Annotated in this window: 45 protein-coding genes and 1 pseudogene; 25 read left to right on the top strand and 21 right to left on the bottom strand. The window is 41.3% G+C overall.

The genetic code is table 11. The features are described 5' to 3' along the window. From HWQ38_RS30975 to HWQ38_RS30965, 3 genes and pseudogenes are all read right to left on the bottom strand, one after another. Nucleotides 1–310 (bottom strand): annotated as a pseudogene (locus HWQ38_RS30975) (transposase); the annotation flags it as partial. A gap of 298 nt (nucleotides 311–608) precedes the next feature. Then, a complete protein-coding gene (locus HWQ38_RS30970) occupies nucleotides 609–2000 on the bottom strand; it encodes a DUF2330 domain-containing protein (protein WP_292801504.1) in 1392 nt (463 codons plus the stop codon). 44 nt (nucleotides 2001–2044) lie between these two features. Further along, nucleotides 2045–2863 (bottom strand): RnfABCDGE type electron transport complex subunit D, encoded by an 819-nt coding sequence (locus tag HWQ38_RS30965; RefSeq protein WP_292801502.1) that lies wholly within the window; start codon nucleotides 2861–2863, stop codon nucleotides 2045–2047. 310 nt (nucleotides 2864–3173) lie between these two features. Here HWQ38_RS30965 and HWQ38_RS30960 point away from each other — a divergent pair, with 310 nt between their 5' ends. Continuing rightward, complete coding sequence (locus tag HWQ38_RS30960) at nucleotides 3174–3497, top strand: hypothetical protein (protein ID WP_292801500.1); 324 nt, start codon at nucleotides 3174–3176, stop codon at nucleotides 3495–3497. A gap of 139 nt (nucleotides 3498–3636) precedes the next feature. Beyond that, nucleotides 3637–4335, top strand: a complete 699-nt coding sequence (locus HWQ38_RS30955) for a polysaccharide deacetylase family protein (protein WP_292801498.1) — start codon at nucleotides 3637–3639, stop codon at nucleotides 4333–4335. Between the two features lie 98 nt (nucleotides 4336–4433). Here the strand turns inward: HWQ38_RS30955 and HWQ38_RS30950 are convergent, their stop codons facing one another. Both HWQ38_RS30950 and HWQ38_RS30945 read right to left on the bottom strand, forming a co-directional pair. Continuing rightward, nucleotides 4434–4652 (bottom strand): hypothetical protein, encoded by a 219-nt coding sequence (locus HWQ38_RS30950; protein WP_292801512.1) that lies wholly within the window; start codon nucleotides 4650–4652, stop codon nucleotides 4434–4436. Nucleotides 4653–4670: 18 nt separating this feature from the next. Beyond that, on the bottom strand, nucleotides 4671–4913 hold the full coding sequence (locus tag HWQ38_RS30945) for a hypothetical protein (protein ID WP_292801496.1): 243 nt from the start codon (nucleotides 4911–4913) through the stop codon (nucleotides 4671–4673). A gap of 203 nt (nucleotides 4914–5116) precedes the next feature. On the opposite strand from HWQ38_RS30945, the gene HWQ38_RS30940 reads away from it, so the two are divergent. Both HWQ38_RS30940 and HWQ38_RS30935 read left to right on the top strand, forming a co-directional pair. Then, nucleotides 5117–5314, top strand: coding sequence for a hypothetical protein (locus HWQ38_RS30940; RefSeq protein WP_292801494.1), 198 nt, complete (start codon nucleotides 5117–5119; stop codon nucleotides 5312–5314). Nucleotides 5315–5709: 395 nt separating this feature from the next. Next, nucleotides 5710–6510, top strand: a complete 801-nt coding sequence (locus tag HWQ38_RS30935; RefSeq protein ID WP_334792373.1) for an RMD1 family protein — start codon at nucleotides 5710–5712, stop codon at nucleotides 6508–6510. 150 nt (nucleotides 6511–6660) lie between these two features. On the opposite strand, the gene HWQ38_RS30930 is transcribed toward HWQ38_RS30935, so the two are convergent. Then, on the bottom strand, nucleotides 6661–7638 hold the full coding sequence (locus HWQ38_RS30930) for a carbohydrate kinase (protein ID WP_292801490.1): 978 nt from the start codon (nucleotides 7636–7638) through the stop codon (nucleotides 6661–6663). 286 nt (nucleotides 7639–7924) lie between these two features. Then, on the bottom strand, nucleotides 7925–9253 hold the full coding sequence (locus HWQ38_RS30925; RefSeq protein WP_292801488.1) for a transposase: 1329 nt from the start codon (nucleotides 9251–9253) through the stop codon (nucleotides 7925–7927). Nucleotides 9254–9544: 291 nt separating this feature from the next. Here HWQ38_RS30925 and HWQ38_RS30920 point away from each other — a divergent pair, with 291 nt between their 5' ends. From HWQ38_RS30920 to rfbB, 5 genes are all read left to right on the top strand, one after another. Continuing rightward, nucleotides 9545–9808: a LuxR C-terminal-related transcriptional regulator gene (locus HWQ38_RS30920; protein WP_292801486.1), complete on the top strand. Its 264-nt coding sequence runs from the start codon at nucleotides 9545–9547 to the stop codon at nucleotides 9806–9808. Between the two features lie 281 nt (nucleotides 9809–10089). Continuing rightward, nucleotides 10090–10230, top strand: a complete 141-nt coding sequence (locus HWQ38_RS30915; protein ID WP_292801484.1) for a hypothetical protein — start codon at nucleotides 10090–10092, stop codon at nucleotides 10228–10230. Beyond that, on the top strand, nucleotides 10227–10928 hold the full coding sequence (locus tag HWQ38_RS30910; protein ID WP_292801482.1) for a DUF6391 domain-containing protein: 702 nt from the start codon (nucleotides 10227–10229) through the stop codon (nucleotides 10926–10928). The genes HWQ38_RS30915 and HWQ38_RS30910 overlap by 4 nt, the downstream gene beginning before the upstream one ends. Nucleotides 10929–11076: 148 nt before the next feature. Next, nucleotides 11077–12078: a glycosyltransferase gene (locus HWQ38_RS30905; RefSeq protein ID WP_292801480.1), complete on the top strand. Its 1002-nt coding sequence runs from the start codon at nucleotides 11077–11079 to the stop codon at nucleotides 12076–12078. A gap of 145 nt (nucleotides 12079–12223) precedes the next feature. After that, the gene (gene rfbB, locus HWQ38_RS30900; RefSeq protein ID WP_292801478.1) at nucleotides 12224–13285 is read left to right on the top strand and encodes a dTDP-glucose 4,6-dehydratase; all 1062 of its coding nucleotides are present in this window, start codon (nucleotides 12224–12226) and stop codon (nucleotides 13283–13285) included. 439 nt (nucleotides 13286–13724) lie between these two features. On the opposite strand, the gene HWQ38_RS30895 is transcribed toward rfbB, so the two are convergent. Continuing rightward, on the bottom strand, nucleotides 13725–14384 hold the full coding sequence (locus HWQ38_RS30895) for a hypothetical protein (RefSeq protein WP_292801477.1): 660 nt from the start codon (nucleotides 14382–14384) through the stop codon (nucleotides 13725–13727). A 223-nt stretch (nucleotides 14385–14607) separates the two neighbouring features. After that, a complete protein-coding gene (locus HWQ38_RS30890; RefSeq protein WP_292801475.1) occupies nucleotides 14608–14859 on the bottom strand; it encodes a hypothetical protein in 252 nt (83 codons plus the stop codon). 112 nt (nucleotides 14860–14971) lie between these two features. Here HWQ38_RS30890 and HWQ38_RS30885 point away from each other — a divergent pair, with 112 nt between their 5' ends. Both HWQ38_RS30885 and HWQ38_RS30880 read left to right on the top strand, forming a co-directional pair. Next, nucleotides 14972–16165 carry a serine/threonine-protein kinase gene (locus HWQ38_RS30885; protein ID WP_292801473.1) on the top strand — a complete coding sequence of 398 codons (1194 nt, stop codon included), beginning with the start codon at nucleotides 14972–14974 and terminating at the stop codon, nucleotides 16163–16165. Between the two features lie 364 nt (nucleotides 16166–16529). Continuing rightward, entirely contained in the window at nucleotides 16530–17156 is a 627-nt protein-coding gene (locus HWQ38_RS30880) for a type I restriction endonuclease (protein WP_292801508.1), read from the top strand. A 797-nt stretch (nucleotides 17157–17953) separates the two neighbouring features. On the opposite strand, the gene msrA is transcribed toward HWQ38_RS30880, so the two are convergent. After that, nucleotides 17954–18619: a peptide-methionine (S)-S-oxide reductase MsrA gene (gene msrA / locus HWQ38_RS30875; protein WP_292801471.1), complete on the bottom strand. Its 666-nt coding sequence runs from the start codon at nucleotides 18617–18619 to the stop codon at nucleotides 17954–17956. A 187-nt stretch (nucleotides 18620–18806) separates the two neighbouring features. On the opposite strand from msrA, the gene HWQ38_RS30870 reads away from it, so the two are divergent. Then, a complete protein-coding gene (locus HWQ38_RS30870; protein WP_292801469.1) occupies nucleotides 18807–19277 on the top strand; it encodes a DUF202 domain-containing protein in 471 nt (156 codons plus the stop codon). Between the two features lie 72 nt (nucleotides 19278–19349). On the opposite strand, the gene HWQ38_RS30865 is transcribed toward HWQ38_RS30870, so the two are convergent. From HWQ38_RS30865 to HWQ38_RS30850, 4 genes are all read right to left on the bottom strand, one after another. Next, the gene (locus HWQ38_RS30865) at nucleotides 19350–19739 is read right to left on the bottom strand and encodes a DUF1634 domain-containing protein (protein WP_292801467.1); all 390 of its coding nucleotides are present in this window, start codon (nucleotides 19737–19739) and stop codon (nucleotides 19350–19352) included. Between the two features lies 1 nt (nucleotide 19740). Continuing rightward, nucleotides 19741–20577 (bottom strand): sulfite exporter TauE/SafE family protein, encoded by an 837-nt coding sequence (locus HWQ38_RS30860; RefSeq protein ID WP_292801465.1) that lies wholly within the window; start codon nucleotides 20575–20577, stop codon nucleotides 19741–19743. Nucleotides 20578–20706: 129 nt separating this feature from the next. Then, nucleotides 20707–20967 (bottom strand): hypothetical protein, encoded by a 261-nt coding sequence (locus tag HWQ38_RS30855; protein WP_292801463.1) that lies wholly within the window; start codon nucleotides 20965–20967, stop codon nucleotides 20707–20709. A gap of 192 nt (nucleotides 20968–21159) precedes the next feature. Further along, on the bottom strand, nucleotides 21160–23337 hold the full coding sequence (locus tag HWQ38_RS30850) for a recombinase family protein (protein WP_292801461.1): 2178 nt from the start codon (nucleotides 23335–23337) through the stop codon (nucleotides 21160–21162). Nucleotides 23338–23415: 78 nt separating this feature from the next. Here HWQ38_RS30850 and HWQ38_RS30845 point away from each other — a divergent pair, with 78 nt between their 5' ends. Continuing rightward, nucleotides 23416–24771 (top strand): proton extrusion protein PcxA, encoded by a 1356-nt coding sequence (locus tag HWQ38_RS30845; protein WP_292801459.1) that lies wholly within the window; start codon nucleotides 23416–23418, stop codon nucleotides 24769–24771. Between the two features lie 125 nt (nucleotides 24772–24896). Beyond that, nucleotides 24897–26189, top strand: coding sequence for an MltA domain-containing protein (locus HWQ38_RS30840; protein ID WP_292801457.1), 1293 nt, complete (start codon nucleotides 24897–24899; stop codon nucleotides 26187–26189). Between the two features lie 235 nt (nucleotides 26190–26424). Here the strand turns inward: HWQ38_RS30840 and HWQ38_RS30835 are convergent, their stop codons facing one another. The 3 genes from HWQ38_RS30835 to HWQ38_RS30825 all read right to left on the bottom strand — a co-directional run bounded on the left by HWQ38_RS30835 (nucleotide 26425) and on the right by HWQ38_RS30825 (nucleotide 29344). Further along, nucleotides 26425–26658, bottom strand: a complete 234-nt coding sequence (locus HWQ38_RS30835; RefSeq protein ID WP_196514950.1) for a DUF3134 domain-containing protein — start codon at nucleotides 26656–26658, stop codon at nucleotides 26425–26427. A gap of 201 nt (nucleotides 26659–26859) precedes the next feature. Beyond that, nucleotides 26860–27288: a hypothetical protein gene (locus HWQ38_RS30830; protein WP_292801455.1), complete on the bottom strand. Its 429-nt coding sequence runs from the start codon at nucleotides 27286–27288 to the stop codon at nucleotides 26860–26862. 769 nt (nucleotides 27289–28057) lie between these two features. Beyond that, nucleotides 28058–29344, bottom strand: a complete 1287-nt coding sequence (locus tag HWQ38_RS30825; protein ID WP_292801453.1) for a substrate-binding domain-containing protein — start codon at nucleotides 29342–29344, stop codon at nucleotides 28058–28060. 1876 nt (nucleotides 29345–31220) lie between these two features. Here HWQ38_RS30825 and HWQ38_RS30820 point away from each other — a divergent pair. The 9 genes from HWQ38_RS30820 to HWQ38_RS30780 all read left to right on the top strand — a co-directional run bounded on the left by HWQ38_RS30820 (nucleotide 31221) and on the right by HWQ38_RS30780 (nucleotide 41295). Further along, the gene (locus HWQ38_RS30820; RefSeq protein ID WP_292801451.1) at nucleotides 31221–31841 is read left to right on the top strand and encodes a hypothetical protein; all 621 of its coding nucleotides are present in this window, start codon (nucleotides 31221–31223) and stop codon (nucleotides 31839–31841) included. A 14-nt stretch (nucleotides 31842–31855) separates the two neighbouring features. Then, entirely contained in the window at nucleotides 31856–32227 is a 372-nt protein-coding gene (locus HWQ38_RS30815; protein ID WP_292801449.1) for a hypothetical protein, read from the top strand. Continuing rightward, entirely contained in the window at nucleotides 32181–34928 is a 2748-nt protein-coding gene (locus HWQ38_RS30810) for a hypothetical protein (protein ID WP_292801447.1), read from the top strand. The genes HWQ38_RS30815 and HWQ38_RS30810 overlap by 47 nt, the downstream gene beginning before the upstream one ends. A gap of 91 nt (nucleotides 34929–35019) precedes the next feature. Next, nucleotides 35020–35865: a hypothetical protein gene (locus tag HWQ38_RS30805; RefSeq protein WP_292801445.1), complete on the top strand. Its 846-nt coding sequence runs from the start codon at nucleotides 35020–35022 to the stop codon at nucleotides 35863–35865. A gap of 431 nt (nucleotides 35866–36296) precedes the next feature. Continuing rightward, nucleotides 36297–37346, top strand: coding sequence for a hypothetical protein (locus HWQ38_RS30800; protein WP_292801443.1), 1050 nt, complete (start codon nucleotides 36297–36299; stop codon nucleotides 37344–37346). Between the two features lie 92 nt (nucleotides 37347–37438). After that, the gene (locus tag HWQ38_RS30795; RefSeq protein WP_292801441.1) at nucleotides 37439–38263 is read left to right on the top strand and encodes a hypothetical protein; all 825 of its coding nucleotides are present in this window, start codon (nucleotides 37439–37441) and stop codon (nucleotides 38261–38263) included. Between the two features lie 58 nt (nucleotides 38264–38321). Further along, nucleotides 38322–39026, top strand: a complete 705-nt coding sequence (locus tag HWQ38_RS30790; RefSeq protein WP_292801439.1) for a hypothetical protein — start codon at nucleotides 38322–38324, stop codon at nucleotides 39024–39026. Continuing rightward, a complete protein-coding gene (locus tag HWQ38_RS30785; protein WP_292801437.1) occupies nucleotides 39023–40630 on the top strand; it encodes a TrbI/VirB10 family protein in 1608 nt (535 codons plus the stop codon). The genes HWQ38_RS30790 and HWQ38_RS30785 overlap by 4 nt, the downstream gene beginning before the upstream one ends. 95 nt (nucleotides 40631–40725) lie before the next feature. Next, nucleotides 40726–41295: a hypothetical protein gene (locus tag HWQ38_RS30780; RefSeq protein WP_292801435.1), complete on the top strand. Its 570-nt coding sequence runs from the start codon at nucleotides 40726–40728 to the stop codon at nucleotides 41293–41295. A 157-nt stretch (nucleotides 41296–41452) separates the two neighbouring features. Here the strand turns inward: HWQ38_RS30780 and HWQ38_RS30775 are convergent, their stop codons facing one another. The 3 genes from HWQ38_RS30775 to petN all read right to left on the bottom strand — a co-directional run bounded on the left by HWQ38_RS30775 (nucleotide 41453) and on the right by petN (nucleotide 44625). Beyond that, nucleotides 41453–44212, bottom strand: coding sequence for a GAF domain-containing protein (locus HWQ38_RS30775; protein ID WP_292801433.1), 2760 nt, complete (start codon nucleotides 44210–44212; stop codon nucleotides 41453–41455). A 154-nt stretch (nucleotides 44213–44366) separates the two neighbouring features. Next, complete coding sequence (locus HWQ38_RS30770) at nucleotides 44367–44531, bottom strand: hypothetical protein (protein ID WP_292801510.1); 165 nt, start codon at nucleotides 44529–44531, stop codon at nucleotides 44367–44369. Between the two features lie 4 nt (nucleotides 44532–44535). Beyond that, nucleotides 44536–44625: a cytochrome b6-f complex subunit PetN gene (gene petN, locus HWQ38_RS30765; protein ID WP_012408302.1), complete on the bottom strand. Its 90-nt coding sequence runs from the start codon at nucleotides 44623–44625 to the stop codon at nucleotides 44536–44538. 197 nt (nucleotides 44626–44822) lie between these two features. On the opposite strand from petN, the gene HWQ38_RS30760 reads away from it, so the two are divergent. After that, complete coding sequence (locus tag HWQ38_RS30760; RefSeq protein WP_292801506.1) at nucleotides 44823–45257, top strand: hypothetical protein; 435 nt, start codon at nucleotides 44823–44825, stop codon at nucleotides 45255–45257. Between the two features lie 5 nt (nucleotides 45258–45262). Continuing rightward, entirely contained in the window at nucleotides 45263–45826 is a 564-nt protein-coding gene (locus HWQ38_RS30755; protein ID WP_292801431.1) for a 3'-5' exonuclease, read from the top strand. Between the two features lie 93 nt (nucleotides 45827–45919). Here the strand turns inward: HWQ38_RS30755 and HWQ38_RS30750 are convergent, their stop codons facing one another. Continuing rightward, the gene (locus HWQ38_RS30750; protein ID WP_292801429.1) at nucleotides 45920–46303 is read right to left on the bottom strand and encodes a hypothetical protein; all 384 of its coding nucleotides are present in this window, start codon (nucleotides 46301–46303) and stop codon (nucleotides 45920–45922) included. Nucleotides 46304–46594: the final 291 nt, after the last annotated feature.

The raw sequence follows: 46594 nt of genomic DNA, 5'->3' as shown, positions 1-46594 counted from the left end.
CGTGTTTTTTGGGTCGTCCTTTACCCGAATAAGCTTCAGGTTCACCCCATAAACACAGATTTGAGCGCAACCGAACGAGAATATCTGCGGGAATATTGGCAGTTTTTAAGACAAAAGGCGCGCATCCATATTCACTATCCCAAACTGAAATCGGTCTAGTGGGTAAATATTTACACACCTGTTTTAGTTGCCAAATTGCTTTTGAGATTGGACTTTCCCCACTTGTAATTCTTTCATGCCTTAAGGGTAGCGCCCAACTACCTGAATCCTCTGGTATCCAAGCAATAGTACTATATCCTTGTCCCACAGTTTGGCAGGTGAGTAATGGTAGTTCTTTTCTCACTTTCTGCCAAAAGGGGGACTGTATTCAATCAGACACCCCTTTTTTCTTGCTGATTATCTGATAATGATAATCGAATAAGGGGGGGGTGGGAAAGGAACGAGCGACGCTCGTTCCTTTCCCACCATTTTCATGATTATCATTATTGTATTAGTTTGTCGGCAAGTATACTACACAATAATTGTTCAAGGTCGCGGATGCTTTGAGGTTGACAAGATAATATTTTTAACCTCTAATTCCATTTGGTTTGCGTTCTCTCATATCGCTTTTAGTCTAAACTCCAGCAGTTAAATCCAAACCAGGATAAGAAACTTTCCCACAAGGAATATGTGACATTTCCTACACTCATCTGCATTTTCTGGCGAATATCTTGGATATTCCAGTTGGTTAACTTAGCTAGAGTCTGCGCCTCTTGTTCAAAACGCTTGGGCAAAGACCGCTTATATTCTCTACCCGCCTGACACTTGAGTTCCCCTTGGAATGGATGTTGCAAAACATAACGCCCTTGGAAAGATTCACTGTTGGCAGTTTGTTGGAACATCAGGTCTTCAGGGAATTTGTCGCGGGTGTAGCGGACATGCAATCTGGAGATGAAAACGTTACTACTAGGAGAGGAACGACGAAAGCTAGGGGGTACTGGCATATTACTTGAAGAATTATCATCTAGCCAAAATACGCCTGCTTGCTTGAGTTCTTCTGGAGTCAGGGGATCGGCAGAACAGGGATCGCAACTAGCCATATCCCAAGCGTATTCCAAAAAACCAACTTTCCGATCTTCTTTGGTGTAGGCAGTTTGAAACATGGATTTGTAGAATTCACCAAATTCATCTTTGACAAATAAGGGAATGTTTGCATCGGAGGGTATTTTCACTGTCCGATAGTTAGTGATTTCTGCCTGTCCTTGGGGCGAGAGGATGTAGACAATCAAATCCTGCTCTTTTGTGGCATTGATCATGCCCAAACGAATTGGCAGCATGAATTTAGGTGACTGGTAGGAAATTTGTAGCGGACGCAGGAACTGATAGCCAGATTTCTCAAATTTATCTAAGTTGACTTTGGCAACAAAGAATTTCATTGAGGAGCGAATGTAGGGCTGAAGTAACTGTTTTGCCCCTCTGGGGATTTTGTAGCCATTACGTTTAAGCCAAGTTTCTAGTCCGCCAGATTCTTTAGCGCTGAGGATCAAAATGTCATATTCGCCGACGTTAAAACGTGCTTCGATTGTCACACCTAAACTGCGATCGCTTGTCTTTTTAGCTTCCTCATTGACTGCGCCTGCTCTAGATGCTGGAGCAGGTCGAGCTAGCGAATCACTTACAGCACAAGGATCTGAGTCAAAATATTCTACCAATCGCGGCGCACTAAAAGCATCTAAGGGCTGAATAATTTTCGGTTCAACTACACGAACTTGCTTTTTTTGCAGCACCGTTGGCACAGGTATTACTATTGCAAAATCTTTCACCTCGCCTTGAAAGTCGTTTGCCATTGTCATGACACTGCGATCGCCATCCCGTGCAATCACAACTTGAGAAGCTTTGTTATATAGTTTTGTATCAGCTTTGGCTACATAAAATCCACAAAATGCCCAAGCTGCGGGTGCAAAGCACAAAACAGCTACGATTACCAACAAGAATGGCGTTAAGAGTCGAAAAAATCTCATTTTATACCTCTATCTTTTTTAGTGCTGAGTTGGGAGAGATGCGATTAATCGCGTCTGTACAGGAGTTCTCCCTCATCTGTCTCTTGCCAAGAAAATCGTGGGGCTAACCAGAGAACATCTAGCAAGATGGTCAATGGCGCAAGGGCAAACAGCGCCCAGAAAACTGCTGTGGAAACAAAGAAATAATTTCGCAGGATAAAAGTTAATCCGGCGATGCAGACTGCCCAAACTACACGCCCAATTCGGGAATTGGGGATCGATCGCGGATCTGTAATCATAAATAGAGCGAACAGCAGCAAAGACCCACTCATCAATCGATGCCAGTAAACATCCCAAGTCCAACCCAGCCAGAGATTGCGAATTGCTTCCAGCAAAGAGTAGGCACCCAAAAAAGCTGCTGTGGTGTCCCAGCGACCAACGCGTTGCAAAATCATGCCGCCAGTACCGACAAATAATAGCCCATACCACCACTCTTCACCCCATTGTCCCGGCGAAACCCAAGCATCGGGGGTGAGAATCAAAGCGGAAATGATGCCAAAATTGGCGGGATTGAAGAAATGCTTATCACCAACTTGAAAAATAAATTTGCTGGCGATCGCAATTGCTGCGGCTATTGCCATTGTTGTCCAGTGATCAGCCCGCAATAGTAAACTGAGTCCTAAAGATGTAATTAAAGCACTCCGAAGATTGGGGATTTGTTCTTTGCCTGTTATCCATGACAAAATCCATTGGGTTGTAAGACTTGTGGCGATCGCTACCCCAATTAACTCTGGTCGCAGCGTCCAATCTCGTGTACCGATTCCCAAGATTAGGAACAAGCCCAGAAAAAGAATTTGATAATCTCGTATATCTTTGAGCAACATTACCCTTTCATTCAGGGATTCCCCGTAGATTTCTCATCAATAATCTAGACGAGTGTTAGCTCAAACAGTATTGTTGTTACAGATTTTGTTACAAAATAGAAGTTCCGAGTTTTAAGCACGGAGTTTCATGTTCCGAGGTGGAAGTTCCGAGTTTTAAGCACGGAGTTTTGTGTTCCGAGGTGGAAATTCCGAGTTTTAAGGGACTTCCAAGAAATAAATTATCCAAAGAAATGAACCACAGAAACGCAGAGAACACAGAGAGAAGAGAAATAGAGAGGATTTTTGCGTCAGTTTTGGGATATTTTTTTATTTGGAAGTCCCTAAACACGGAGTTTCATGTTCCGAGGTAGAAGTTCCGAGTTCCAAGCACGGAGTTTCGTGTTCCGAGGTGGAAGTGTCGAGTTCCAAGCACGGAGTTTGGTGTTCTGAGGTGGAAGTGCCGAGTTCCAAGCACGGAGTTTGGTGTTCTGAGGTGGAAGTGCCGAGTTCCAAGCACGGAGTTTGGTGTTCTGAGGTGGAAGTGCCGAGTTCTGAAGTGGAAGCAGGGCTATTTCATTCTCATCTAGCCCGCCTCAGAATGAATTCTGAGTCTAATAGCGAAAGTCGTCTCAAGACGACTGAGAAAAAGTTATAGTCCGTTTTAACGGACTTTAGCTATTAGCCCGGAACTTTAGTTCTGGGCGGTTTATGTCTAGAACGAAATAGGCCGTCGCAGACATCGCAGTTTCGTAAGCAATACCTACAAAAAGTTGTCCGCAGCAGATAAACGCAAAATGCAGCTAGCTCCCCTGTTCCCCATTTTCTACCGCATTCTCCAGCCGAGTTTTTCCAACTGCCTTTGGGCTGGAAATCGCAATTCTAAAGCGATCGCCCTCACATTCGATGATGGTCCCCATCCGCAATACACACCCGAAGTCTTGGCTGTATTAGACCGTTACAATATCACAGCTAGTTTTTTTTGGTTGGGTGTTTGCGTCAACCGTTCACCAAGCATTGCCAAAGCCGTGAGCGATCGCGGCCACTGGATTGGATTGCATGGCTACGATCATCGCTCTTTTCCGATGCTTTCCCCAAATGACCTGAAGGAGAGTTTAGAAAAAACCCAAGCTGCCATCTACAACGCCTGCAACCTGCAACCTGAACAACTGCGAGATGTTCGCCCCCCCAATGGTTTATTTACACCTGCGACTTTAAAATTATTATTTCAGTGGAATTACCGCCCAGTTATGTGGAGTGTTGTACCAGAAGACTGGGTGCGGCCAGGCGTCACCACCGTAGTCAAGCGAATTATGCAGCAAGTCAAAAATGGTTCGCTGATTGTTTTGCATGATGGTGCTTGCGGTGGAGAAGATGTTGCTGCCACAATTCAAATTCTGATTCCGCAACTGCTACAACAAGGCTATGAGTTTGTGACTGTTGATACTCTGTGGCAACGAGCTAAGGCTAACCACACGAAAGTACTACTGTCCTGATTTTTGATTTCTGCTACTCAAATGCTAATAGAAGAAGAATGCAGAATTCAGAATCAATCAGTGGGCATCCGTGAGAGATTAACGTAATTACACTTTTGTCAATAGGGTGCAGGAAAAGGGGATAAATCTAGCTTAGAGACTGGCGATCGCTGGGCTTTGACGACTCCTAAATCTTGATTCTCTTTTCCACCGAAGTACTTAATAGGATCATCAACGTTAAGTAGGTGGGCGGGAAAATTGACAAGTATATAACGAAATTTAAATTGAACACATAGCTGACAAATACCTTTTTTCACCGTTTTTACAAAACTAAACATATATCGGTTTTATCATGCCTATATACTTAATACTGCTGCCACCATTAACGATAATTTCAGAATTCTATCTCGTAATCCTAACTGTTTATAATATTTTCTTGGGCAAAAACTGCTGGGGTTAATAAAGCGTGTCTTATGATTAGCGTAGGCGTAGCCCGCCGTTCGTGGAGCGTCTCGTAGAGAAGGCATCGCTTGATTATCTATAGTAGGAGTCTTAGGTTGTTGTGCGTAGTCATAGTTTTGTTTTTGTCGCTTGGGCATGGTGGTAAACCAAACTTTTCATATCTCGTTTTATCATTTAATTTACCTAAGAATGAAGCCCACTTTTTACAAAGTTATTCTGTCGTTACAATACTTTTATTTCTCATATTTAAGATGTCAAATACTTTGGCAATTATCATTTTTATTGATTTTCGGGATTTTAACTAATTGAGAAAAAGCGCTTTTTCTGGAAATCTTAGAGGATGTTTGTCAAGTCTCAATTCATACTAGCCCTGGCGACTAGAAGTCGCGCGCCAGATGCTTCTCCCAAGGGGAGACGCTGCGCGAACAAGTCGGCAAAGCCGGATGCCAGTCGCCTCAAGTCGGGAAACCCGCCCACAGCGCTGGCTCCCCAACGCACTGGCTTGGCTATACAGGCAAAACCCACCGACCTGGGTTAAAAAACCCTTGATTTTCTCTTAGTCCACGCAGGTGGACTTTGCTTTGTGTAGTAGCGAATTCTATTCGCCTAATAGTTTTCAAATATCCTGTTAAGGATGCTCATAGGGAGTCAGTGTTTCAACCAGCGATCGCATCTGAAATCTTTGCGAATCTTTTAGGGAGGAATCCTTTAGTTTCTATATTTTTAAAATGTCTTTGCTCGCTTTCTATTTGAGCTAAGGGTAAGTAAGTAGTCGCCAGAATCCAAGCCCACCTTTAGCAGTGCTAGATAGGTTTATTGGTAAGCTGAGATTGCAGTGATCTCCAACAACACCGGATCAATTGCGTAGGCGTAGCCCGTCGTAGACATCGCTACCCCCACAGATTAACAGGCAAAATATAGTATAGGGCGACAATGCAAAAACTCCTTTTTAATGACAGAGATAGCTTTAGAGCGCAGGCCCTATTCCTTGGTAAGAAGATTAACCTACAAACATTGGAAAATTACGTTTGCTTGGCGGCTAGGCCAGTAATGGTTACAGGAGGTGAACACAGCTGTGCGGTACTGCTGGGCTATGGTGCAGTTGTCCTGTTTAACTTTGAGCCTGTAGAAAAGGTAGCCTTCTTGACCAAACTATCCTCTCAAGTTAGTGACTCTTTTGCCGACCCGGAAACAGAAGAGGTGGAAGTTCATCTCAACGTTGCAGAGAGTGAGCGAGTCAAGGAAGGAAAAATTTTGCTGCATGAATTTAGTGTAGAACGCTTGCAGATAGTGGCTGATATTCTCGCTAAGAGTGTTGTGCTGTCTCATTATGAAACTAGCTTAGAGACTGTATTTGATCAAATTGAACCGTTTGCAGCTAGTCTCCAGCGAAAAAACAGGAGTAGACGCCAGAGTCGGGAATTACTGCGTCAACTTGGGACTACCCTGTTAGTTCAACATAAGATTGTGGGTCGAGTAGAAATTATCGATAAGCCAGAGTTGCTTTGGGAGTCCCCACAGCTAGAAAACTTATATCTGCGTTTGGAGGATGAATACGAAATCCGTGAGCGTCACAACGCTCTGGAACGCAAACTAGAGCTAATTTCCCGAACCGCACAAACGGTGCTGGAGTTTATGCAGCATAGCAGTAGTGAACGAGTAGAGTGGTATGTGGTGATTCTGATTGTGGTGGAAATTTTGCTGTCACTGTACGACATCATTTTCAAACGCTAACGCTAAACTAAGCTTGGAGATACCTTAAAGCTTTTTGATTTGAAGTTTTCCCCTGTTCAGAACCAGATGAAAATAGTTTATTACCACATCCATTTTCTAGTTGGGATATCAGTTTTTGGTGGCTGATATCCCAGAGGCTTATGCTAGTTCCTAGAGTTGATGTGCAGCTAGAAAAGCTTCGACTTCAGCAGCAGTAGGTTGAGATGCGATCGCACCTGCTTTAATAGTAGTCAGCGCCCCAACAGCACTGGCATAAGTGACAATGCGTTTTGCTGTTTCTGCATCCCGCAAGCTGTGGATGCCATGCTGACTCAGTTGATGGATGAATCCTGCCAAAAAGCTATCCCCTGCACCAGTTGTATCAACTACAGGGATGGAAAATGCAGGTAATTTACCTTCATTCTCACCCAGACAGTAGCTACAACCGTTTTCCCCATCTGTTACTAGCACTCCTTCAATAGAAGCCAGACGGTAAGTGATGGCTCCGGCATCTGCGGTTTCAAATAGCCATTGGGCTTCTTCTTTGGAGAGTTTGAGGAAATCGACTCGCTTAAATAATTCTGGAATTTTTTGATGAGCGATGTTTGGCTCATCCCAAAATACAGGACGCCAGTTGACATCCAGCACAATCTTCAAGTTGTAATGTTCAGCTAACTCTAGAGCGCGGTGAATTGCCTCTTCACTTTCAGGATAGGCTAATTCCAAAGTACCCAAAACCAGAAAATCTGCCTCTTGAAACAGAGAATCTGACAATTGTTTAGCTTGCAGGTGAGTATCGGCAAATTCTGCGGTGTCATACCGACCAAATCCGGCGAAGGTGCGATCGCCAGCCAGATCCCGTGTAACATAAACTTGTCGCGTTGGTGCTGTGGGATGGCGTTGTACCCCCGTCGTCTCTACACCTACATCTTGTAAGAGCTTCACCAGTGCATTCCCTGGTTCATCTTCGCCAACTGCTCCGATAAAGCCGGCTGATGTCCCCAGCTTGACTAAAGCACAGGCTACGTTAGCTGGTGCCCCTCCTGGGTAGGGAGTCCAAGATTTCACTTCTTCCAGCTTTAGCCCCAATTGATCGGCTAAACAATCAAACAAAATTTCACCAAGGCACAAAACACGGGGATTGCTCATCTCATTTTCAATTTTAGATTTCGATTTGGGATTAGGAATTTACAGTATAAAATCTACAATAATTTTTGCTAATCTGTCGCCAGTCCTTCATAGAATTAAATAGCAATTTTAACTACTCCTATAATATGTATATGCTTCTAATACTTTTCAACATCATCTCAGTAAATAAACTCGATTATTCAGAAATAAATGTATTATTTAATGCTGAAAGATTTTAGAGTTTAGATTTATGCAAACTTTAAATCCAAAGAAAATATTCACAATAGTATTACTGTTAACACGTCAACTACCCAACACTCTCGCGGGAGTACCGCAGAGCGTGTGGGCTTGTATCTGAACTCCACCGCAATTCTGAGAACCTTTGCAGGATTTCAGCTTTGGTTTCACCGCTCGACACATTAGGGGATGCTGACAAGATCCCCGTACTAGTCCAGTCTTGCCGAACTAACAGCGTTCTCATTGCAATATTCCGCGCACCAACCAAATCAGCATGAAGCTCATGTTCACAACATTTGCAGCGAAACAATAATCCTTTATTAGGTCTATTCGCGTCTGAAGTATGTCCACACTTGGGACAACTCTTCGATGTGTAATGTGCGGGTATTTTAGTAGCTAGAGAACCATTTAGATTAGCCTTGTAGTCGATATAGCCATGCAATTCGGCAAACGACCATTTAGCCTTGTTCCTATTAGCTCTTCGCTGTTTCTTACTAGCCTTCTTTCCTAATGTAGACTTAGTTCTATCCCGTATTCCGGTTAAGTTTTCTAGCCCAATTAGGCTCTTAGGTTTAGCAATTTCTTTGCTGATTTGGTGGTTTATATCAACGATAAACCGTCTTTCTCTTCCCGATAAAGCGATTAGTCTCCGCTTTGCAGAACGAGTGTCTTTACGCTGAAGAGTCTGTCTAGCTTTGTGATAGCGATTAGCTTTGTGCCTAGCTGACTTGCCCGAATAAAATTTAGACTTGTTCCTCAAGTCTGTTTCCACAGCTAGGTAACGCATACCCACGTCAACACCAGATACTCTAGTTATTTCTAATGGGTCAATTTCAGGCGTTTCTACTTCAACACTTACCATTAGATAGTAGGTCTTAGAAGAACGCTGATAGACAATTTTAGCTGCTCCAATCCTTGCACCATTGGCAATTAAATCTAGATGCTTATTGTATCCATCATAGGTCACTACTATTCGACCTTGAAGCGTGATAATACTCACTTGCCGCTCAGTCTTAAAAGAGTAGTCACGCTGATAGTTTAAGGTGCATGTCCGAGAGATATATTTAGGGGCTTTATCTAACCCTTTGTATCGTCTCTTCGTGTAGCCTTTAGCAATAGCATCAGCAGATTGTTTTACCTTAGTCCAGAGGGTTTTATATGTTCCAGATACTTGTCTAGGTACATTGCAAGCCATCTGTGCCCCAAGGCCAAATCGAACCCGCAATTCGTTATAGACAGCTTTCTGCAACTTAGCACCATTGCTGGTCTTACCCGCATCAAAAGCGACTTGTGAAGCGTAATTCAAAGCGTCACGGTAGGCTAAAGTAGTCTGAGACACCAAGTCTTTTTGCTCGGTGGTCAGGTTTAGTTTCAGCTTGGCAGTGATTATTTGGGACATTATCTTCACCAACTCTGATATTATTGTATCTCGTGAAGATAAACAAAACAAGAGATGGAGTAAGGGATTTGTTCGTTCATCGACCGCCCCCTCACTTTCCTTTCATCTGCGATTGTCGGTTTTGTTCGGGGGCGAATCTCTTCACTGACGCGAATTCCTCCCGCCGCTCACCTGAGTACAGGTAGAGCGGGGGACTCCTTCTGGTCATGTTGAAACCCCTACCAACAAAAGAATCCTCTAGAATTAGAAAGAGCGATTAAGTACATATACCAACAGAGGATAGAAATAGTCATGGCTGGTGGCAAGTCTGAGACCCCCGTTAGTCTATCAGACAGAGAACTGCAAATTATTGACTTAGTGGCCACTGGCTTAACTAACCAAGAGATTGCAGGAAAACTGGAGATTAGCAAGCGTACAGTTGATAACCATATCAGTAATATTCTCACCAAAACCGAGACAGACAATCGAGTCGCTCTTGTCCGGTGGGCTTTACAGTGGGGCAAAGTTTGTTTGAATGATGTCAATTGCTGTCTTCTTCCTAACCAGATCGAATAAACAATTTACTAGTAGCAACGTAATTGCTCTGGTCTGGTATAGTAAAGAGCCAATGAATGAGGTTTACTGATTCTTCCCCTCCTCACGCCTAAGTTTTCAGTGTGAACACTCTACCAAAAGTTCCGAGTCCTTCACTCAGCCGGAGTTTATGTTAGTGGAGCCAGCTGACCCTCGGACTCGGAAACTATAAAGATCAGAATTCCTTTCCAAATTCAGCAGAATAGATGTAGGACTGGGGACTTTTAGAATCAGGAGGGCAGAGGAGCAGAGGAGAATAACCAATGCCCAATGCCCCATGCCCCATGCCCCATGCCCCAACTAAACAATCATCCACAAAAATTAGCAACAATTTAGTGGTGCAAGCGTTACATTTGAAAGAAATATATGTTACTCCATCGGTTTGGAGAGCGGTGTTCCAATGAATACTTCTGCTTCTTTTCAGGGTGGCTCGTCTCCCTTTGAATTTTTTAAGTTTGATCTTACAACACCTGTATCTGAGAAAGTTCCGAGTTTTGAAGACCGATTTTCAGACTTTCCGCAACCTACACAAGATGCCGACTTACTCAGACAGCTATCGTTTATTCCAGGTTTGAAAGAAATTTTGATGCTGCGGCAGGTTCACGCCTTAGAACATGCTACTGTTTGGGTTCTTAGCGAATCAAAAAGTGCCTATGCTGCCACAGGAAAACCCACTAAGGTTCAATTAGATAATGAACTATTAGGCGGTTTATCTACTGAGCAGGGATTCTACCTCTATGGTGAGGTGAATATTAGTAATTTGCGGCGTGCGATTGCACTTGCTCGACATCGCCTCACCAGTGGAGAATGGGATTTGGCTGTACATCCGCGTTGCGGCACAAATTTATCAGTAGCAATGCTCTTAACAGCTGGATTAGCTGTGGGTGTACATCTGTTGCTACCATTTCGACCAATCGAGCAACTTATAGGTTTGGGGTTAGCAGCAACGACAGCCGCTCAACTCGCACCTGATTTAGGTTATATGGCACAGCGTTACTTAACAACTGCCATTCCTTTTAACCTAGCAATTAAAAATATTACCCGTACACGCGACCCTTGGGGGCGTGAGGCACATTTTGTTAAAGTAGACTGGCAAGAGTAGGGATGAGGGGGATGAGGGGGATGAGGGGGATGAGGGGGACAAGGGGGACAAGGAGGACAAGGAGGACAAGGAGGACAACGAGACATTTACTTCTCCCTCTTCCTTGTCTCCCTTGTCTTCCCCCACTCCCCACTCCCCTAAAAAAATTATGAGAAAACTTTACTTCTTACTCCCCGGTACAGATGGCAATTTTGCCTGTGGTGGACTTTGGGCAGAGTTAAAAGCGCTTAATCTGGTTCAGCAGTTCTGTAGTGCTGATGTTGTAACTTACCGTCAACGAGAAAAAGGTAAGCTTTTTATTGATGATTTGCTAAAAGAGAAAAATTTAAGTGATGTAATTTTTGTGATCAGTTGGGGATTTGATATAGCTCAACTCGTGGCTAAACTTAAGCAATACAATGTCGTTTACCATGCACATAGTGCAGGCTATCCATTTCGGCTAACTGCGAGTATTCCAATCATCACTGTTAGCCGCTATACAATGGGATATTGGGGAGAAAAATCACCCAATTCTCTGATTTATTATTTGCCAAATCAAATTTCTGATCAGTTTCAAAATTTAGGTCTGGAACGGGATATTGATGTTTTAGTTCAGGCTCGAAAATCTTCTGAGTATTTAATCAAAGAATTGATTCCCGCGTTGCAAAAACGTTGTAAAGTATTGGTTGTTGACTCATACATAGAGGATTTACCTGGACTATTCAACCGAGCTAAAGTTTATCTCTATGATTCGGCTGAGTATTGGGCACAACAGGGTGTTAGTGAAGGATTTGGTCTGCAACCAATGGAAGCTCTTGCCTGTGGCTGTCAAGTATTTTCTAGTGTCAACGGGGGACTGGCTGATTACTTAGATCCGGGATTTAATTGCTATAAAATTGCTGGCTATTCACAAGAATATGATGTCCAACGTGTTATGAAGGTACTTGATTCTTCAGTAGCGTTTAGTTTGTCCGAAGAGTTTTTGGCTGAGTATCGAACTGAAAATATTATTAAGCGTTTCCAAGTTATTCTGGATGAGTTAAATCAGTTTTTTGACCACAAGATACAGCAACCTTCTAATATTAAGAGTTTGACGAAAATACATATGGCTAAATTACTCGCACAGAGGATATACGGTAAGGTGAGGAAGAAATACTTTCACTTGAAATAGAGACTTCCAAATAAAAAAATATTCAATTATTTATTGTAGGGTGGGCATCTTGCCCGCCCCACAAGATTGAATAATTTATTTCTGGAAAATTTGATAAACGAACCGCTCCAGGCGCTGATAACACAGAGAAAAGAGAGGAAATTGAATGAGTCGGCGGTTATTAGTTACCGGGGGTGCGGGGTTTATTGGGGCGAATTTTGTCCATCATTGGTGTCAGGTTTATCCCGATGATCGGGTGGTGGTGTTGGATGCTCTGACTTACGCGGGGAATCGTCTGAATTTGGCGCCCTTTGAGGGAAGAGAAAATTTTCGGTTTGTGCAGGGGGATATTTGCGATCGCACCATTATAGATCAGCTACTAGCAACTGAAAATATTGATGCGATCGCTCATTTTGCTGCCGAATCTCATGTTGATCGTTCGATTCTATGCCCGGCTGCTTTTGTGCAAACTAATGTGGTAGGAACTTTCACCCTACTAGAAGCTTTTCGGCAACATTGGGAAGCAAAAGCACAGCCATTTAACTATCGTTTCCTACACGTTTCTACTGATGAAGTCTACGGTAGTCTTGACGCAGATGATCCAACTTTTTCTGAAACTACACCCTATGCTCCCAATAGTCCCTATTCAGCCTCAAAAGCTGGTAGTGACCATTTAGTGCGTGCTTATTATCATACTTATAAACTTCCAACCATTATCACAAATTGCTCTAATAATTATGGTTCTTATCAGTTTCCTGAAAAGCTAATTCCCCTGATGTGTATAAACACTTTGATAGGCAAACCATTACCTGTTTATGGCGATGGTAAAAATGTGCGCGATTGGCTTTATGTGGGCGATCATTGTCGTGCTTTAGATGTGGTAATCAATCATGGTCAACCAGGGGAAACATACAATATTGGTGGTAACAATGAGGTGGAAAATATTAACCTCGTGCAACTTTTGTGTCAAATGATGGATGAATTAGCACCTGATTTACCAATACGTCCGGCAAAGCAATTGATTACTTTTGTCAAGGATAGACAGGGACATGATCGGAGATATGCAATTAATGCGAACAAGATTAAAACTCAGCTTGGTTGGACACCTTCAGTAACGATTGCTGAGGGTTTACATTTAACTGTTGAATGGTATCTCAATCATCGTGATTGGTGGGAACCTCTGCTGTCTGCGGAATATCAAGTCTACTATCGCAAAAATTATCTGTAGAATAATTTAAATAGGACTTACGCAAACAATAGCCGAAACCCTTATTTTCACGTAGGGGCAATTCATGAATTGCCCCGGAGGGCGTGTATTTTTGCGTAAGTCCTACTAAAATTGGGCTAACTCTAACCAGTAACGGCCTCAAATTTTTATGGGGAACTAATTCATCATAATGTAAGCGACCAAGAATTATGTCTGGATGTCTATTTTAATTTTGAGCAAATTCTTCAATCGCTTTCCGAGAAAAGGCTTTTTTACTACTGATTGATTAATAGGCATTATGGATGGAGTTTGTGCGATCGCAGAACTTTTTGGTCTACTAAAAATGTTGAATTAAAATTTTTATGGCAAAATTTTAATTCAACATTTGAGACAGTGCTGCTTGCTTTTTTCAAAGCCAGTGCCTTACACAGTCGTATTCAATATTGGGCATGATGACCTCTTAGCTACTGGGGATAACGTAACCTGCAATACCTTCAAACACATACCCATTCTTACCACCACCCAGCTCACTAAAATTAGTAGTGTAGAAGTGGTCTGTAGCTCCGGAGCTGTAATATCGATATACAGGAAGAGTATTTGTAATAGGTCTAGGATAAACGTAACCTGCAATACCTTCAAACACATACCCACTCTTACCACCACCCAGCTCACTAAAATTAGTAGTGTAGAAGTGGTCTGTAGCTGCGGAGCTGTAATATCGATATAGAGGAACAGTTCCAGCGTATTGTATTTTAGAAATATAGGCGGCAATTCCTTCTGAGATATATCCGCTATTACCATTTCCTAGTTCAGCAAAATTAACCGTATAAAAATGGTCAACAGTTGATGGATTATAGTAACGGTAAAGTGGGTATGCCGTAACTACTGTACCATTGATTATTCGAGTAATAAAAGGAACCTGAGCAAGTAGTAGATTTTCTGAGCTAATTTTGCCTTTGCTAATAGTTAACTGATTGCTGTTCTGGAGTTGAGAAGAATTTGATGTCGCTAAAGCTAGATGGTTACTGGTTAAGTAGTTAACTGTACTAATACTTGCAAAGCCAACAGCTAAACCACCAAAAGTTTTTAAGACTTTACCCCAAGACCAATTACTAAACATGAAGTTTCTCCTTAGCTTGATATTAAACGGATGTATTTTATCATGCTAATTTTAGTAAAACAAGAGAGCAAGAGCAAAAGACTGTAATGCTTATCAAATCAAGTTTTTTGGGAAGCCACTAGATGAACTTGATACTTTGCTTCCAGATTTGTCCAGAACTCTGCGGCTGGAGGCATGATTTTTTGTGGCGTGAGGCAATATCCCAGTGCCTTCATGATGGAATTTACGTTTTCAAGGCGCGGGTTGCCATTGCTGGATAAGGCTTTTGCAATCCCCGGCGTGTCATGCCTGTTTGCTCGGCTATCTCACTAATTCCTCGTACACGCGCAACGACGCACAAGGATGCCAACAACGCGCCGGAATCGTTGTCTTCTGCATATTCCTGAAATATCTCGGTCAAATAATCGTCGATTTCTTCCGAGTGCTTACGGAAGTACTCTTCTTCAAATTCATCAAGTGTTCTAAATTTTCTCATGGCTTAGGTACTCCTTTTTCAAAAAATTATCAAGCTCCACAGTTTTTCTAGATAATGACTATCCTTAAATAATAAGGAAATAGATTCAGCGTAAATTGCCAGCAGGTGTAAGATGCTGCAACCAGAACAGATATTACAAGACCGTTATCAAATTCAAGGCCAACTTGGTAACAATGGAATTCGTCAAACTTGGCTAGCAAAGGATTTACAAGCCTCTGATGGCGAAAATTCGACTGTTGTAGTCAAACTTTTGGCCTTTGGCGGTACTGTACAGTGGGATGACCTGAAACTTTTTGAGAGGGAAGCACAAGTTCTTAAACAGCTAAATCATCCCCGAATTCCCCAGTATATAGATTATTTTTGTATCGACGATCGCACACTCTGGTTTGCCTTAATACAAGAATATATCCCTGGTGAGTCGCTCAAGGAAAAACTTGCTGTTGGCAAAAGATTTACTGAAAAGCGAGCGAGAAAAATTGCTGTTGAGGTTTTAAATATTCTCACGTATCTACATGAGTTGAATCCAGGGGTGTTACATAGAGATATAAAACCGAGTAATTTAATCTGGGGCGAAGATAATCGGATTTATTTAGTTGATTTTGGCGCAGTTCAGGATAAAGCGGCACGAGAGGGCGTTACTTTTACTGTTGTCGGTACTTATGGTTATGCCCCAATGGAACAATTTGGTGGTCGCGCGGTTGCGGCTTCAGACCTCTATGCACTGGGAGCGACTTTGATTCATTTGTTAACTGGGACTTCCCCAGCTGATTTACCCCAGCAGGATTTACGCCTGCAATTTACAGACCGAGTTAACCTGAGTCCTAGTTTTGTCAGTTGGCTGCAAAAGTTAATAGAACCTGCTCCAGAACAACGATTTACTAGTGCTAGCCAAGCGCTAAATGCTCTCAAATCTGGTCTGACGATCAAATCTGTAAACAAGAATCAGCTTTTGCCGCTAAAAGAAATAATCAACAATTCTGGATGCGGGATAAAGAATCAGAATGAAACAGTCCCAGAGGAAATTCTCGGTTGGAATTGGGGCGCATTTCTGATGCCTTGGTTGTGGATGTGGCCAAATCAAGTGTGGTATGGGCTATTCACTTTTATGCCCAACGTTTGGTGGTTAATGGCGATCGCACTGGGTGCAAAAGGCAATGAATGGGCTTGGAAAAGTAGACGGTGGCGCAGTATTGAGCAATTCAAAGCACATCAAAGAGGCTGGGCGATCGCAGGTCTTCTAATTGGAGCGCCTATTAGTATTATGTTGTGGGTGCGAGCGATCGCTTTACTCAAATCTGCACTGTAAGACAGTCTTTTGGGTAAATATCAAGCAAGGGTTTTTTAGGCAGATTAAGTATAAGAGGATGTTTGAAAAGATTGGGCGAATAGAATTCGCTACTACACAAAGCTTAGTCCGCACTTCGACCCTTCGACCCTTCGGCGCAGGCTCAGGGCAAGCAAGCTTAGTGACCACCTCCGTGGACTAGGAAAAAATCAAGAGTTTTTAACCTGCGGAGGCAGGTTTTGTCTGTCTAGCCGCGACTTCTAGTCGCCAGGGCTAGTAATAAATTAGACTTTTGAAACAAGCTCTAAAGGTTCAACAAATGGTTCAACTTCTTCAAGGAAAAGATATCACCTTAGCCCAACTTATTGATGAATTTCGTCTACAAATGGTTCAACTTCTTCAAGGAAAAGATATCACCTTAGCCCAACTTATTGATGAATTTCGTCTACAACTTGCAGACGACGAACATTTTTTTTCAGAGTGGCAGGATGATTTACCTGAGTTGAGTGACTTAGAAAAGCAATCTCTCAAGGAAGTCAAGGCAGAATATTTGCATCTCTCGAAATATCCTATTTTGGAACCTGTAGTTAAAATGGTGGTGCTATCTCCACTATTGCGTCTAGCAGGTTTTTACCAACCGCCTTTTTACATCGCCTCAGAACAAGAGGTAAAAATATCTTCTGAAGACGAAGGCACGATTATCAGAGGACGTATTGACATCTTGGCGTTCCATCCTCCATTTTGGGTTCTGGTTATTGAGGCAAAACGAGCAGAATATTCTTTGGAGGTAGCAATTCCTCAAGCATTAGCTTATATGTTGGCTAATGCTAGTAATGATAAACCTACCTATGGTTTTGTAATCAATGGTCGGGAATTTCAATTTATTAAGTTGACGAAACAGGGTACACCGAGATATGCATTATCTTACACACTGTCACTGAATCGTGAGGATGACCTACATACTGTTGTCAAAGTGTTAAAACGCATAGCTCATTTAATTCGTAATTCATAATTTTGTAGGATGCGTTATGTCCTTGGCTAACGCACCATCCCAATACTTTCGGTATTCTATGCGTAGGCGTAGCCCGTACTTCTCTACGAGACCCTTCTCTACGAGACGCTACGTGAACGCCAAGCTCAGGGCATCGCGCTGCGCGTAGCTTGCTTCCCGAAGGGTACGGCAAGCTCAGTAACTATCGTAGACATCGCTATTTTAATGCAACTGCTGCAATCCAAAAATATAAGCAATTTTACAAATACTTGAGCATTTACAACAATTGCTTAAGTCAAAGCTATAAATGCTTTAATGTTATTAACTTTTACTTGAGCATTTACAACAATTGCTTAAGCAAAAGCTGTAAATGCTTTAACGTTATTAACTTTTACTTGAGCGTTTACAACAATTGCTTAAGCAAAAGCTGTAAATGCTTTAACATGACTAACTTTTGCTTGAGCATTTGCTGTAAATGCTTATATATTAGAGCAAATACTTAAACAAAACTTATCAATAATGTCGGAAAGGCTATGTTATTTTACTAAATTCCAGTTGCACAAGCTGTCATCGCTGCTAAAACTATCGTCGATGCACTGATTTGTCTTGCAGATCGCATTTATATGAGGTAATGTATCTAGACAATTTTGCCGGGTTTGTTGGGTTTCACCTTATTCAACCCAACCTACAAATATTCTTAACTACACAAAACCTGTCCCTCTCCGAGTCGGAGAGGGACAGACTTGAACTAAAGTTCAAGGCAGGGAGAGGTTTGTCGAATTCACGTTAAGTTGACTACCCTAGCAGCTCCATTTCTATCAACTAACTTGCGATTCAACTACACCCACGGGACAAGATACGTTTGTCCCTCCTAAACCACAATACCCGTTGGGGTTTTTAGCGAGGTATTGCTGATGATAAGCTTCGGCGTAGTAGAATTCAGGTGCATCCAAGATTTCTGTGGTAATCTTGCCATAACCTGCACCGTTGAGAGCTTGCTGATAAGCTTCCCGCGATGCTTCTGCTAGCTGCTTTTGACTTTCAGAATATACATAAATTCCCGAACGGTATTGAGTGCCAGCATCATTGCCTTGGCGCATTCCTTGGGTGGGATTGTGGCTTTCCCAGAAGACTTTGAGTAGTTCGGCATAACTAATTACTTTGGGATCAAACACAACCAATACCACTTCATTGTGTCCGGTTCGTCCACTACATACTTCTTCATAAGTGGGATTGGGTGTGAACCCAGCAGCATAACCGACTGCGGTGGTGTAAACTCCTTTAAGTTGCCAGAATTTGCGTTCTGCACCCCAAAAACAGCCCAAGCCAAAAATTGCCTTCTCTAATCCATCGGGATAAGGAGGTTTTAGGGGATTCTTGTTGACATAATGAGTAGCGGGTACTGACATAGATTGTGCCCTTCCTGACAAAGCTTCGTCAGCAGTGGGTATAACTTCCTTTTTGCCAAATCCGAATAGTGCCATTGATTTTGACTCTGATATACATCTTTACCTTATTTACTATTTTAACGCTGTAAAAATTCTGGCATTGCTTGGGATTTTCTCAAAGTCCTGATTGGACTGTGTTTATACTTACAGATGCGTCTCAGTGTTTGCTGTTTCACTGGTTAATGCTATTGATCAAAGGGGGATTTGGTGTCAGAAGATATTCATGGATAAAATACCGAAAATTGACCGGCAAAGAGAGCATCAAGCGAATGAGCGTACTTTTTTGGCTTGGCTACGCACTTCTATTGCATTGATTGGCTTTGGTTTTGCGATCGCGCGATTTGGTATATTTCTGCGCCAGTTGAATCTTGCTATTACTCAACAAGACCCTCCCGTACATCAATTATCTAACTCGGAAAACTTGGGTGTTGCTTTGGTAATTTTTGGAATTTCGACTATTGCGTTAGCTGCGTGGCGATACAACGAAGTTTTCTGGCAAATTGAACGAGCAGATTATAGACCAAATCGGTTAATGGTTTGGATAATGACCGGAGTAGTAATTATTTTGGGACTTCTCAGTATTCCTTTGCTCTTAAGGCGTGATAAAGTACCTTCTCGTTCTCCTGTTCCAATTCAACCACAGTCACGTCGCTTTGCTCCGAATTCAAAATTCAAAATTAATAATCCCCATTAATAAATTTAGGGGCTTGTATCCTTTTCTTTCTCGGTCACGAAATTTATATTAAAAATCACTACGGCAAAAGGGTCAAAAATATCCTCCAATCAGACTGTATAACAATCCAAATAGTACAATCAGAGTCACAATAATATAGGTAAAATCTCGTTGTTGCACATAAGCTAATAGTGAACAGGCTACTCTCACAACTGGAGTAGCAATCAATACCAACAAACCAAGTTGAATAATGCCACGGTGACGACCAGATTCAACTGATGTCACGACCCCTGATGGACTACGAAACTCTGGTAGTTCTCCCCGAAACAACTGATAATTGGGAGCCTCATTTCCGTGGCGAATTAAATACAAAATTCCCCCCGCCAAAACCAAAGCGGTGGCAAGAATGACCCCAACTCTTAACAGGTTGCCGAGAAATTGCTCAAAGCGCTGCTCAGATTTGTTACGCCTGCTTTTCGCCATTCTAAAGCCTCCCTGTTAGCCCTTTGTACATCATTTCTACCGCTAGTACTAAAATCACAATACTAAAAATATTTCGCAAAATCTTCACGTTGGCTCTGACTAATACCCGCGCTCCTAATAAAGCACCAAACAGTACTCCTAACATTACAGGCATTGCTAATCCGGGGTCAATGTAACCTCGGTTCAGATATATGCCAGCGCTAGCCGCCGCCGTGACTCCAATCATGAAATTGCTGGTGGTGGTTGACACTTTAAAGGGAATATGCATGATTCGATCCATTGCTAGCACCTTGAGCGCTCCCGAACCAATACCAAGCAATCCTGAAAGTATGCCAGCGACAAACATCACTCCAAATCCGAAGGGCACTCCGCGCACGTTATAAGACTGTTCTCCTGTGGGAGTTGGATAAGTACCATTCAGCTTCAGACGGATTGCTAGAGAATTTGGCGGCAAATTGTTCAGGTGTTCGGGTGGACTTTGACGGGATAAGTACGCCGAGTAAAGTAAAACAATTCCAAATACAACAGCAAGTGATCCCGTGGAAATTTTCGCTGCCACAATTGCCCCGATTATTGCACCAAAGGTTGTCGCTATTTCTAGAAACATTCCTAGTCGCACATTTGTATAGCCTTCTTTAACGTAAGCAGATGCGGCTCCACTAGATGTAGCAATTACAGATACTAATGAAGCACCGATCGCATAACGAATATCAATCCCAAACACCAATGTTAAAAAGGGGACAATTACTACTCCACCACCTAAGCCCGTTAGTGCCCCCAAAAATCCGGCCACAAATGAGCCAAACCATACCAATAGAGAAAATTCTAGGATGTTCAAATTGCTTCCCCCGCCACAAACTTTTTTGCTTGAGACTAGAAAGCGAAACTCAACCTGATTGCTAGTTGGTTGATTTCACCCCCAAATATTCTAGGAAGTTTCGTTAATATAAACAAATATTTTTGTTTGTTAAATTGATAGTTTTAAGTGATTAATAAGTAATTGTGGAGGCTGTAACAACAGATTTTGGGGTAGAGAAATCGCTCTTTGCATCTCCACATCTTTGTTAGTTCTGGCTTGGCTCGCAAGTTCTCCTAATAAACTACTATCGGCGAGAGGATTTGCAGCAACTAATCTCCTTAGCTCATCATTAATTGCTGCTAATTCTCGTAATCTTTGTGGTGAAGTGTTATGATTCGTTGCTTCTTGCTTAAGCGAATCGAGTGACATTAACTTAACAACCCTCTTTTACTATTTCAGGAATATCATTTTTAATTTACTCGGATATTTCAGTAAGTGCTATAGCGTTTTTTAATAAGAATGAGGCACAGCTTAACCTCACCCCGATAAAGCTGTGCTTCATCTCCCCTCTCCTTACTAAGGAGAGGGGTTGGGGGTGAGGTGTTTGATATTGCATAAGTTTTATATAACCGAATGCGTCACACAGGCATTTACTAAGGGTAACAGCGGCCCTAATTGCTCTTGTCCATTCACGGCTAAATCGCTGTGACACAAATAAACTCTCTCGGATACACGAGATAGTAAATCTGCCAAAATCCTTCGCAGTCTTTGTTCTTCTGCCAATTTCTCATCTTCTGCTGTCCAAGGTTCGCCTAATCTGTCTCGCAGGAAAAACGGCGCACCAAACAAAGTCGCCGCACCACCTTTCGCCCATAGAGGTGAACCAGCATCCAGCCAAAAATGCCAACGGTGCGATCGCCTACTAGATCGATATTGAAATATGGTTGCTAAGGTGACAGCCTTTCTGACTCCACCAATCGGGCGCACAGGATAAGGATTGGCGGTGATTGTACCACGTCGCAGTAATTGAATGAATTCGATAATAGTTGTGTGAGGCGTTGTCTCAACTGGGGCAATTTGTCGTAATCTGGTGTCAATTTCCCAGTAGTGTTGGGCGGTTTCTAATAATTCCCGCAGTGCTGCTAGTTGTTCGTATGGGAGATTGCTACCATTCCACAAAAAACGCTGAATTGCTCTGTCTAAGAGGGAAATGGGACTGGGAATTAAACGCAGTTCTTGTTGCGATCGCTGCTCTTCTAACCACTGTAATATCTGATTATAGGCTGTGGTCGCTGCATAGCCAATTCTATCCCAGCGCTCAAAGGCTGATATTGGTAGCAAGTTGGGGCGATCGGGATGGGGTAAAAAGCAGTAATCTGCAATCAAACCCGCACGTACCGGATCAATGTCAGTAGAGACGCGATTAATCGCGTCTGTTAAAAGCAAGGAGTTTTCTGGTATTTGTTGTTTCCGACTCAATACAACCAGCATTTCTGCCACGGCATCCCGATCTACAAGGCGTCCCAAGCCGGGATAAACTAGTGCCAGCATGGTGAGCAATGCGCGAATGATCGGTGAACTAACTAAGGGACGTTGGTCATTAAGCGATTGTACCTGGATGTTTTGCTTAACGAGGATTTCTACTAGAGTATAACGAGCGATCGCATCTAAACCTGGTGCAATAATCGCCACTTGTTCTGCTTCCACTTGCTTTGATTGGATAACATCAGCAATTACCTCTGCTGTTTGTCGCAATAATTGGGCGCGGGAGGTAGTTTGAATTGAGTGTACAATCTCTGGTAAACTCAACAGCACCATCGGTTCTGTAACTAATTCCACCATCTGTTTAGTGAGTTGCTCACCAAGGGACTCAGGAGGCGGCCCTGTCAAGATTTCTACCCGACAACGCTCTGCTAACCCTTCTAAATAGTTGGGATCTGCTCCCAATCCCAATCGCACTGCACCATCGGGATTGTAGCTAAATGCCCCGACTGCACCTTGATCTAATAGCAACTCAAACAAAAGACGCGCTACGCTAGGATAATCATCAACATCATCCGCCAAAACCGCCTGATAGCGTTTAGTTAGATGCTGCTGGTAATTGCGATCGCTCAATAAATATTGACTATAAAGTTCAGTAATAATGCCATAAGTTAATAACCCTCTCTCTAAACACCAGTTACGCCAATCTAGGAGCAAAGATGCCAAAAATTCCGGCTCTAAAGTTGTATTATTTTCTTTTAAACCCCTAGCCAAAATCTGGGCAATATCTTCGCAAGGTACACCACTGTAAGCTGCTAATTGCAATAAGTCTAGGATGCGACGCACCAAGCGAGACTCATTCACTCCCGCAAGACGTAAAATTTCTTCGTCTAATTGGGGACGCCAGAGTTTGGTTGCTAATTCTTGCTCCGTTTCTGGGCGCAATCTTACCGGAAACTGTGCCTTCAGGTTCAAGGAGTTAATTAGCAATGGCCAAAATAAAATAACTTCATCCTGAAAAAACCCTAGTGGCGTCTTCGCACGAACCGGATATTTTCCCAAGGTAGATGTAACAATTATATCTCCTAACTCTCGACGATTATCATCATTGGCAGCTAAGACTAAAACTCCCAGCTCTGTTTGTTTAATATCTAAAAATTCTGCTACATAACCACTTTTTTTTCGTCCTGGTTTTTTAGTATAAAATGATTCAGTATATTGCTTTTCAGATTTTACCCAATTACAAAATTGCTCTACCAAGCGAGCCGTCTTACCACTGCGGCTAGTGCCAACAATCCAAACCGAATGAGAAACCACAAACTTTCTCCTTATAGATTTGCTAGTATACCTCGTGCGTTAACTTAAGGTTAATAATCACCAAATAGTGCTGGATGATTGTCTGCAATGAAAAACTCTGTTTTTAGCCAAAAAATCTATTCTTTCTTACTTGCTGCTTATCGATGGTACTTACAGACTCCCGGACGTTCTTTAGATGAGGCTTATAATGCAGCATTAAAGATTCAGGAAATAGAAGGTAAGCATTTTAATGGTAATAAAATAGACATTGACTCAGCCATGTACAGTAACAGCGTCATGGATTATTTTGAGTCAGACCTAAAAAAGCTATTAAAAACTGCGAGGATGCGGCTTACAGAGTTGAAAGCCAGCCGTTGGTTTTTAAATGAAGAAAATCAAAAAGCTGCTCAGAAAGTAGGTATAGAGCATCCCAGTGCTTCTTTGGTTTTGGAAAAGCTTAACTTTATCGATCAAGTTATATCCAAATACACAACAAGTTCTGATCAAATAACTTCTAAAGCTTTAATAGTCAAACCTCCAAATCTACCAGTTAACTCGGTTATATCTGATGACAAGTCGCTGCTCGTCAACACTCCACCGTTACCACCCAAATTATCAACTAAAGACTCAGATAATAAACCAAATCCAAACCGTAAAGTTGATACAACAGGGATTTTACCCCGTTCTATTTTAAGTACTATCACTCGTTTGCAAGTTGAATTAGATCCTAATTCTGAACAAGAGGTAATTCAGAGTTTCCGTCAGACTCAAAGAAGAACAATAATATCTATCAGGTTTATTTTACTATTAATTATCGTACCACTTTTGACCCATCAGATAGCAAAAGCTTTTGTAGTAGGTCCACTTGTTGAGCGGTTTAGAGGTAGTGAGAAAATGCAGATATTTATAAATTCCGAAATGGAAGAGGAAGCCCTTGCAGAATTAGAAAGATTTGAAGAAAAGCTCAAGTTTGAAAATCTCATTACAAAAGCTCCTCCACTATTGCCTGAGCGGATGGAAATTGAAATGAGTAATAAGGCTATTGAGCTTGCTGAAGAATTTCGTCACGAAAGCTCTAATGCTATCAAAAATGTTTTTGCCGATATTTTCTCGGTGGGTGCTTTTATCTCCCTTTTATTAGTCAGCAAATCTTCTATTGCTGTGCTAAAAGATTTCGTTGATAATATTGTCTATGGACTTAGTGATAGTGCTAAGGCATTTATCATCATTTTGTTTACTGATATATTTGTAGGATTCCACTCTCCTCATGGCTGGGAAGTACTACTAGAAGGTGTATCGCGCCATTGGGGATTACCAGCAAATCGAGATTTTATCTTCTTATTTATTGCTACATTTCCGGTGATTTTAGATACGATTTTCAAATACTGGATATTCCGATTTTTGAACCGGATATCGCCTTCAGCAGTTGCCACTTACCGTAATATGAATGAATAGGGCATTGGGCATGGGGCATTGGGCATTGGGCATTGGTGAACAATTTTTGTATTGTCAAACAATTAAATTATTTTTGATTTTTGAATTTGAGCGAGGTGGGATAATCTTAAAAAGTTTTAATTTTGATGAAAAATACACTTGCTGGGTTAGAAAAGTTTAACAAATTTATCGCCATCAGCTTACCTGTGGTTCTATCGATTTTGCTGGTGCGGATACAATCTTTAACATATCGGGAACTCAGCCCACCAGAATGTCGTTTGCAAAAGTGGAATATACCAATTTCCTTGACTGCTGAAAATCAAGATGCATTTACACAAAAGCAAAAAGCACCATTAATCCAGAGACTACCAGTTACTTGTTGTCAAAGTGATACCTCTTGTTTGGATGAAGTTCTTTATGGACAAATAGCAGAAAAACAGGCACTAATGAGTGCGATCGCTCAGAGTCTCCAATACCTGCAAACAGCTAATGCTGCGGCTGCTTATCAAAACTATCAGGTGGCTGGAATTACGCGCGATCGCGTGTTTCAAAGCTTGAGAAGATTCCGCGAACTCCTATTAAAAACTAATTCTCCAATAGAATTACGTCAAGCCATTGAGCGGGAATTTGTTCTTTACCAGTCAGTCGGTCAAGATACCAAAGGTTCCGTTTTATTCACCGCCTATTATGAGCCACTTTACGCAGCCAGTCGCGTCCCAACAGCCGAATATCGTTATCCTGTTTATCGCTTACCTGCTGATTTAAACTCCTGGCCTAAGCCTCATCCTACACGCTTGGAATTAGAAGGAGCAAATGGTTTACAAGGTGCAAAAGGGAAATTGCGAGGATTAGAATTGTTTTGGTTTAGCGATCGCCTCGAACCATATCTAGCTCAAATTGAAGGTTCGGCGAGACTTCAGCTTCCTGATGGGACTCAGACAACAATCGGTTATGCGGGTAATACGGCTTATAATTACAAAAGCATTGGGCGAGAATTAGTGAATGATCGCAAATTACCGCTACAAGGCGTAACTTTGCCAATTATTCTCGACTATTTCCAAAAGCATCCCCAAGAATTAAATATTTATATTCCGCGCGATCGCAGCTTTGTTTTTTTTCAAGAAAATCACGGTCAGCCAGCCCAAGGTTATATCAACGTACCACTAACAGCAGAGCGTTCTATTGCTACAGATAAATCCCTCATGCCTCCGGGTGCTTTAGCCTTGATTCGCACTTCTATTCCCTTTGTTAATCCTACCGGAAAAATGCAGGAGCGCATCGTTAGTCGCTATGTTCTTGACCAAGATACCGGAGGTGCAATTAAAGGTGCTGGTAGGGTAGATTATTTTTTAGGTACTGGGAAATTAGCAGGCGATCGCGCTGGTATTACAGTCAGCAATGGACAATTATTTTATCTATTACTCAAGTCCCAAAATTAAACACACTCGCATTTTAATACTAAGATCCCGACTTCTCTAAAAATTCGGGAATCTTAGCCTTTCGGCGTAAATAAACTACACATTCCAAATCAATGAAACCCTTTGAAGTAAGTAATTATAGCGTTTATTAATCAGATGAGGTACATCATAGCCCCCTCCTCGCTTGCGGGGAGGGGGTTGGGGGTGGGGTTCTTGTATTTCACAAGGACCGAGAACCGCTATACGAATTACCCTACTAGGCTTCTAAATCCATCTCCGCATCGTCATCATCATGATCGTAAGGGATATCGTCAAGGTCGATCATTTCTGAAATTTCTTCTACTTCATTTAGATACTCAGATTCTTGATGTTCACGTTCGATCAGACGACCAGTTGACTTTAACCATTCCAAGAGAATAAACTCATTACTTGTACGAATTACAGGCGCTCGCTGGTTACGAGGTTCTTCACGCAAAGGACTTATAGGCATAAAAAAAACTCACTTTGAATTACGGGTCAGCGTGCAGAAACAGTAAAATTGTATACTAGCGTTAAAAGTCTTGTAAAACAACTCTTTTCTCAACAGATAAAATGTGACCCATAGAGTTTTTCATCTCAACTTCCTCTAGTTACTTACCATTAAAATGTCTTTGCGTCAGTCCGAATAATAAATCTTCAAGCGGATGTCATCTTACAAGGCATTTGGTAACTTTGCAAGAGTTTCATACATACTAGAGGGCAACGCAGACAATCTGTTAGCTACAGCCACTGCATCAGCTAAGTTACTAAATTGACACCGGACTATATCTTGTCCATTTCCTGAAGGGAAACGCTTCCTAGCTTTATTAGATACAGCACAAATAATCGCTAAAGCTTTGGCGAATCCATCTTTTGTCAATATTGTTTCTTGAGCAAACCCTTCAACAGGGATCAGGCAAACCTCAAACCGATAGCCTGGTCTCGGAGAAACAGCTATGTCGATATATGGTTTATCTTCTTTCCTAATACGGCGTAAATATTTGGCTGTCGAATTAGTATCATGCAAATCAGTCCCAAGGGCGTAAGTAAAGAAACAATCTTCTGTGAGGGATTCAGGACGGGTAATTATATCCGTTGGCATAAGTTCAACTACTATCCGTATGTTGTGGGGATTTGTGACAGATTTTACTGTCCATTCTTCTTAGCACATTTTTTGAGCGTGAGATGTATCAGTTTCACGCGAGGTATTGCAATACAGTTCTACTCACTAAAAATTTCAAGTTTTGGAATGCTGAAGACTCACATCTCTGAAGGTCTCAGGTTTATTAACTTTGAGACTATGACCTATCGCTTGAATATCTCTTAAGAGCATATAAAGTGACATAAAACACCTCCAGAATCAAAGAGTGTGGAGATTTAGATTCGGAGAGGCGTCTATATAATCAGTTACATGACCGAAAATATTTCTCAACTAGCTAATTATAACATAGCTGACGGTTGAACTTTTCCCAACGTCTTTTAGTTAATATTGATACCCCGGCAACATGAAAAACACTCAGAGTAATTGGTGCATCTCATTCACATAGCGTCTAGAAGAGAAGCAATCTTCAACCCCTGCGATCGCTTTACTTCTTAGCTACAGTAACTAAGAGCGATCGCCATCACTAACTACTACTTATAAGCTTTGAGGCTACTCAATTTACTATCTCTAGTTGAATGAGAGAAACCGCTAAAACACTGCCTGTCTCTAGCTTCCCTCTCCAATATATCGGAGAGGGATTGAGGGTGAGGTAAGCCAGGGACATACGCAAAACTACACGCGCTAGGGGCAATACCCTGCGGTCAGCTAAAGCGAATTGCCCCTACTTAAAAATCAGGATTTCAGCTATTGTTTGCGTAAGTCCTGACAATTATGGATTCAAAACAGTATCCACGTAAGTATTGACAACCCCTTTAGACAGAGTTTTAATCGCAGGGGGAAGAGGAGCATATCCACGAGCTATAGCTATACTGTCTGCACCAGGAGTTCCTAAAGCCCAGCCGATAAATCCTTTAATACCAGTTGCTACCTTAGCGTCTGCGTATTTGTCATAAAATACCACGTAAGTTGCGGTAACAATCGGATAAGCATTTGCAGCTGTTGGATCAGTGACTACGAGTTTAATCCGACGAGCATTTGCATCTTGGTCAGTCGCACCGACAAAAGCATTTGAAATTGTAGTTGGTGAGATGCTATTGTAAGCACCTGCCTTGTTTTGTAACAGAGCAGCCGGTAGATTCTTAGCTAACCGTGTAGCACTATCTACATAACCAATTGCACCAGGAGTAGTGGTGATCGTGGTAGCTACAGCTCCACCACCTGAGGCGGCTTTTGACCCGGATGGCCAAACAACTGTATCAGCTGGTGGTTTTGTGGCTACAGAGCCAGCAATACTTTTTTTACCAACTCCTCTGCTCCATGTAGGAAATGCCGCCTTGAGATGACTGCTTAAAGCAAAAGTAGTACCACTAGAGTCACTACGATATACTACAACGATGGGCTTATTTACTGCAATTATTGCGCCGCCGTTATCTGCTTTAATTTTGGCATCATTCCAATTTATGATGCTGCCGTTAAGAATACCAAGGTAAGTAGCTCGTGAAAGCTTAATTCCACCTGCTGGTACATTTAGACCAGCTGGGTTGTAAGCTAACGCAATTCCAACGGTGATCACAGGCACTTGGATAGGGATACCAGCGTTGGGACCGCCACTAACTTTTTCTGTTCCGACTAAGGGATCGTCACTAGCTGCAAAAGAGACTGGGGCTTTGATGGTACCACCAGCCGCAGGTGGTGGGGTTTGAGTTAAAAAAGCTGCTAACCCTGCGCCACTACCAACCGGAGCATATCTGAATGTGACGGCCGGATTGATTGATCCTGGAGGATTGAGGGTTGAAGGATTTCCAACACCGTAAGTGTTAAACCATGAGCCTTTCGGGGCAAGAGGAGAGGTTGTTCCTGTACCTACAAACAAAGTAGTTATACTGGTTGCACCTGCACCATTTATCGATGTTACTCCAGTCGGGGCGGGGGAAGTGGAGGTCTGAGCTAAAGATTTCTGAGTAGCAGATTGACCTACTACTAAACCAGTTGTGATCACAAGTACAGAAATTGAACTTGCCAAACAGGTTAATTGACGATTAGGATAAAAACCCATATCAAGCTCCTTGAAATTAATTTCCGGTTAAACACCATATCAAATCCAAATCAAGTGTCAAACTGGCGATTATAAATAACCTCTAAGCACAATAGATTGGCTCTATAAAGGTTATTAATAAATCAAAAGTTTGCACAAAACGCTGAAAAATGTAGAGCAAATTAAATATATAGAGTGCATTAAGCTATTGCTAATCCACGCTATTACATGATTATTTTCTAGTTAAAAACTCTACATTCCAAAGTAAGTTAGTCTAAATAAACATTCAGTGGCTTTAGTATAAGGGAGTGGTTACTAGGTACTATGAATCATGCCTCAATTCCCATTTTCAGTCTCTTATGGCGTTTTAAAAAGCCATGTTTAATTTTACCCACTTACTTGGGATGGCAATTTTACCTCAATTATGAAAACCACTTTCTTTCATGTAAACGCACAGCAGTTTGCCAGAAGCTACCGCTAATGTGCGAAGTAAAGAAAGTCAGGATTTCACAAATCTTTTAGGACTGCTATAACTAATAGCTGTTAAAGTTTGCCAACCAAATAAACGATATAAGGTTAAGGTAAAGCTGAAGTCATGATTAGATTATGGAATGATTAAATAACTTATATATATTTCGGGAATTTAGAGGCGTTTAAAAAGTGGTTTTTGTAGCGCTTTTTTATTAATTCACCAGAGGAAAATCTGAAGCTTTCGGTTTTGCTTATTAAGCTTTTTGTGGAGGTTTTAATAAGTATTTAATAAACTTTACGCAGTTTACAAATTAACCAGTGTATGTATCAACGAAAATAGGTTGTTTCAGCATTTTATTAGTTGCGTAGGCGCAACCCAAGCAAGGCATCCCCAAAAAATAGCTGAAAAATCTAGCTAGAATTCCAAAAATCTATATTGCGTATTTGGTGTTCTCTGTCAAGAGTAAATGATAGTATCGTTTTTCATAATTCACCAATTTATGAAAAAGAGGGGGAAGCGGGAAAGTGATTTAATGCCAGGGTTATTTGATTCTCCCCTAGTCCGCCGGGGAATCAATTAAGAGTCTCATAGCTAAAGTCGGTTAAAACTGATATCTTGCATCAGTTCCAACAACCGCCTCAGAATTCATTCTGAGGCTAATAGCTAAAGTCTTCTAAAGAAGACTGAGCAAAAGTTTGAGTCCACTAAGCGTGGAGTTGAGCTATCAGCCCAGAACTTGAGTTCTGGGCGGGCGATGATGCTAATTGAGAATGGTGCAAGATGTCAGTTAAAACCCTTTAACCTTTTGCCCTCAGCAATCTCCGGTAAACATTTGGAGATTATCTAGCCAAGAGGATAAAGCGTGGTATATTTCATTCTATGGACAGTAGACTGATTAACGCGGATATGAATTCTAGTGCTAATATAATCTCCAAAAGTATTCCCAAAAGCCTTTGCAGATGGGATACTCTAGCCATTGCGTTGCCAACTTGCCCGATTTTGTAGCAATTAATGTACTAATTTGTAGTACATTAGGTAAGGATAACACCTTACACAACAGTTGTTTGGAGGGATAAAATGTTTTCTAGAGAAATTGTAACTATGCTGCCAAGCATTGTCTGGCGTTTCTACCAGATTCCCCAACCTCTAATTGAGGCCAAATTGCTGGGATAGAAAAAGTTTAGGAGGACTCTGGCAGTTCTGGTTTAAAGCTCGAAACCTAGTTTCTAAAACTACGCATATTTATCTTTTAAACAAAACTTAATATCTTATTAACTTTACTTAATAAAACTTTATATATAATCGAAGACTTTACTGCAAACTTCATAATTTCATTAAAAATGAATGTTCAATCATGTTAAATTGAAAATGGCTGTAAAATTTTAGACAACGAACACTCATAGTACACCATAGGAAAATTAGCAAATGTCTAGACAAAGTTCTCACGAGAGAAACTTTTTCAAAGCTTTAACTGGTAATGCTGTCAAAGGATCTCATAACTTCAGACTGGGACTTAAATCCGCCCTGATGATTCTGGTTGAATCTGTACCTTTTTTGATTGCTTGTGCTGTACTCATAAGCGTTATCAGCCTAAAAAGTCCTATCCTGCTCTTTTGTTTACTAGTTGGTAGTTTAATTGTAGTGATCACCCAGCAAATTGGGGAGCAGGTGAATTTACCAAGGCGATCGCTAGTATTATTACAAATTTTAGTAGCAGCGATCGTCCTGAGTTTATATTGGTTAGACTGTTTTGCCGCCCCTGCCCAAGCACAGTTTTTTGGAGAAGCTGAAAAGTTTTTCAAAAAAACCTTACAAAATGGTTCAGGAACAAATGCTGGTGGTAGTGACACACCAGTAAGCTTGATATTTAATGTGTTACGGGCAATTTACTTACTCTATATTGCAATCTCCTTGGTTGGTGTGATTAACGCAGTGCGTAAAGATGAAGATTGGCAAAGCATCGCCAGAACTCCCCTATTAGTCGTTGTAGCTGTTACCATTGCTGATGTACTCACACGCTTTGTAATTGGCGATAGCAGTAAATAATTCAGATATTTAAAATGTCTCAAGAGCGGGAACAAGAATTTCGTCCAGTCAATCAAGTTCTGGGAAGCCAACCTTCATTAGGACCAATTCCTGCCGATCAAATTCTTCCTTGGACAGTAATCGCCTTAGCCTCATACTTTATTATCAATGGGATTTTTGGTGGGATTTTCCAAGAGGAGTTTCAAAAATGGTTGTGGACAGTACTAATGACTGGTTGGGGAATCGGAACTTGGTGGATCTTAACTGGTGGTAGGAGTTGGAGCTTTTTAAGTAAATTTATTGGTGTTCCCGCTTGGACAAGAGGCTTTGCTCGTTATCAAAGCTTACTAGAAGTTAACCATGAAGCAAAAAATCGGAAAACAAAGCGTCGCCGTCGCCGGAAATGAAAGTAGATTAACACCATTTGAAGATGCCTTACACTTGGCGACAATGCTACGTGTGGCTATGAATGGACGTGATATTGGCGCTTACCTTTTGACAAAAGGTACTCAAAAAGATCGGTTCTGCTTTGTTTTTGGTTTTGACTGTAAGGGAATTCATACAACTTTAAGACCGGAACAAATCGATACACTTTTTAATAACATTGAAGCTGGATTGAAAGACATCCCTAGCGGTGAAAGAATGACACTGCATTTGGGATCTTTTAGTTCAGACAAAGAGCGCCAAAAAGAATTAGCATCATTAATAAAAAATACGCCATCACGAGATATCAAATATTTGTTGATGGCGGAAAGAGCTAGGCTCAAAGAACTAACGATTGCTGGTATTCGTAAGCCAAAATTTTTGCGGATTTATGTCACTTACACCATTGAATCCAACTCCAAAAATGGAGATGATTGGATAGAGAAGCTTTTGGTGAGAGCCGAATCATGGTGGTTGAAATTCAAAGGGGAACTCTCAGAAATAGAAAACCAGCGCATTGAAACCCTGATCACAAATGCTTACAAACAGGGTTTTCTGCGTTGGGAACAAATTTTATCTAACCAAATGGGATTGGATGTCAAGCCTTTGAAAGCTGAGGAACTCTGGGAGGAAATCTGGAAAAGGTTTAATGATACAGATCCAATAGATATTCCCCAGTTAATGACTTTAGATGAACAAGGACTACACGAACAAGTTAATTCCGATTTAGCTAGTACAAAACTGCTTATAGATAATATCCACGGCACAACTTTGCTGATGGAGTCTAGCATACCTTGTGCCGATCGGCGCTGGGTTAATGTTAACAATAATTATATTGGCGCACTGTCATTTCTCGAAAAACCCGGAGGTTGGTCAAATAAATCTACCCAACTGCGCTATTTATGGGAATTGTTGGCGAGAGAAAGAGTAGTAGATACAGAGATTTTTTGTGAGCTGACTGCGGCAAATCCAGCAATGGTGAAAACTACTCTGCAACGAGTGCTGAAGCAGTCAAACATGACAACAATTATGGCTCAAGAAAAAAGTAAAACTATTGATGTTAATGCTCAATTAAAGTTAAAGAAATCGGTAGCAGCCCAAGAACAATTATTTGAAGGTGCAGTCCCAATTTATACGAGTGTCGTCATTTTAGTACATCGTCCAACTGTAGAAGGATTAGATGAGGCAACAAGATATATTGAAAACTGTTTTCAACGTCCAGCAAAAGTAATTAGAGAAACTGAGTACGCCTGGAAAATTTGGCTGCAAACTCTACCGATAGTTTGGGAGGGTTTGTTAGCCACACCCTTCAATCGTCGCCAGCTATATTTAACAAGTGAAGTTCCGGGATTAATGCCTTTAGTTTTAACTAAAAGAGGTGATAAACAAGGCTTTGAGTTGATTGCTGAAGAAGGCGGAACACCCGTACATTTAGATTTATTTAATCAACACAAAAATTTAGCTTTGTTTGCGACAACTCGTGCGGGTAAATCGGTGTTGGTATCAGGAATTTTAACTCAGGCTTTGGCGCATGGCATTCCGGTAGTGGCGTTAGATTTCCCCAAACCTGATGGTACATCTACTTTCACTGACTACACAGAGTTTATGGAGGGGAATGGAGCGTATTTTGATATCTCCAAACAGTCGAATAACTTATTTGAACAGCCAGACTTACGATGGCTAGAACCAGAACAACAGCGCGATCGCTTTAACGATTATACTGGCTTCCTAGAATCAGCTTTGATGACAATGGTTTTAGGATCATCCGCTGAAAGTCAAATTTTATCGCAAACCGTGCGATCGCTGCTCAACTTAGCATTAGAAGCGTTTTTTGCAGATGAGGGCATCAAAGAGCGATATCGACAGGCGATGGCGGGAGGATTTGGCACTCTTGCTTGGCAGAAAACCCCTACCTTAAAAGATTTTCTCTTTTTCTGCTCACCAGATCACTTGCAGCTAGATTCTTTAAGTGGCAGAGTAGAAGACGCCCTCAGTCAAATTCAACTGCGCTTGCGGTTTTGGCTTTCTAGTCGTGTGGGACAAGCCATTTCTGCACCATCCAGCTTTCCTACCGATGCACAACTTTTAGTTTTTGCGCTCAGAAATCTATCAGATAGTGAAGATGCAGCCGTATTATCTTTGAGTGCCTATTCAGCCGCACTACGACGCGCACTTAGCAGCCCAGCTTCCATATTCTTTATTGACGAAGCACCAATTCTATTTGAATTCGAGCAAATTTCTGACTTAGTTGGTAGAATTTGTGCCAACGGCGCAAAAGCTGGGATTAGAGTCATTTTATCAGGACAAGATCCTGATACCATTGCCAAATCTAAAGCTGCATCTAAAATTTTGCAAAACCTGACAACACGATTGATTGGACGCATTCAGCCAGTTGCAGTGGATAGTTTTGCAGAGATATTAAAATATCCCCGCCAAATTATTTCTCGTAATGCCTCAGAAAGCTTTTTTCCGCGTAAAGAAGGTGTTTATAGCCAATGGCTGCTAGATGATAACGGTATTTATACATTCTGCCGTTACTATCCAGGTTACGAACAATTGGCGGCAGTTGCAAATAACCCCTCTGAACAAACTGCACGTAGCAAAATGATGCAAACTCATAGCAATAAATATGAAGCAATTTCTGCATTTGCACGTCAGTTAGTGGCGAATTTACGTAGTAGTTAATCGGGTTATGTAAGCAGTTAACAATGATTCAAAAAGTTATAAATCATAGTTAAAAAGCTTAATTTCATCTACCTTTTTCAAGCACAAATGTATGCAAAAAACTACCATTTTCACTTTAACGTTACTATTCCTGGCAATCCTACCAGCAATGGCACAAGTTCAGACGAGCGGATTAGGCCAGGTTTGGACTGATTTTAAATCATACTCCACAGATTTGCAAGATTACCTTCAATATAATCTCAGCGACAACTTAAAGCCTGTAGAAGTACAAAGTCAAAATGCTTTAAGTAATGCCAAAGGAGACTTGAATCTACCTAACCCCGTCGCTGCGGGAAAAACGGTTCGTGATAATTTGATTAACTACTCTTATAATTCAGACTCTAAATCAACCCGCTTTGAAAATAATTCAGCAGTACGGGGAAATTTAGTTAGTAATGAACTCAATCGTGTAATTACCCGTGGAGTCGCGGTAGGTGTTCTTGGTAAAAATGGACAAATTCGGACAAAAATAAAGTTAGAAAATACTGAAAATACACTAAAAAATATTGCCGATATTACCGACCAGGCGGAGGTAGGGAGCCAAGGATTTATTGATAAAGCTCGCAGTTTAATTCCTACAACTCCTTCTGGTGTAGCTGCTACTGCTGGAGATATTGCAACTACTGGTGCTATTTCGGCTTTATCACAATTAATAGGTGCTACTCAATTGGAAAGTATTAAGATTCAACAGGCACAATCACAAATTGTCGGTGAAACATTTGCTCAGACAATACAAACGAATCAGTCTTTACAATATTCTAATTTAAATTTAGCAAACATTTCTCAGCAGACAGAAGAGGCGAATCGCGCTCGGAGAGTAGAAACATCTACAGAAGCGGCGCGGCTTTTACGAGCTACTTCTCAACTGGATTTGTTTGGGAGAAAAGTTTATAAGTAGGATTTGAGGATAAAAAAACTCTAATTTTCTAGACAAGTTTTAAAATCCTTAAGAGGTTGTTTGAAAAGTGGTTGCCTGTGATTTGAGGGACTTATTAATCCCCCCTAGCCCCCTTAAAAAGTGGGGAACCGGAATCAAAGTCCCCCTTTTTAAGGGGAGCCACTGCGTTGGGCGGGTTTCCCGACTTGTTCGCGCAGCGTCTCCCCTTGGGAGAAGCACGTGGCGTGGATTTAGAGGGATCTAGAACGTTTTACTACCGACAAGAGGACTTTTAAAATATCCTCTAAACTTTTTCCAAACCAATAGGAAATCTAAAAAACAGTTTGGTAAGGTGCGTTACGCTGTCGCAAACCCACCGAAAGCATCCGAGATGGTGCGTTATGTTCCTAACGCACCCTATGAAATCTAAAAAAATAGCCCATTAAATCAAAATGCAACTTGCTATTCAACTAATTTTTGGCCAAGTAGGCATTGATCAGATTATCGATAATGGTGCGGCAACTTCCCAAAGTGTTGCCCAAGGTTGGGACAAACAATGGCTGGATTTATTACAAAATAATACCAGTAATAACTTGTATGGAGCGCTGACAAATCTGGGTATTTTTTTTGCAGTAGGAACCCTGTTATTTTTTATGGTACAATTCCTCAAAGACTTAATATCCTACGAATATACCCGTCCCATATCAGCCTTAATTTGGCCTTTTATTGTGGTGCTTCTCTTAAGTAATTCAGGCAATGGAAGTATTCTTTCTAATCTGACTCTAGGAGTGCGGAATTTTCTAAACACTGTGAATCAGCAAGTATTGGTAACAGCAGATGCGAATAAAACATACCAGCAAGCACTGAATATGAGTGTTGCCGAAGAAGTCGCTGGCTCTTTTCTGCGCCCTTGCCAATCGCTTACTGGCGAACAACAAAGTCAATGCTTTATCAAAGCTGCCGAAAAAGTCAACGTTCTCTGGCGAAAATATAGAGAGATATACGGAAATAAAAGCTGGATAAATAGACTACAAACTAAGGTAGATAATATCAGATACGGCACTGGCATTGTATCAGAAACCTCATTTAATTCTTTGTTAGGTTCTACAGTCCAAACAAGTATCAAAAACTTTTTAGTTTCCTTACAATATGCCTTCCAGAATTTGATAGAAGTTACGATGTTGCTGATAGCAGCTTTAGGCCCCCTGGCTGTAGGTGGTTCTTTACTGCCTGTCGCTGGGAAACCAATCTTTGCATGGCTGACCGGATTTTTATCTATTGGAATCGCCAAGATTTCATTCAATATTATTGCTGTGCTAACTGCCGCAGTTATTGTGAATGGGCCAGGTCAAAATGCTAGTGTTGATCCAGACTTAATGTGGTTCATAATTTTTCTGGGAATTTTAGCACCAATTGTATCTTTACTTGTGGCTGCTGCTGGCGGTTTTGCAGTCTTCAGTGCGATCAGTAATACGGCTTCTTTAGTAAATGAGAGGATATAAGAAATGAAAAATGAATAAACTCAATTTTGGCAAGTGTGCTGACTGCTGATTATATACAATAGCTGAAGTTTTTTGCAGAAGGAGGTGAGTAAATGGTGCGTTTACTGGAAAAAAGACAAAGAACGGCAAGTGTTTTGACAATTTTTGCGATCGCCAGCTTCAGTTTACATATATTAGTTTTACTTTTATTCTTATTCCAAGGGATAAATATTCGTCAACTCAGTCTGAGAAAATCTCCCAACTTTGTGCAATTAATCGATGGTAAACCAGTAGCTAATATTGATGATTTAGCAAGAGATCCAGAAGCAATTCGCCAATTCATCAGCAAAACGATGATCTCAATGTTTAGCTGGTCTGGAACCTTACCAGCACAAACTATTGAAGAACTTGCAAACCCAAAATCAGATTTAGGAATTCTTATTCAAACACCTCAAGGGAGTAGCCAAAAAATTAGCACCACCAGTTGGATAGCTAGTTTTGCTTTATCAGAAGATTTTCGCAAAGGTTTCTTAACCACAGTTGCAGAAATGACACCGCCAGAAGTTTTCTCTGAAAATCCCAACCAAGCGATGACATCACAATTAGTTATTAAGCGGGTTGATCCGCCAAAACAAATTGCACCCGGTAAGTGGCGAGTGGGGATGGTAGCCGACTTAATTCAAAAAAACCGAGTTGGTGGTGCAAAGCTTATAACTCCTTTTAACAAAGAGTTCCTGGTACGTGCAACAGATTATTTCGCCAATCCGCAAGCCGACAGTGGCACAAACCTGCAAAAAGCAATTTATAGTGTCCGCGCTGATAGACTAGAAATTTATGAAATTCGTAACTTATGTTTGCTAGATGGCTACAACAACCTGAACGAAGATAAATTCAGACAATGCGGTTCTGGACAAACATCTGATAGCTTTATTAAATAATCGATTAATCGATTTCTAGTTCACTGGCTGATAGTTCAATTTATTTAATTAATTATCAATGCAATTACTCAAACCAGAAAATAGGACAAATAGCCCTTTACCAGTGTTGGTAGTAGGAACATTTGGTTTACATCTATTTACCTTGCTTTTATTAATATTTAACGGGTCTATGTTACAACAGTTAAGTAGGCAACTCACACCTCAAAGTTTAGTGCAACTTGTTGATGGTCACACTATAACCGTAGACCCCCAACCAAATTTAGAGCGGCAACCAGAGGCGATTCGCCGCTTTGTGGGTGAAACAATGACCTTAATGCTTACTTGGTCAGAACAACAGCCACCAATACAAGTCTGGGAAATTACCTCGCAACTGGTAGCTGATGATTTTAAACAAAAACTTAAGTCAGAAATTACTAACTTAAATCCAGATAGCCAATTTGAAAATGTTAATAGAGGAGCAGAGAATGTATTAGTAATTCAAAAAATTTCTCAACCTACAGAAATAGACAATGGAAAGTGGAAAGTGAATATAGTTGCCAATCAATTAGTTTTTAGCAGTTATGATAAGTTGGGAAAATCAGTTTCCTTTAATAAACAAATTTTAGTTAGAGCTATAGATCAACCAACACCTTCACTACCAAATGCAGCCCTACCGTTGCACTTCGCAGCTTACCGCCTTGGTCAAGCCAGACTAGAAATTTATAATGTATGTGAAATTCAAGATCAAAATTGTTCTGCAAATCCAACCAAAGCTCTACCATGACTAGATACTCAATTCCTACGGAAACGCCTCCCCAAAATGGATTTACTCTAACCACCGATGATGGCCAACCAAAAGTAGAATCTTTAGATTGGGAATCACAGATGTCAAGGTTGGTCGGCTTTGAAGAAGAATCTTCTACTGATATCCCAGGATCAGAAAACTCTGTAACGGGGCAAGAGTTTCTTTCTCAACCGCAACAAGTTCAGACTAAGGAAGCCTTCTCATCTAATCCCTTTGCAAAGTTAGCTTTGGTAGGGGCTGCTACCTTATTGATAGTTTTAGTCGGTGGTGTGTTTTTGTCCAAGTTGATGAGTAGCAGCAGTCAAAAACCAAAAAATATTGTTTCTCCAGAAGCGCGATCGCAGCCAACTAATGAATCTAGCTCTCAACAGCTAGGATCTGAAGTAGATAGTCTGAAAACGAAATTAGCCCTGACTGAACAAGCACAGTTGGTAAAAGCCGCCCAACAACAGCTCAGAATTGCCAAATCAACGCCGCCAGTAGCGTTACAACAACCGTCAGTTCCTTCCAGAGATATACCGAAAGTGATACCCACACCTGCACCAACAGTTTACGTACCTCGGCCCATAACAGTTGAGCGCATCGTTAAAGTACCTGCTTCTCAACCTTCGCTATCACCCCAGCTACCAGTTGTCACGCCAAACGCTCAACCGGTAGTCAATATAACTCCACCAAGCCCGCTTGAAGAGTGGACAAGGTTAGCAAAGTTAGGTAGCTATGGTCAAGTAAATGCTACCAATCAAGCGATCGCAGCTGCTCCTGAAATTCCAAATACGCCGGCGCAGGAACAGAAACCAAGCCCCAATCCTGACCAAACCACTCCTGTGGTGAGCCAAGCGCAACCGCAGGGACAGAAAACCGTACCAGTCGGCACTAGTGCTAAAGCTGTGTTGGCGACAGCGATATTTGGGGAATCTACTAAGTCAAACGGTGGTAATGAAGGAAACGAACAGAAAAATGTATTTGTGATCCGATTGCAAGAACCTTTAAAATCTACAGATGGTGCGATCGCTGTACCTGCAAACACCGAATTTCTAGCTGAAGTTGGTTCCCTTTCCGAACAAGGTCTTTTGCAGATGAACGTAGTTAAAATGATCTCGAAAAATAATGGCAACCTTACAGAACAAAGCTTACCTAACAATGCAATTATTATTCGCGGTACTCAAGGTAAACCTTTAATCGCAAATAAATATCCCAGTCAAGGTTCGTCCATAGCATCAATGGATGCAGGACTATTCGTTTTGGGAGGTATTAGTAAAGCAGCAGAGTTAGTAAATCTCCCTGATACTCAATTCGTACCACTTACTACTAGTAGTACCACCCCCAACAGCGCCACCACTGGCAGCACCCCTGGCAGCACCCCTGGCAGCACAACCACTAGCAGCACAACTATTACTACTGTCAGTGAACCCAGACGCAACCTTTTAGCTGGGGTTGCAGAAGGTGGTTTAAACTCTGTAGTACCCCAAATTGCCCAACGTAATCAACAGGCGATCGCCCAAATGTCACAACAAAATGGTGTTTGGTTTTTGCCAGCAGGCACAAATGTTGAAATATATGTTAATCAAGCAACGGAGCTTTAGGAGGTAGGATTTATACTAATTTTAGATTTTGGATTGGGTAATGGTAATTGGTAATTAGTTTTATTTCCATCTTTGGGATCTCCACATTTGCAACCATGAAAAATAACCCTAAATTGTCAGGAAATACCCCACATAATTCTTATTTCCTACCTATAGCTTCCTTAATTTTCTCGGTTGCTATGTTCTTGTTAGTAGACCGTGCTGTAGCTAATAATGCCGTTCTGCGTTCCATGTTTTCCTGCCAAGCACAGGGTTTAGGGGGAGCAACACCTACGATCAAAATTTGGTATCAAGAAGGAACAAACTTAAGCTTTATTCCGGCTGGAGAAGTAATTAAAAAAGTTTGGTTAAACGATCCATCACAGGTAACTATAGATTTTGATGGGCCGGTATGTATGCAGTTTGGTCAACAAGCTAATGCTAGTGGAGGAGATTGTAAAAACTCCGCAGCGAATGTAATTCAACTCAGACGGATTGCGAAACTGGACATTCCTGGACTTCCTCCTACTAGCAATACACTTTTAACAGTTGTTACCGAAGGGCAAGGTAAAAACAAGTTGTATACTTTTCGAGTGCTATATGGAACAGATAACCCGGAATATCACACTTTAGCCATTTTTCCCGATTCTGGTCAGGAAGGATCATGTGCGAGAGTTGGACAATAAACCTTAAAAAGGGGGCTTTTCAGATCCCCCTTTTTAAGGGGGGTTAGGGGGGATCGAGGTTTCAGCTTTTCACTGCGTAAGTCCTAACTTCGTTAAAACAGGGTAGGCAAAACCCTTTGTTCACGTAGCGTCTCGTAGAGAAGGCATCGCCTATTTTTTAACTAACTGTCCGTTTCATCGGAATTTCTATCCAGAACTCACAGCCGTTACCAGGTTCAGAAACACACTTGATATTACCGCCGTGTTTTTCCACAATAATTTGGTAGCTAATAGATAACCCCAAACCAGTACCTTGTCCAGGTTGTTTGGTGGTAAAGAAAGGTTCAAAAATGCGCGATCGCGTCATCTCTGGAATTCCACAACCATTGTCAGCAATCCAAATCAGAATAGTATCCCCTTCTATAACTTCTGTACGAATCCAAATTTTCGGATTGTCAATTATTTTTCCACTAGTTGCTGAGTTTTCCAGTGCATCGATCGCATTGTTAAGAATATTCATAAATACTTGATTCATCTGGGCTGCATAGCACACTACTGGAGGTAATTCACCATATTGCTTAACTACCTCAATCGCAAAAGAATTAGACTGTGATTGCAGTCGATGTTGTAAAATTAGCAAAGTACTGTCGATGCCTTCATGAAGGTCAATAGCCTTTATTCCTGCTTCGTCAAGTCGAGAAAAAATTCGTAACGACAAGACTAATTGAGAGATCCGATTTGCCCCCATTTTAATTGAAGCAAGAATTTTGGGCAAGTCATCACTAATGAAATCTAAATCCACTGCTGCTGCTTGCTTTTGAATTTCTCCTGTTGCCTTAGGATACTCTTTGTGATAGAGTTTCAATAATTTAAATAAATTTTCGGTATGTTCATTAACATAAGTGATGTTGCCGTAAATAAAACTAATTGGGTTGTTAATTTCATGTGCTACACCAGCAACTAACTGCCCTAAGCCTGCCATCTTTTCACTTTGAATCAACTGGCTCTGAGTGCGCTGTAATTCTTTTAGAGTCTGGGTGATTTCTTCTTTTTGACGTTGAGTTTGTTCGAGTAATTCCGCTTGCTGAAGTCCTACCCCTAACTGAGTCCCAATCTGCATCAGCAAATCTATTTCATCTTCTTGCCAATCACGGGGTTTGATATTTTGGTAAGCTGCTAGTAATCCCCAGAGTTTCTCCCCCAGAAAAATCGGCACAATCATATATGCCCTAGCCTCCATTCGCTCGATTAGTGCAATATATGGAATAGAATAATCGGTGCTATAAATATCCTTAATAACAAGAGTTTGACCATTAGCAAAGTCTCTAACTTGGTTTTTTTGCAAGTAATCATCTGCTGTGGCGTCGCCCGCACTTCGACCCTTCTCTACGAGACGCTGCGCGAACGGCGCAGGTGTTACCCTGAGCTTGTCGAAGGGCTCAGTGACCATCGTAAACATCGCAGATATAATTTCCTTTACTGGTGTCCAACCTGGCGCTAAAGACTCAGCAACAAATTCCCCACTCCAATCAGCCCCGAATCGATAGATTGTGACTCGATCGACTTCTAATAGCCGTCGAACTTCTTCTGTACTGGTAGCAAAGATGGTGGCAATATCAAGAGACTGGCGAATTTTCTCTACTGTTGCAAATAACGCCTTCTCCCTTTGAGCTGCTTTCCGTTCTCGTTCGGCGGCTTTAGCCAGTTTTTGGGCTTGCACCTGCACCTGTTTCAATGACTCAGCTTGCTGTAATGCTACCCCCAATTGGCTGCTAACTTGGGTAAGAAAGTAAACCTCATCTTTTTCCCAATCACGGCTTCGGGCGTTCTGGTACACTGCTAGCATGCCCCAGAGATTCTGACCGTGGTAAATGGCAATGATCACATAAGCTCTTGCTTGATATATCTCTAAGGTTTTAATGTAGCAGTCGCTAAAGTCTGCACTGTAAATATCATTACAAACACGGTAAACTTCACACCTACCGAAGCTACCACCCTGTGTATCTTGTAAGTAGGTATCAGCGACTGGGGGTTTAGCTAAATCTTTGGCGCTACATTCGCTGACGTTTTCTTTCAATTCCGGCCGATGTAATTGCTGCTCCATCAGGGAGACCCAACCCTCTGCCACTGATTCAAACACGAATTCACCACTCCAATCGGAATTAAAGCGATAAATAGCCACGCGGTCAGCATTTAGCAGCTGCCTAAGTTCTGCGGTGCTTGTATGGAAAATGCTTTCCAAGTCTAGGAATTGACGAATTTTCTCAATGGTTATGGCTATAGTTTTCTGCCATACTGCTGCTTTTTCTCTGGCTTTTGCTTGTGCTAATTGTGCTGATTGTAATTTCACTTGTTCCAGGTAATCTGCTTGCTGCAAGGCAACTCCCAGATGTTCGGCGATTAATTGCACAAACTCAATTTCTGATGCTTCCCATTCGCGAGGACTACTACACTGATGAATACACACCAATCCCCATAAATCTTTACCTTTCATTAAAGGGGCAGTTATATTGGCACGTACCTGGAATCTTTCTAGCATTTGGACGTGACAATCACTGATACTAGCTTGATATATATCAGCCATTGCTTTAATCCGACCTTGCTGATATAGTGCTGCAAATTCCGCAGCAAAGCAGTGGTTGTCCACTTTTCCTGCTAGTGCCGAACCCCATTCTGCTCCCACATCCTCATAGATAAATTCCCCTTCCCATCCCAATTCGGGATAAAAACGAAACACACCAACCCGATCAGTTTTCAGAAGCTGGCGTACTTCAGTGACTGTAATTTTGAAGATAGTTTCTATGTCTAGAGACTCACGAATGCGGGCAACAACGCCAGACAAGGCTTTTTGTTGCTTATTCTGACGCAGCGATAATGTCATATCTAAATCAGATTCTTGCTGCTCTGAATTTGGTTGTATAGTAGAGGCGTTTTCCATTGCCAGTCAGATTTTAAATATTGAAAGTCTTCTATCTTATAATTCCCCTAGATAGTAGAAAGGTAACAATTATTTCCTTTAAATGCCATATAAAATAATGTAGGGACACAATATTATCGTGTCCCTACAAAAAGAATTTTCAACTACGAGAGAATTACCGCCGCTTAGGAGGGGCGCTGCGGGTGGTGCGTTTCTCTTCCTCTCGACGACGGCGATCGCGCCAATCTGCCACGGTCAAATAACCAATACCACCAGTGACTACTACCAGCAGCACTACAGCAACTAAAGTCAAAATACTCAAAAATGGACTTTCCAACATGCCTCTACAGTCCGTTACGTCCCCAGACTACCATTGCAATTGACCAAGTGAACACAACTAACAGTGATACCCAACCTAGTGTCAAAATCTCCATACTCCCACTTTTAAAATAATTACAAAAGGTTTCTAATATTTATCATACTGGGAAGTGGGCATTGGGGAGTGGAAAATAATAGTAAAGAAGTGGGGAATCTCACTTCTTTATTCATAACTCTTAACTCGTAACTGTTTTGCCCAATCCCTACTGCCCAATCAAAATATAAAGTGAACGAAACTTCAGACATTCAACTGATGGCAGAACGCCTAGAATCCCTGAAAGCTGGAATAATTGGGGGTTTATCTTTGTGTTTCGCTTTTGCAATCGCTAGTTTTTTGAATACTTTAGTACTCGCAAAATATTTTCAGACACTGGCAAGTCTGCAAAGTGATGTTAACTGGCACTTGTGGGTGAGTGGTGCGATCGCTTTTTTCTCAGGCTTGCTATTTGGTGTCACCTACCGCTATATCATCCGCTCAGATAAAAATCCGCAACTCAAAGCTGGGGGTGTGCTGGCCTTTGGCTTGGTACGCGGATTAACTCAGATAGAACTTGGGTGGAATTCTCATAGCACAATTTTGCCTTTTGTGGTGTTGGCTTTTGAAAGTGTATTGTGGTTTGGAATAGCTGCGTTCGCTGTTGATATCGCTATTCAACTCCGTTGGCTTAAACCTTTTTCATCAATTTAAATTATATGAAAACTAAAATATCCGACTATTATCTGATAGTCGATCTGGAGGCTACGTGCTGTGACAGTGGGACAATTCCCCGTCACAAAATGGAAATCATTGAAATCGGTGCCGTAATGCTCAATAGAGCAACGGGGGAAATTGATTCAGAGTTTCAGCAATTCATCCAACCTGTGAGACATCCGCAACTGACAAGTTTTTGCACAGAATTGACTAGTATTCGGCAGCAAGATGTTGACGAAGCGCCAAAATTTCTAGAGGCAATTTCTTGCTTCAAAGAATGGATTTATTCATTTCCCAATCATATTTTTTGTTCTTGGGGCAATTACGACAAAAAGCAATTTATTCAAGATTGCGCGTTTCATAATTTCCCTTATCCTTTTATTTCAGAACACATAAACATCAAAGATGAATTTTCAGAATATCTTGGTGTGTCTAAAAAATTTGGCATGGCACAGGCTCTGAATGAGTTGGGGATAGAATTAAAAGGCACACACCATCGTGGTATTGATGATGCCCGCAACATTGCAGCTATCTACAGACATATTAAAACCAAAAAACTAAGCTGAATAATGGGAAATTTACCCGTTAACTACACCAACTTTGATGTGTAAATAAATTTAAAGTTAAGACTTTAGCCTTTTGAGAATTATTATTCTTAGCTAGGGATTTTTGGATGATTGATTTTGATTACTGGGTGAGTATTCGGAGCAATTCATTGCTTCTTCGGTGAGAACAATAGAAGGGTTGACTGCACATTTTAGATAATGATTCTTGGAATAAAAACGACACTTTTTACAGGGAACTTTCTGTAACCCATTGATGGAAAACACCATTTTCTCATCTAAAAATGCCTCGACTTTTCGCCATATTAGGAAAAAACCTATCCAGCCAATTATAAAGCCAAGAGGAGATAAAGATATCACTAGATCATGGATAGTTAATTCATGCGTTTGTGATTGCTCCTTTTTTGCTTCACTCAAGATTACTTGATGTAAATTACTATTGGCTGCTACAGTTTTTTGCAACATTGGATCATGATACATATTATTTACCTTTTGCTATATGCCTTTACTACCTGGATTTTGGACAGCCGAGTAACTAACTAGTAATTTGGAAAAAGATCCAACTTATTACTGTTTCATCAGAATTAGGTTGATAACACTCTTTTGTTGGGAATATATAGCAATCTATCTGATTTATGAAAATTATCATTGTCCAGATCCCCGACTTCTTTGAGAAGGCGGGGATCTAACTTTTCACGAATGATTTAGGATTGCTATATAGAACCCATTTGACATCTTAGGAAGGGTCTGCAAGCCTCTTAATCATTAGCC

Source organism: Nostoc sp. NMS7, from assembly GCF_017115085.1.
Lineage (GTDB): Bacteria > Cyanobacteriota > Cyanobacteriia > Cyanobacteriales > Nostocaceae > Nostoc.
Note: the sequence above shows the minus strand (reverse complement) of the source record. Positions and strands in the feature narration are given on the sequence as shown.

What these genes read in the sequence shown, in the direction of transcription:
- HWQ38_RS30970 (WP_292801504.1), bottom strand. Translation starts at nt 2,000, where the DNA reads ATGAGATTTTTTCGACTCTTAACGCCATTCTTGTTGGTAATCGTAGCT.
- HWQ38_RS30965 (WP_292801502.1), bottom strand. Translation starts at nt 2,863, where the DNA reads ATGTTGCTCAAAGATATACGAGATTATCAAATTCTTTTTCTGGGCTTG.
- HWQ38_RS30955 (WP_292801498.1), top strand. Translation starts at nt 3,637, where the DNA reads ATGCAGCTAGCTCCCCTGTTCCCCATTTTCTACCGCATTCTCCAGCCG.
- HWQ38_RS30950 (WP_292801512.1), bottom strand. Translation starts at nt 4,652, where the DNA reads ATGTTTAGTTTTGTAAAAACGGTGAAAAAAGGTATTTGTCAGCTATGT.
- HWQ38_RS30945 (WP_292801496.1), bottom strand. Translation starts at nt 4,913, where the DNA reads ATGCCCAAGCGACAAAAACAAAACTATGACTACGCACAACAACCTAAG.
- HWQ38_RS30940 (WP_292801494.1), top strand. Translation starts at nt 5,117, where the DNA reads ATGTTTGTCAAGTCTCAATTCATACTAGCCCTGGCGACTAGAAGTCGC.
- HWQ38_RS30935 (WP_334792373.1), top strand. Translation starts at nt 5,710, where the DNA reads ATGCAAAAACTCCTTTTTAATGACAGAGATAGCTTTAGAGCGCAGGCC.
- HWQ38_RS30930 (WP_292801490.1), bottom strand. Translation starts at nt 7,638, where the DNA reads ATGAGCAATCCCCGTGTTTTGTGCCTTGGTGAAATTTTGTTTGATTGT.
- HWQ38_RS30925 (WP_292801488.1), bottom strand. Translation starts at nt 9,253, where the DNA reads ATGTCCCAAATAATCACTGCCAAGCTGAAACTAAACCTGACCACCGAG.
- HWQ38_RS30920 (WP_292801486.1), top strand. Translation starts at nt 9,545, where the DNA reads ATGGCTGGTGGCAAGTCTGAGACCCCCGTTAGTCTATCAGACAGAGAA.
- HWQ38_RS30915 (WP_292801484.1), top strand. Translation starts at nt 10,090, where the DNA reads ATGCCCAATGCCCCATGCCCCATGCCCCATGCCCCAACTAAACAATCA.
- HWQ38_RS30910 (WP_292801482.1), top strand. Translation starts at nt 10,227, where the DNA reads ATGAATACTTCTGCTTCTTTTCAGGGTGGCTCGTCTCCCTTTGAATTT.
- HWQ38_RS30905 (WP_292801480.1), top strand. Translation starts at nt 11,077, where the DNA reads ATGAGAAAACTTTACTTCTTACTCCCCGGTACAGATGGCAATTTTGCC.
- rfbB (WP_292801478.1), top strand. Translation starts at nt 12,224, where the DNA reads ATGAGTCGGCGGTTATTAGTTACCGGGGGTGCGGGGTTTATTGGGGCG.
- HWQ38_RS30895 (WP_292801477.1), bottom strand. Translation starts at nt 14,384, where the DNA reads ATGTTTAGTAATTGGTCTTGGGGTAAAGTCTTAAAAACTTTTGGTGGT.
- HWQ38_RS30890 (WP_292801475.1), bottom strand. Translation starts at nt 14,859, where the DNA reads ATGAGAAAATTTAGAACACTTGATGAATTTGAAGAAGAGTACTTCCGT.
- HWQ38_RS30885 (WP_292801473.1), top strand. Translation starts at nt 14,972, where the DNA reads ATGCTGCAACCAGAACAGATATTACAAGACCGTTATCAAATTCAAGGC.
- HWQ38_RS30880 (WP_292801508.1), top strand. Translation starts at nt 16,530, where the DNA reads ATGGTTCAACTTCTTCAAGGAAAAGATATCACCTTAGCCCAACTTATT.
- msrA (WP_292801471.1), bottom strand. Translation starts at nt 18,619, where the DNA reads ATGGCACTATTCGGATTTGGCAAAAAGGAAGTTATACCCACTGCTGAC.
- HWQ38_RS30870 (WP_292801469.1), top strand. Translation starts at nt 18,807, where the DNA reads ATGGATAAAATACCGAAAATTGACCGGCAAAGAGAGCATCAAGCGAAT.
- HWQ38_RS30865 (WP_292801467.1), bottom strand. Translation starts at nt 19,739, where the DNA reads ATGGCGAAAAGCAGGCGTAACAAATCTGAGCAGCGCTTTGAGCAATTT.
- HWQ38_RS30855 (WP_292801463.1), bottom strand. Translation starts at nt 20,967, where the DNA reads ATGTCACTCGATTCGCTTAAGCAAGAAGCAACGAATCATAACACTTCA.
- HWQ38_RS30840 (WP_292801457.1), top strand. Translation starts at nt 24,897, where the DNA reads ATGAAAAATACACTTGCTGGGTTAGAAAAGTTTAACAAATTTATCGCC.
- HWQ38_RS30835 (WP_196514950.1), bottom strand. Translation starts at nt 26,658, where the DNA reads ATGCCTATAAGTCCTTTGCGTGAAGAACCTCGTAACCAGCGAGCGCCT.
- HWQ38_RS30830 (WP_292801455.1), bottom strand. Translation starts at nt 27,288, where the DNA reads ATGCCAACGGATATAATTACCCGTCCTGAATCCCTCACAGAAGATTGT.
- HWQ38_RS30825 (WP_292801453.1), bottom strand. Translation starts at nt 29,344, where the DNA reads ATGGGTTTTTATCCTAATCGTCAATTAACCTGTTTGGCAAGTTCAATT.
- HWQ38_RS30820 (WP_292801451.1), top strand. Translation starts at nt 31,221, where the DNA reads ATGTCTAGACAAAGTTCTCACGAGAGAAACTTTTTCAAAGCTTTAACT.
- HWQ38_RS30815 (WP_292801449.1), top strand. Translation starts at nt 31,856, where the DNA reads ATGTCTCAAGAGCGGGAACAAGAATTTCGTCCAGTCAATCAAGTTCTG.
- HWQ38_RS30810 (WP_292801447.1), top strand. Translation starts at nt 32,181, where the DNA reads ATGAAGCAAAAAATCGGAAAACAAAGCGTCGCCGTCGCCGGAAATGAA.
- HWQ38_RS30805 (WP_292801445.1), top strand. Translation starts at nt 35,020, where the DNA reads ATGCAAAAAACTACCATTTTCACTTTAACGTTACTATTCCTGGCAATC.
- HWQ38_RS30800 (WP_292801443.1), top strand. Translation starts at nt 36,297, where the DNA reads ATGCAACTTGCTATTCAACTAATTTTTGGCCAAGTAGGCATTGATCAG.
- HWQ38_RS30795 (WP_292801441.1), top strand. Translation starts at nt 37,439, where the DNA reads ATGGTGCGTTTACTGGAAAAAAGACAAAGAACGGCAAGTGTTTTGACA.
- HWQ38_RS30790 (WP_292801439.1), top strand. Translation starts at nt 38,322, where the DNA reads ATGCAATTACTCAAACCAGAAAATAGGACAAATAGCCCTTTACCAGTG.
- HWQ38_RS30785 (WP_292801437.1), top strand. Translation starts at nt 39,023, where the DNA reads ATGACTAGATACTCAATTCCTACGGAAACGCCTCCCCAAAATGGATTT.
- HWQ38_RS30780 (WP_292801435.1), top strand. Translation starts at nt 40,726, where the DNA reads ATGAAAAATAACCCTAAATTGTCAGGAAATACCCCACATAATTCTTAT.
- HWQ38_RS30775 (WP_292801433.1), bottom strand. Translation starts at nt 44,212, where the DNA reads ATGGAAAACGCCTCTACTATACAACCAAATTCAGAGCAGCAAGAATCT.
- HWQ38_RS30770 (WP_292801510.1), bottom strand. Translation starts at nt 44,531, where the DNA reads ATGTTGGAAAGTCCATTTTTGAGTATTTTGACTTTAGTTGCTGTAGTG.
- petN (WP_012408302.1), bottom strand. Translation starts at nt 44,625, where the DNA reads ATGGAGATTTTGACACTAGGTTGGGTATCACTGTTAGTTGTGTTCACT.
- HWQ38_RS30760 (WP_292801506.1), top strand. Translation starts at nt 44,823, where the DNA reads ATGGCAGAACGCCTAGAATCCCTGAAAGCTGGAATAATTGGGGGTTTA.
- HWQ38_RS30755 (WP_292801431.1), top strand. Translation starts at nt 45,263, where the DNA reads ATGAAAACTAAAATATCCGACTATTATCTGATAGTCGATCTGGAGGCT.
- HWQ38_RS30750 (WP_292801429.1), bottom strand. Translation starts at nt 46,303, where the DNA reads ATGTATCATGATCCAATGTTGCAAAAAACTGTAGCAGCCAATAGTAAT.